The organism is Psychroserpens sp. SPM9 (genome assembly GCF_025153525.1).
Taxonomy (GTDB): Bacteria; Bacteroidota; Bacteroidia; order Flavobacteriales; family Flavobacteriaceae; genus Psychroserpens.
The window spans coordinates 519,045-576,715 of record NZ_JANZNR010000001.1; the positions used below are offsets into that span (position 1 = coordinate 519,045).

At 34.6% G+C, this 57,671-nt stretch carries 61 protein-coding genes and 1 tRNA gene (2 of these 62 cut by a window edge); 23 read left to right on the top strand and 39 right to left on the bottom strand.

All coding sequences use genetic code 11. The annotated features are described in order from the left end of the window. The 4 genes in view from hemW to N4270_RS02205 are tightly spaced (at most 6 nt apart) and all read right to left on the bottom strand, a layout consistent with a single transcriptional unit that may run on beyond the window. Positions 1-5, bottom strand: the 5' end (the start) of a protein-coding gene (hemW, locus tag N4270_RS02190; RefSeq protein WP_260095156.1) for a radical SAM family heme chaperone HemW. The gene continues 1,126 nt to the left of window position 1, outside the view; 5 of the gene's 1,131 nt are visible here — the first part of the coding sequence; its start codon is at positions 3-5; its stop codon lies beyond the left edge, outside the window. After that, entirely contained in the window at positions 5-1,132 is a 1,128-nt protein-coding gene (locus N4270_RS02195; protein WP_260095157.1) for a leucine-rich repeat domain-containing protein, read from the bottom strand. Before N4270_RS02195 ends, hemW begins: the two co-directional genes overlap by 1 nt. A 6-nt stretch (positions 1,133-1,138) precedes the next feature. Continuing rightward, on the bottom strand, positions 1,139-1,693 hold the full coding sequence (gene ruvC / locus N4270_RS02200) for a crossover junction endodeoxyribonuclease RuvC (protein WP_204344137.1): 555 nt from the start codon (positions 1,691-1,693) through the stop codon (positions 1,139-1,141). Next, positions 1,693-2,364 carry an outer membrane beta-barrel protein gene (locus N4270_RS02205; protein WP_260095159.1) on the bottom strand — a complete coding sequence of 224 codons (672 nt, stop codon included), beginning with the start codon at positions 2,362-2,364 and terminating at the stop codon, positions 1,693-1,695. Before N4270_RS02205 ends, ruvC begins: the two co-directional genes overlap by 1 nt. Between N4270_RS02205 and N4270_RS02210 the strand changes: the two genes are divergently transcribed. The 4 genes from N4270_RS02210 (at position 2,350) to N4270_RS02225 (ending at position 6,138) form a co-directional block, all read left to right on the top strand. Then, a complete protein-coding gene (locus tag N4270_RS02210; RefSeq protein ID WP_260095160.1) occupies positions 2,350-3,348 on the top strand; it encodes a flippase-like domain-containing protein in 999 nt (332 codons plus the stop codon). The genes N4270_RS02205 and N4270_RS02210 overlap by 15 nt on opposite strands. After that, a complete protein-coding gene (locus N4270_RS02215; protein ID WP_260095161.1) occupies positions 3,348-4,475 on the top strand; it encodes a glycosyltransferase in 1,128 nt (375 codons plus the stop codon). The genes N4270_RS02210 and N4270_RS02215 overlap by 1 nt, the downstream gene beginning before the upstream one ends. An 89-nt stretch (positions 4,476-4,564) precedes the next feature. Further along, positions 4,565-5,401, top strand: a complete 837-nt coding sequence (locus tag N4270_RS02220; RefSeq protein WP_260095162.1) for a hypothetical protein — start codon at positions 4,565-4,567, stop codon at positions 5,399-5,401. Next, positions 5,401-6,138, top strand: coding sequence for a Bax inhibitor-1/YccA family protein (locus N4270_RS02225; protein WP_260095163.1), 738 nt, complete (start codon positions 5,401-5,403; stop codon positions 6,136-6,138). The genes N4270_RS02220 and N4270_RS02225 overlap by 1 nt, the downstream gene beginning before the upstream one ends. Here the strand turns inward: N4270_RS02225 and N4270_RS02230 are convergent. The 5 genes from N4270_RS02230 to N4270_RS02250 are packed head-to-tail and all read right to left on the bottom strand — an operon-like array spanning position 6,125 to position 11,383. Continuing rightward, complete coding sequence (locus N4270_RS02230; protein WP_260095164.1) at positions 6,125-6,601, bottom strand: hypothetical protein; 477 nt, start codon at positions 6,599-6,601, stop codon at positions 6,125-6,127. The two genes, N4270_RS02225 and N4270_RS02230, sit on opposite strands and share 14 nt — an antisense overlap. Before the next feature lie 52 nt (positions 6,602-6,653). Beyond that, complete coding sequence (locus N4270_RS02235) at positions 6,654-7,790, bottom strand: lipopolysaccharide assembly protein LapB (RefSeq protein WP_260095165.1); 1,137 nt, start codon at positions 7,788-7,790, stop codon at positions 6,654-6,656. 18 nt (positions 7,791-7,808) lie between these two features. Then, positions 7,809-10,109, bottom strand: a complete 2,301-nt coding sequence (locus N4270_RS02240; RefSeq protein WP_260095166.1) for an energy transducer TonB — start codon at positions 10,107-10,109, stop codon at positions 7,809-7,811. Between the two features lie 2 nt (positions 10,110-10,111). Further along, on the bottom strand, positions 10,112-10,474 hold the full coding sequence (locus N4270_RS02245) for a BlaI/MecI/CopY family transcriptional regulator (protein ID WP_260095167.1): 363 nt from the start codon (positions 10,472-10,474) through the stop codon (positions 10,112-10,114). A 12-nt stretch (positions 10,475-10,486) separates the two neighbouring features. Next, positions 10,487-11,383: a hypothetical protein gene (locus N4270_RS02250; RefSeq protein ID WP_260095168.1), complete on the bottom strand. Its 897-nt coding sequence runs from the start codon at positions 11,381-11,383 to the stop codon at positions 10,487-10,489. 151 nt (positions 11,384-11,534) lie between these two features. Between N4270_RS02250 and N4270_RS02255 the strand changes: the two genes are divergently transcribed. Next, a complete protein-coding gene (locus tag N4270_RS02255) occupies positions 11,535-12,032 on the top strand; it encodes a DUF456 domain-containing protein (protein ID WP_260095169.1) in 498 nt (165 codons plus the stop codon). Between the two features lie 235 nt (positions 12,033-12,267). On the opposite strand, the gene N4270_RS02260 is transcribed toward N4270_RS02255, so the two are convergent. From N4270_RS02260 to trxA, 8 genes are all read right to left on the bottom strand, one after another. Next, positions 12,268-12,936 carry a response regulator gene (locus N4270_RS02260; RefSeq protein ID WP_260095170.1) on the bottom strand — a complete coding sequence of 223 codons (669 nt, stop codon included), beginning with the start codon at positions 12,934-12,936 and terminating at the stop codon, positions 12,268-12,270. 4 nt (positions 12,937-12,940) lie between these two features. Further along, the gene (locus N4270_RS02265) at positions 12,941-14,974 is read right to left on the bottom strand and encodes a tetratricopeptide repeat-containing sensor histidine kinase (RefSeq protein WP_260095171.1); all 2,034 of its coding nucleotides are present in this window, start codon (positions 14,972-14,974) and stop codon (positions 12,941-12,943) included. Between the two features lie 125 nt (positions 14,975-15,099). Beyond that, positions 15,100-15,273 (bottom strand): hypothetical protein, encoded by a 174-nt coding sequence (locus tag N4270_RS02270; RefSeq protein ID WP_260095172.1) that lies wholly within the window; start codon positions 15,271-15,273, stop codon positions 15,100-15,102. 329 nt (positions 15,274-15,602) lie between these two features. Then, a complete protein-coding gene (locus N4270_RS02275; protein ID WP_260095173.1) occupies positions 15,603-16,412 on the bottom strand; it encodes a hypothetical protein in 810 nt (269 codons plus the stop codon). Between the two features lie 182 nt (positions 16,413-16,594). Further along, positions 16,595-16,668 (bottom strand) — tRNA-Asp (locus N4270_RS02280). 77 nt (positions 16,669-16,745) lie between these two features. Continuing rightward, positions 16,746-17,675 (bottom strand): DUF58 domain-containing protein, encoded by a 930-nt coding sequence (locus tag N4270_RS02285; RefSeq protein WP_260095175.1) that lies wholly within the window; start codon positions 17,673-17,675, stop codon positions 16,746-16,748. A 143-nt stretch (positions 17,676-17,818) separates the two neighbouring features. Next, positions 17,819-18,361, bottom strand: coding sequence for a ClpP family protease (locus N4270_RS02290; protein ID WP_260095176.1), 543 nt, complete (start codon positions 18,359-18,361; stop codon positions 17,819-17,821). A gap of 86 nt (positions 18,362-18,447) precedes the next feature. Next, positions 18,448-18,765: a thioredoxin gene (gene trxA, locus N4270_RS02295; RefSeq protein WP_204344155.1), complete on the bottom strand. Its 318-nt coding sequence runs from the start codon at positions 18,763-18,765 to the stop codon at positions 18,448-18,450. Positions 18,766-19,076: 311 nt separating this feature from the next. On the opposite strand from trxA, the gene N4270_RS02300 reads away from it, so the two are divergent. Together N4270_RS02300 and N4270_RS02305 are read left to right on the top strand one after the other, a co-directional pair. Beyond that, positions 19,077-19,508: an SRPBCC domain-containing protein gene (locus N4270_RS02300; RefSeq protein WP_260095177.1), complete on the top strand. Its 432-nt coding sequence runs from the start codon at positions 19,077-19,079 to the stop codon at positions 19,506-19,508. Next, complete coding sequence (locus tag N4270_RS02305; protein ID WP_260095178.1) at positions 19,498-19,824, top strand: helix-turn-helix transcriptional regulator; 327 nt, start codon at positions 19,498-19,500, stop codon at positions 19,822-19,824. The genes N4270_RS02300 and N4270_RS02305 overlap by 11 nt, the downstream gene beginning before the upstream one ends. A 12-nt stretch (positions 19,825-19,836) precedes the next feature. Here N4270_RS02305 and dnaE read toward each other — a convergent pair whose 3' ends face one another. The 3 genes from dnaE to N4270_RS02320 all read right to left on the bottom strand — a co-directional run bounded on the left by dnaE (position 19,837) and on the right by N4270_RS02320 (position 25,554). Further along, positions 19,837-24,222: a DNA polymerase III subunit alpha gene (dnaE, locus tag N4270_RS02310; RefSeq protein ID WP_260095179.1), complete on the bottom strand. Its 4,386-nt coding sequence runs from the start codon at positions 24,220-24,222 to the stop codon at positions 19,837-19,839. A 164-nt stretch (positions 24,223-24,386) separates the two neighbouring features. Next, the gene (locus N4270_RS02315) at positions 24,387-24,836 is read right to left on the bottom strand and encodes a PA2169 family four-helix-bundle protein (protein WP_260095180.1); all 450 of its coding nucleotides are present in this window, start codon (positions 24,834-24,836) and stop codon (positions 24,387-24,389) included. A gap of 223 nt (positions 24,837-25,059) precedes the next feature. Then, on the bottom strand, positions 25,060-25,554 hold the full coding sequence (locus tag N4270_RS02320) for a DUF6252 family protein (RefSeq protein WP_260095181.1): 495 nt from the start codon (positions 25,552-25,554) through the stop codon (positions 25,060-25,062). Positions 25,555-25,870: 316 nt separating this feature from the next. Between N4270_RS02320 and N4270_RS02325 the strand changes: the two genes are divergently transcribed. From N4270_RS02325 to N4270_RS02345, 5 genes are all read left to right on the top strand, one after another. Further along, a complete protein-coding gene (locus N4270_RS02325; RefSeq protein WP_260095182.1) occupies positions 25,871-26,395 on the top strand; it encodes a 30S ribosomal protein S16 in 525 nt (174 codons plus the stop codon). A 104-nt stretch (positions 26,396-26,499) separates the two neighbouring features. Further along, complete coding sequence (rimM, locus tag N4270_RS02330) at positions 26,500-27,033, top strand: ribosome maturation factor RimM (protein WP_260095183.1); 534 nt, start codon at positions 26,500-26,502, stop codon at positions 27,031-27,033. Positions 27,034-27,114: 81 nt separating this feature from the next. Then, on the top strand, positions 27,115-27,828 hold the full coding sequence (locus N4270_RS02335; RefSeq protein ID WP_260095557.1) for a tRNA1(Val) (adenine(37)-N6)-methyltransferase: 714 nt from the start codon (positions 27,115-27,117) through the stop codon (positions 27,826-27,828). Between the two features lie 62 nt (positions 27,829-27,890). Next, entirely contained in the window at positions 27,891-29,069 is a 1,179-nt protein-coding gene (locus N4270_RS02340; RefSeq protein WP_260095186.1) for an acyl-CoA dehydrogenase family protein, read from the top strand. A gap of 168 nt (positions 29,070-29,237) precedes the next feature. After that, complete coding sequence (locus tag N4270_RS02345; protein WP_260095187.1) at positions 29,238-30,134, top strand: metallophosphoesterase family protein; 897 nt, start codon at positions 29,238-29,240, stop codon at positions 30,132-30,134. On the opposite strand, the gene N4270_RS02350 is transcribed toward N4270_RS02345, so the two are convergent. The 7 genes from N4270_RS02350 to trmB form a co-directional block, all read right to left on the bottom strand. After that, the gene (locus N4270_RS02350; RefSeq protein ID WP_260095188.1) at positions 30,131-30,463 is read right to left on the bottom strand and encodes a 2Fe-2S iron-sulfur cluster-binding protein; all 333 of its coding nucleotides are present in this window, start codon (positions 30,461-30,463) and stop codon (positions 30,131-30,133) included. The two genes, N4270_RS02345 and N4270_RS02350, sit on opposite strands and share 4 nt — an antisense overlap. Before the next feature lie 3 nt (positions 30,464-30,466). Then, positions 30,467-31,534, bottom strand: coding sequence for an NAD(P)/FAD-dependent oxidoreductase (locus N4270_RS02355; protein ID WP_260095189.1), 1,068 nt, complete (start codon positions 31,532-31,534; stop codon positions 30,467-30,469). 174 nt (positions 31,535-31,708) lie between these two features. After that, on the bottom strand, positions 31,709-31,951 hold the full coding sequence (locus tag N4270_RS02360) for a NifU family protein (protein WP_204344169.1): 243 nt from the start codon (positions 31,949-31,951) through the stop codon (positions 31,709-31,711). Next, complete coding sequence (locus N4270_RS02365) at positions 31,952-33,091, bottom strand: Mrp/NBP35 family ATP-binding protein (RefSeq protein WP_260095190.1); 1,140 nt, start codon at positions 33,089-33,091, stop codon at positions 31,952-31,954. It lies immediately after the preceding gene. A gap of 142 nt (positions 33,092-33,233) precedes the next feature. Beyond that, positions 33,234-33,578, bottom strand: coding sequence for an MGMT family protein (locus N4270_RS02370; RefSeq protein WP_260095191.1), 345 nt, complete (start codon positions 33,576-33,578; stop codon positions 33,234-33,236). Then, positions 33,578-34,207, bottom strand: coding sequence for a lysine transporter LysE (locus N4270_RS02375; protein ID WP_260095192.1), 630 nt, complete (start codon positions 34,205-34,207; stop codon positions 33,578-33,580). The genes N4270_RS02370 and N4270_RS02375 overlap by 1 nt, the downstream gene beginning before the upstream one ends. Positions 34,208-34,209: 2 nt before the next feature. Further along, positions 34,210-34,884: a tRNA (guanosine(46)-N7)-methyltransferase TrmB gene (trmB, locus tag N4270_RS02380; RefSeq protein ID WP_260095193.1), complete on the bottom strand. Its 675-nt coding sequence runs from the start codon at positions 34,882-34,884 to the stop codon at positions 34,210-34,212. Positions 34,885-35,001: 117 nt separating this feature from the next. Here trmB and N4270_RS02385 point away from each other — a divergent pair, with 117 nt between their 5' ends. Then, the gene (locus tag N4270_RS02385; RefSeq protein WP_279309182.1) at positions 35,002-36,060 is read left to right on the top strand and encodes a glycosyltransferase; all 1,059 of its coding nucleotides are present in this window, start codon (positions 35,002-35,004) and stop codon (positions 36,058-36,060) included. Here N4270_RS02385 and N4270_RS02390 read toward each other — a convergent pair. Both N4270_RS02390 and N4270_RS02395 read right to left on the bottom strand, forming a co-directional pair. Next, on the bottom strand, positions 36,034-37,077 hold the full coding sequence (locus tag N4270_RS02390) for a cell wall metabolism sensor histidine kinase WalK (RefSeq protein ID WP_260095194.1): 1,044 nt from the start codon (positions 37,075-37,077) through the stop codon (positions 36,034-36,036). The two genes, N4270_RS02385 and N4270_RS02390, sit on opposite strands and share 27 nt — an antisense overlap. After that, the gene (locus tag N4270_RS02395; RefSeq protein ID WP_260095195.1) at positions 37,077-37,760 is read right to left on the bottom strand and encodes a response regulator transcription factor; all 684 of its coding nucleotides are present in this window, start codon (positions 37,758-37,760) and stop codon (positions 37,077-37,079) included. Before N4270_RS02395 ends, N4270_RS02390 begins: the two co-directional genes overlap by 1 nt. A gap of 240 nt (positions 37,761-38,000) precedes the next feature. On the opposite strand from N4270_RS02395, the gene N4270_RS02400 reads away from it, so the two are divergent. Beyond that, positions 38,001-39,725 (top strand): T9SS type A sorting domain-containing protein, encoded by a 1,725-nt coding sequence (locus N4270_RS02400; protein WP_260095196.1) that lies wholly within the window; start codon positions 38,001-38,003, stop codon positions 39,723-39,725. Positions 39,726-39,796: 71 nt separating this feature from the next. Further along, on the top strand, positions 39,797-40,777 hold the full coding sequence (locus N4270_RS02405; protein WP_260095197.1) for an acyl transferase: 981 nt from the start codon (positions 39,797-39,799) through the stop codon (positions 40,775-40,777). A gap of 426 nt (positions 40,778-41,203) precedes the next feature. Here N4270_RS02405 and tyrS read toward each other — a convergent pair whose 3' ends face one another. After that, positions 41,204-42,508: a tyrosine--tRNA ligase gene (gene tyrS, locus N4270_RS02410; protein WP_260095198.1), complete on the bottom strand. Its 1,305-nt coding sequence runs from the start codon at positions 42,506-42,508 to the stop codon at positions 41,204-41,206. Between the two features lie 87 nt (positions 42,509-42,595). Between tyrS and N4270_RS02415 the strand changes: the two genes are divergently transcribed. Further along, a complete protein-coding gene (locus N4270_RS02415; RefSeq protein ID WP_260095199.1) occupies positions 42,596-43,612 on the top strand; it encodes an NAD-dependent epimerase/dehydratase family protein in 1,017 nt (338 codons plus the stop codon). Here the strand turns inward: N4270_RS02415 and N4270_RS02420 are convergent. From N4270_RS02420 to N4270_RS02430, 3 genes are read right to left on the bottom strand one after another with little or no spacing between them, the layout of a single operon-like run. Then, positions 43,591-44,043, bottom strand: a complete 453-nt coding sequence (locus tag N4270_RS02420) for a DUF4296 domain-containing protein (protein WP_260095200.1) — start codon at positions 44,041-44,043, stop codon at positions 43,591-43,593. The two genes, N4270_RS02415 and N4270_RS02420, sit on opposite strands and share 22 nt — an antisense overlap. 23 nt (positions 44,044-44,066) lie before the next feature. Further along, positions 44,067-45,413 (bottom strand): dihydroorotase, encoded by a 1,347-nt coding sequence (locus N4270_RS02425; protein WP_260095201.1) that lies wholly within the window; start codon positions 45,411-45,413, stop codon positions 44,067-44,069. Continuing rightward, positions 45,414-46,136 carry a polyprenol monophosphomannose synthase gene (locus N4270_RS02430; protein WP_260095202.1) on the bottom strand — a complete coding sequence of 241 codons (723 nt, stop codon included), beginning with the start codon at positions 46,134-46,136 and terminating at the stop codon, positions 45,414-45,416. Between the two features lie 163 nt (positions 46,137-46,299). Here N4270_RS02430 and N4270_RS02435 point away from each other — a divergent pair, with 163 nt between their 5' ends. Both N4270_RS02435 and N4270_RS02440 read left to right on the top strand, forming a co-directional pair. Further along, on the top strand, positions 46,300-46,953 hold the full coding sequence (locus N4270_RS02435; RefSeq protein ID WP_260095203.1) for a DUF4271 domain-containing protein: 654 nt from the start codon (positions 46,300-46,302) through the stop codon (positions 46,951-46,953). 15 nt (positions 46,954-46,968) lie between these two features. Next, on the top strand, positions 46,969-47,721 hold the full coding sequence (locus tag N4270_RS02440; protein WP_260095204.1) for a uroporphyrinogen-III synthase: 753 nt from the start codon (positions 46,969-46,971) through the stop codon (positions 47,719-47,721). Between the two features lie 79 nt (positions 47,722-47,800). On the opposite strand, the gene pckA is transcribed toward N4270_RS02440, so the two are convergent. Both pckA and N4270_RS02450 read right to left on the bottom strand, forming a co-directional pair. Then, on the bottom strand, positions 47,801-49,417 hold the full coding sequence (pckA, locus tag N4270_RS02445) for a phosphoenolpyruvate carboxykinase (ATP) (RefSeq protein ID WP_260095205.1): 1,617 nt from the start codon (positions 49,415-49,417) through the stop codon (positions 47,801-47,803). A gap of 60 nt (positions 49,418-49,477) precedes the next feature. Beyond that, positions 49,478-49,873: a DUF423 domain-containing protein gene (locus tag N4270_RS02450; protein ID WP_260095206.1), complete on the bottom strand. Its 396-nt coding sequence runs from the start codon at positions 49,871-49,873 to the stop codon at positions 49,478-49,480. 152 nt (positions 49,874-50,025) lie between these two features. Here N4270_RS02450 and N4270_RS02455 point away from each other — a divergent pair, with 152 nt between their 5' ends. Together N4270_RS02455 and N4270_RS02460 are read left to right on the top strand one after the other, a co-directional pair. Next, a complete protein-coding gene (locus N4270_RS02455) occupies positions 50,026-51,390 on the top strand; it encodes a saccharopine dehydrogenase family protein (protein ID WP_260095207.1) in 1,365 nt (454 codons plus the stop codon). 4 nt (positions 51,391-51,394) lie between these two features. Next, the gene (locus N4270_RS02460) at positions 51,395-51,865 is read left to right on the top strand and encodes an Lrp/AsnC ligand binding domain-containing protein (RefSeq protein WP_230934249.1); all 471 of its coding nucleotides are present in this window, start codon (positions 51,395-51,397) and stop codon (positions 51,863-51,865) included. A gap of 59 nt (positions 51,866-51,924) precedes the next feature. Here the strand turns inward: N4270_RS02460 and N4270_RS02465 are convergent, their stop codons facing one another. The 4 genes from N4270_RS02465 to N4270_RS02480 all read right to left on the bottom strand — a co-directional run bounded on the left by N4270_RS02465 (position 51,925) and on the right by N4270_RS02480 (position 55,320). After that, complete coding sequence (locus tag N4270_RS02465) at positions 51,925-52,932, bottom strand: T9SS type A sorting domain-containing protein (RefSeq protein WP_260095208.1); 1,008 nt, start codon at positions 52,930-52,932, stop codon at positions 51,925-51,927. A 179-nt stretch (positions 52,933-53,111) separates the two neighbouring features. Beyond that, positions 53,112-54,089 (bottom strand): T9SS type A sorting domain-containing protein, encoded by a 978-nt coding sequence (locus N4270_RS02470; RefSeq protein WP_260095209.1) that lies wholly within the window; start codon positions 54,087-54,089, stop codon positions 53,112-53,114. A gap of 90 nt (positions 54,090-54,179) precedes the next feature. Beyond that, on the bottom strand, positions 54,180-54,731 hold the full coding sequence (locus N4270_RS02475) for a phage tail protein (protein ID WP_260095210.1): 552 nt from the start codon (positions 54,729-54,731) through the stop codon (positions 54,180-54,182). 40 nt (positions 54,732-54,771) lie between these two features. Further along, positions 54,772-55,320 (bottom strand): phage tail protein, encoded by a 549-nt coding sequence (locus tag N4270_RS02480; protein WP_248411643.1) that lies wholly within the window; start codon positions 55,318-55,320, stop codon positions 54,772-54,774. Between the two features lie 187 nt (positions 55,321-55,507). Here N4270_RS02480 and N4270_RS02485 point away from each other — a divergent pair, with 187 nt between their 5' ends. The 3 genes from N4270_RS02485 to N4270_RS02495 all read left to right on the top strand — a co-directional run. Further along, positions 55,508-55,918, top strand: coding sequence for a hypothetical protein (locus N4270_RS02485; protein WP_260095211.1), 411 nt, complete (start codon positions 55,508-55,510; stop codon positions 55,916-55,918). 614 nt (positions 55,919-56,532) lie between these two features. Beyond that, entirely contained in the window at positions 56,533-57,339 is an 807-nt protein-coding gene (locus N4270_RS02490; RefSeq protein ID WP_260095212.1) for a sensor histidine kinase, read from the top strand. Continuing rightward, positions 57,329-57,671: the 5' portion of a response regulator transcription factor gene (locus N4270_RS02495; RefSeq protein ID WP_260095213.1), read on the top strand. It continues 335 nt past the right edge of the window; only the first 343 of its 678 coding nucleotides appear in the window; it begins with the start codon at positions 57,329-57,331; its stop codon lies beyond the right edge, outside the window. Before N4270_RS02490 ends, N4270_RS02495 begins: the two co-directional genes overlap by 11 nt.

Consider the following 57,671-nt stretch of genomic DNA (forward strand, 5'->3'; position numbering starts at 1 on the left):
GACATTAGCTTTTTCTTCTTGGTCCCTTGACAAGCCTTAAAGCATCATGCTTTTTCACCTCTAAATTAGAGTTCTCTTTTCTCAGTTCTTCAATATTATCATCAGTAATGATTTCATGATCAAGATAAAGTATTTTTAGTTTTGGCAATCTGGCTATCTCGATAGGGACTTCAGGAATATAGTTGTTATGTACTCCCAACATTCTTAATGTTTTCAGTCCTTCTAAGTTTTTCGGAAATTTTTTAAATCTATTATATTCAATACTTAATGTTTCTAAATTTTTTAAATCTCCAATCTCAATTGGTAAATTTCTTAATTCATTTGAACCAAGAGATAAGTCTTCAAGTAGAGATAATTCACCAATAGAAGAGGGTATTTTTTCAATCTTATTCGATCCTAAATTTAAATTCCTCAATTGTTTAAGCTTACCTATACTATCTGGTATAGTGATAATCTGAGAAGCATTTGCTATTATGGATTTCAAATTAGAACAATTTAGGACCTCATCTCTAATGCGTGTAAAACCTGCACCTGAAATCACCAATTGTTCTAAGCATTTTAAATCACCTATTGACTTTGGTAAATCTTTGAGGGATTTATTTCTTCTAAAATTTAATAGTCTTAAATTAGTGAGTTCACCAATATTTTCATTAACAGTCTTAAGCTTATTTTGGTCTAGAGCCAACCCTTCTAAATTTTTTAACAAAGAAATATTATCGGGTAATTCTACAATTCCACAGTGACTTAATGCTAGAAGTTTAAGCTTTTTAAACTTACTTAAATCAATCATTAATTGCTCTAAATTTTCAAATGGATTGTCTGAAATATCTAGAGCTTCTAAATTTTCGAATAGGAACAATTCCTCTGGCAATGCTTTTAGATTATTAGAATTAATCTTTAGTATTTTGATTTCGGATTTACTTTCAACAAAGTTTTGCAAGTTAACTGTTCGTTTGAGACTATTAAGTTCATAAAATAATCCCGAAATATACATTTGCGGCCACCATTCCATATTTACTTCATAGCAAGCCATTTCCTCTTGAACGATTTCAGAATTGCCAACTAGATTTTTATATTCTATAATAGAATTATGACATAAAAAAATGGTAATAAATAAAAAAATGTTTTTCATTTTAAACTACTTCTTAACGCGATCCTCATTTTGCTTTACAAAAGCACTCCAACCCGAATAACTTTTGCCAATCTCTACGCGACCTTGATTATAAAAATGACACACTGCTGCTGCAAGTCCATCGGTAGCATCTAAATTTTTTGGTAAGGTTTTAAGGTCTAATAAACTCTGTAACATTTTAGCCACTTGCTCTTTACTTGCGTTACCACTTCCTGTGATAGCCATTTTAATTTTTTTTGGAGAATATTCAGTAATAGGCACTTCGCGAGACAAACCTGCAGCCATAGCAACACCTTGAGCTCGACCAAGTTTAAGCATACTTTGTACATTTTTTCCAAAGAAAGGCGCTTCGATGGCAATTTCATCTGGATGATGCGTATCGATGAGTTCAATAGTGCGCTCAAAAATGAGTTTTAGTTTGAGATAATGGTCGGAGTATTTTTTTAAATCCAACTCATTCAATTGCAAAAAAGACATCTTTTTACCGACTACTTTTATGAGTCCGAAACCCATTATTGTCGTTCCTGGGTCAATGCCTAATATAATTTTTTCATTACTCATTAATCGCAGTATTGACAGCCACTTATAGAGAATGTGACTCCAAAGCTTACCGTTAAAAGGTTTCCGTTAAACGAACCAAACCCTTCTGTTTCTGGGTCAAAATCTTTTCCGAAGCCTATAATATAAGACGTATCGGCAAAAACAGAAATTTCCTGAGTCAAGCCATAATGAAGTTCAAAACCACCCATCACATTAAAAAACGAAATTTTGTTGCCCCCAAAATTCCCTAGTGGCTTCACAAAACTATAACCAGGTCCAGCATGAAGTACAAATCCCATACGTTGTGGCAAAAAAGAAATAGACTCGGTTGGATCATACACCAATTGTGCGTTGAGTCTCGTGTAATTGGTTTTAAATTCTACCGAGTTATCATCACTAGAAAAACGATTAAAGCCAAAATCTAACTTGGCACCTAACTGCGATTTAAACATGTGCTGTAACCCCAAGTTTACCGTTGGGAAATTAACAGATTTTGCTTGAAAACCCTCAACAAAACCGGATTGTGACGGACTATTAACTCCTAAAGAGATTTGGGCTTTCCATTTATTCGTATCCTTTTGCGCATAGGTGTTTACAAAACATACCAGCGCTATTACTAAAATACTCCATTTTTGAAGTCTATAATTTGAGGTCATATCATTATAAAGGTTTATTTTGTGCCAAGAACTCATTTTGGTATTATGTTTTTTGGCAGCCTTCCTTACAAAACTAAACAATTCTTTTTTGTACTTATTAAATTAAGTATCGTAGTTGGTGCTTTTTATTTTATCTACAAGAAATTAGCCACTAATGAAAATTTAGATTTTTACGAATTTTGGTCGTTTTTAAAAGAAAATGACTCGTTTTCGGCTAAAAACATTCTTTTTTTGTTCATTTTAACCCTTTTTAATTGGTTTTTCGAAATTTTAAAATGGAAAACTTTAGTCGGTTATATCAAAGTCATTTCATTCAAAAATGCTTTAGAACAAAGTTTAGGTGCCTTAACTGCTTCCTTATTTACACCTAATCGCATTGGAGAATATGGCGCAAAAGCAGTGTATTATCAAGCTTCAAAACGGAAACAAGTGATGCTACTCAACCTATTGAGCAATATGATGCAAATGAGTGCTACTGTTATATTTGGCTGTTTGGGTTTTATAATTATGTATTCTAAATACAATATTGAAATTAATTCTTTTAAAGTCTTACGAATTCTAATAATCATCACACTTATTGGTGTTTTCACCTTATTTGGAATCAGGCAAAAAAGGTTTAAAATCAAAGGCTTTTCAATGGAAAAGTTAAGTGCCTTTTTTAAAAACTTACCACTTAAAATTCATCTTCTTACTTTTGGGTTTTCGATATTAAGGTATTTTATTTTCTCATTCCAATTTTACTTTTTATTACAGTTATTCGGCGTCAATGTTAGTTACTACAATGCCATGATCGTTATAACGTCTATGTATTTACTCTCGTCAATTATTCCGTCGATTTTTATTTTTGATGTCGTAATAAAAGGTAGTGTTGCAGTGTATTTATTTTCATTAGTTGGCGTGAATGAGTTTACCACGCTAAGCATTATTACTCTGATGTGGCTTCTAAATTTTGTTATTCCCAGTGTGTTTGGAAGTTATTATGTACTTAATTTTAACCTCTATAAAACCGAAGACCACTAATGCTCCTAATTATTTTTATTATTACTGTATTGTATCTCCTTTTAATTGCAAGTCTCATCTATGGGTTTGACAAGGTTTCGTCTTTTAAAATTGACGATGTTGTACCACAAACTAAGTTTTCGATAGTGATTCCGTTTAGAAATGAAGCTGAAAATATTCCAGCGCTTTTAGATGCTATTTCACAATTACAGTATCCTAAATCTATGTATGAGATTTTATTTGTAGATGATGCGTCCACTGATGATTCCGTAGAACAAATCAACTCTAAAATGAAAGCGTTTAAATCGGTTCAATTTTCAATGCTAAAAAACAACCGAACAAGCCCTTCACCAAAAAAAGATGCAGTAACAACTGCCATTAAGCAGGCAAAGCACCAATGGATTGTAACAACTGATGCCGATTGTAGCGTGCCAAAATATTGGCTGGACGGATTTGATAATTACATTCAAAAAAACAACCCAAACATGATTGTTGCGCCTGTAAGTTTTGAAGCGGTTGGTTCCTTTTTTGAACGCTTTCAGCTCTTAGATATATTGAGTTTACAAGGGGCAACTATTGGCGGATTTGGGATTAAAAAGCCCTTTTTATGCAATGGCGCTAATTTAGCTTATCGAAAAGATTTTTTTGAGCACAATAAAGGTTTTGAAGGAAATACTCATATTGCTAGTGGTGATGATGTTTTTTTATTAGAAAAAGCCTTAAAAGCAGACAAAAAAAGTGTTCAGTATATTAAAAATGAACAGGTAATAGTTCATACCAAAGCTCAAATCAGTTTTGCAAATTTAAAATCTCAACGCGTGCGTTGGGCAGCAAAAACATCACATTACAAAAATGCTTTTGGCAAACTCACCGGACTTTTAGTACTAGCTATGAACGGACTTTTAGTCTGTTTACCGTTGTTATTTGTATTAAAAATGATCTCCTTAAAAGTGCTTATTTATGTCATTTTTATAAAATTTTTAATTGACTTTTTACTCCTTTTTAAAACGGCTCGTTTTTTTAATCAGGAGCCCTATTTATCTTCATTTATATTTTCGAGTTTGTTCTACCCCTTTTTTAGTGTTTATATCGCTTTAATTTCAATGTTTACAAGTTATAAATGGAAAGGTAGAACGCATCGCAGGTAATACTATCATTTATTTTTGTTAGATTTACATAACTAGAAACCCATATCGTAATGCGAAACATTATCTGTTTATGTTGTCTTTTATTTTGCATGTCTTTGACAGAAGCTCAAGAAGACAACTACATGATTGAAGGAGAACAACTTGTTCTTAAAAGTGAAGTAAATGGTAAGTTAGACTTACTATGGAATATCATCGACGGTAAATATCGGTATTTTGTTAGAACGGAAACCAATACTATTATTGAATTAAAAAACACTAAAAAGGATGGTAAATTTCAGCAAGAATATAAGTCATTGCTCAACGAATTAACCAATGCAACCATGTCTACCAAGCGTTTAAATTTGACGCTTTTTAGCCTTAAAGAATTTATAGATAGTTATAATGGTACGGTTGATTCTTCCTACCAATCGACAGCCAAAAGAAACAAAATCATGTTTAGACTTGGTGTTTTTGGTGGTCTCACTAACAGTCCGTTTATTACCAATCCCGACAATCTCTCCACGCCCTATTTTGGAGGCGAATTAGAAGTGCTTGATGTTGATCAAATATCAAGACACGCTGTGTTTTTACAGGCCAAACATGTTACTGAACACGACGAATTACAATATTCGACAACAGAGCTGGCTTTAGGTTACCGTTTTAGATTTGTCAACAAAGCTACTTTTAGTCTCTACGGAAATGTAAAATTCGCTACACTCAATTTTTCTAATGCGGTCGTCGTCACTGAAAATGAAGGCGTTTTAACTTCCGAAGAATTTAATGAAACAGCTTTTGATGTGCCTTTTATTTTTGGTGTTGGAGCAGATATTAGAGTAAGCCAAAACAGCTACATTACCTTAGCTTACAATGAATTGTTTGCTTTATTATTAGACAATCAAGGCAATTTTTCAACCGATTTCTCAATAGGTTACAAGTTTAACTTATAATGCGATTATCAAGTTACAAAACCAACAACCCCGTTTTCTCCAATTATTTCTGGGATCACAAAAAGTCAGCCTCAAAACGAATGACTGTGACGGGTATTTTCATCAAATCATTGGTTTGCATTTTAGTTATTGCTGCCATTACTGGCTACATATGGAAGCTAAACGAAGCAGGCATGACTGTTAAATGGTTGACACTTGGTGGCATGCTTGGAGCTATTATAATTAGTGTTATTATTTCTGTGAGACAGCATTGGGCACCTTTTTTAGTGCCATTATATACCATTGCGAAAGGTTTATTTCTTGGCGGATTTTCGGCTTATGCTCATCGGCATTTTCCAGATCTTCCCTACCAAGCTATAGGCGTCACTATTATTACATTTTTTGTCATGCTTTTACTGTATCAAACACGTATTATTGTAGTTACTAAAAAGCTAAAAAGTGTGATTATCACTTCGGCAGCAAGTATATTTGTGGTTTATTTGATATCCTGGATTTTAGGCTTCTTCGGAATTGAAACTTACATCTGGGGAACCTCTTGGTTTGCCATTGTCTTTAATTGTATTGCTGCCATTGTTGCCTCTTTTTCATTGCTTTTAGATTTTGACTATATCGAACGCTATAAAAACAGAGCACCAAAATGGAAAGAATGGCTGGCAACCTGGGGACTTCTGGCCACGCTTATTTGGTTGTATGTGGAAACCTTAAGGTTGATGCAAAAATTTGCTATTCGATTTTAATAATTACAGGTAAAACGAATTTTGTTTTAACATGCTGACTGCGTTTTATGGCTGGTGAAATTTTAGGTAAGCCCTCTAAACTTTTCCGAAGTAAACTATCTAATTGCGGAATTTGGGCTTTTGTCATTTCGTTACTAATTATATCATCCACAAAAAACTGACCTTGATTATCTATTGTAATTTGAAGTTGAACCGTATCGTTAATTTCTTCAGAAACTACGATTTGGTATTCGGAAAGGTTCTTATTTAATATTGTTCGGAGTGTATTTTCAAAACACGCTTTTCTAAGTGCTTTATCGTTAGCCGATTCGCAAGATTCAAAGGAAGGATATTCATCTACGTCTTTCCAGTTAAAGCCTTGCAGTTCTTCTTTAAGGATGTCTTCGGTATACACCTTCTTCTTATCGAAATAATCGCAAGAACACCATGTCAAAACTAGAATTAAAAGAAAAAAGCGGTTCATGATTTTTAATACTGAAACCGAAAAGTACAATTTTTTTGAATATCAGGCACTTTTAGTCGTTAGCCTTTAAAAATTTCTCTTCTTTCAGTTCAGAAATACGTCGTGAAGCAAAGCTGGAATAAAAACTTTTAGGATACTTTTTCTGAAACTCCTCATAGAGTTTAATCTTTGTATCAATATCGCCATAATATTTATCCTTAGTCGTTATAATAAAAAACACAGTTTGCATGTTTTCGGGATTCTCTTGAAGTGAAATCTCCAAAACCTCAATAGCTTCTTTATGCTTATTTTGCCAATTTAAAACCACACCTAGTTTTTGATATTCGTAATCTAATGGCTGATCTTTTAGCACCAACGCCTGACGTATGTATTTTTCGGCTTCTGAATAATTTTGAAGGCGTTCGTAATAAGTACCAATAACGAAAAGAGCATTCGCATTTATCGGATTGTATTTTAAGGCCAGTTTACGCTGTTCTATTGCCAATTCATAATCTGAATTTTGAGCATGACACAAACTTAATTTCTCATGAATAAATTCTGAAGACTCTCCCAAATCAATTAATTTTTGAAACCAATCTCTCGCTTTGGTGTAATAGTCTTGTAAATAAAAACTCTGAGCTTTTAAGCTGATTAATTCTACATTGTTCTGGTAGCTTTCTAAGCCTTTGTCAATATATTTTTCAGCAAGTGTATGAGATCGTTTTTGAAGGTAATGCTTTGCTATTTTATAAATCGCTTTTTGATGCGTTGGATCTAAATCATAAGCCGACCGAAATCTGTTAATCGCTGTTGAATCGTTCATTCGTTCCATTGCTAATCCCATTTCATAATGATAATTAGGATTGCGGTAATCGATATTCATTAATGCATTAAACGCTTCAATAGACGCTTCAAATTTTTTAGTTTTTGAAAGTAGTTTGGCGTATTCATAGCGTATTAATGCTTCCTTTGGGTTGGCATCAACACTTAACTTATAATGTTTTAAAGCTTCGTCATAATTGCCAATAGCAACATAAGCCCTTGCTATTTTAGCATCGACTTCTGTTTGATTTTCGACTGCTTTATAGCTTTCAATCGCTTTGCTATAGTTGCCATTAATATATAAACTATCGGCTTGATTTACCAAAGAAGATTGCCCTTCAGCATTTAAAAAAACCGCAATAAAAAGTAGGAATAAGGATTGTCGCATAAAAACTATTGTGATGGTTTAGTTTGCAATTTGAAATACAATTGGTAATCTATAAGACACCTCAACCGGCTGGCCATCATGTTGTCCTGGATGATCAAACTTAGGCAAGCTTTTGACAACTCTAATAGCTTCTTCTTCTAATTTTGGGTGTGATGCTCTTGCTTTCACATTAACAATATCGCCTTGTGTATTGATGTTGAAAACAACTTCAACACGTTGGCGTCCTTTGAGTCCGATTTTTGAAGCCTCATTCAAGTTGAAATTTTTGTTCACATAGCTATTAATCGTTTTACTAACGCATGCTTTACGATCGTCTCTATTGGATAAAGCCTGGCATGATTGGTAAACAGGAATTTCATCTACACTACTAAAAGGCATTCCGCTTAACTTTTGTTGGTTTTGCATCGCATCAAGCTGCTTTAATTTTTGAGTCATTACTTTGACTTCTTTTGCCACAAGAGCAGAATCGGTTTCTATTTTATTTTCAGCAGCTACCTGAAATAAAATCGGCAAACTATAAGGTACAATCACTGGCTTTCCTTTTTGCTTTCCAGGAACAAATTGAGGCAGTTCATAAATCACACGTTTAGCTTCTTCTTCTAATTTAGGATGTGGCGCTCTAGCTTTGACACCAGTTACGTGTCCTTCCTTATCAATTTTAAACATAACATTAATACGTTGTCTTCCAACAAGACCTAATTGGCTCGCTAAATTGGTATTAAATTTTTTATTTACATGTCTTGCAATACCTTCACTCATGCATTTTTTTCGTTCGGCTTCCGAAGTCAAGGCGTCACAAAATGAAAATGTAGGCGCTTCTTCTATTATAGAAAAAGGAACCTCTATAGATTCTTCAATCTGAGTGACTTTCACTTCATCTACAGCATCAATAACGGTTTCTGCAACATTTGAATGAGCAGATTGATAATCGCTAACCATCATTTTAGTTCGTCCATCTTCAGTAACTACAAGTAAGCCTTTATAAAATTCATCTTTTTCAATCAAGTCTAATTTTTGATCAAACTTTTTCTTTTCTTCATCTGTCATTTTTCCAGCACTGATAACCAATCGTAATATGCCATCTTGAATATCACTTTCCCATAATTGTTTAGCTTCATCCGTTTTTTTACTTTCTAAATAATCGTTATAAGGTTTAAATTTTGAAAAGCGCTCAAGGAACTTACTGTCTTTTTCCAATTCTTTTGCGCCTTTTTGTGCAAAGAATTTAAAGAAAGCCATTTGTTTGTAATACTGATCTCTACTTAATACATACTTTTCACGATTAGGCTTATAGGCTTCATAAATGTCACTAAAATCTACATTTTTTTCATGCAAAGCGACGATGTCGTTGTAGTATTTATCGAATAATTCTTTATCTGTTAGCTCTTGTAAATCGGTAACTGTGATTGTTTCTGTAATCGATTCTACTTTCTCCTGTGCATACGACGAGGTATAAATTAACATCGCAAATACCAATGGTAATAATAACGCATATTTAATGCTATGGATTTGTTTTGATTTTGATTTGCTTAACATAAGAATTCGTTTTTTGATTAATGATTGTTTAAAAAATGGATTGACAAAAGAAAACTGTTCGGTCTCAAAAACCTGAGCTAATAAATTGTCATAATAATCGGCTTTATTGTGATTTTTCACAGCTTTAGCATCTGCGATATATTCGTGTAAGGTTGCTATTCTATTTTGATAGAGGTAGACTAATGGATTGAACCAGAATGCAATTCGGAAGAGTTCAAAAAACAATAAATCTAAGGTGTGTTTTTGTTTAACGTGAACGATTTCGTGCTCCAGAATCGTTGATTTTTCTTGGAGATTTAATTGTCCGCCCAAAAAAATGTAATGGAAAAACGAAAACGCTTTTGTACTATTTATCAAGTTAATAATTAAGATATTTCCTTTCCAGCGCTTAGGATGTTTTGATGCTAACCAAAACAGCTTTGTAATTTTTATAAGCAATAGTAGTGTGGCGACGCACATGCCTGAAATTAAAATAATGCGCCATATTGAAACAGGTTCTGGATCTAAATTGATACCGACTTGCATGGCGATTTGCGGATCTATAGTACTTATGTTTTCAGCAGGATTGCCTATAATTACTTCGGGTAAACGGATTGCAAAATCTTTAGCCACAACCTCTTTTATTTGCTCTATTTTTATAAATGGAATCACCACGGAAAGTACTGCAGTTCCCAACAAGTAAACCCTGTTTAAATTAAAAAAAGTTTCCTTCCGAAGCGCTATATCATAAATGATTAAAAACAAGGCCTGAAATGTAACGACTTGTAAAATATAATGTAACATAACTAGTGCTTTGGCGTATTAATATCTTTTAAAATAGCTTCCATATCTTTTAAATCGATGTCATTTTTTTTAACAAAAAAGGAGACCATACTCTTAAACGATCCTTGAAAGTAATTGTCTACCAAATTATTGATAGACTGATTGCTGTAATCTTGTTTTTTAACTATAGGGAAATAAATATGGCCTTTCCCCTGTTTTTCATAATCTACAAATCCTTTATTTTCTAAAATTCTCACAATGGTAGATACGGTGTTATACGCTGGTTTTGGCTGTGGAAGCTGCGCAATAATATCTTTAACATTAGCTCTATCTAATTGCCAGAGGATATGCATGATTTCTTCTTCGGCTTTTGTAAGTTGTTTCATTTGATATGATTATTATTTTGTGTCTTTGGCGCTTAACCAAAGCATGATGTTTCTTAAAAAATCTATATTATGAGGTGCGTGTTCAGAATTAAATCCGAATCGGAATGTCCCATTATTATTGGTAACCACCTGAGCCGTAAACTGAGCTGCTTCACCAAAAACGGCTAATTTTCCTTTTCCAAAATTCATAATAGCGCCTTGATAACTGCCTTCTAAATCTTTGACCTTAGTCTCCTCATCAAATTGCCAGGCGATTTCAGGTTGTAAACATTCATCCCCTTTGAGGAATTTTAAAACACCTGTGGCTTCGGGCGGAATTTGAAATGACGAACCTGTAAATGTGGTGACACTCTTTAGAGCTGTTCCAAAAGTACCATCGGTAAGCGGTGAGCTAAGGAGTCGCTTATTTTCTTCGGAAAACACATCTGGCTGACGTCTGGGTTGTGACAGTTGAGCAAATCCGTCGCAAAACTCAAATCCGAAACTCTGAGCCAACGCATTGGCTGCTCCAGAAAACGGCATATGATCTGCAATGATGAGCAATCGACCTCCATTATTAACCCACTTTTTTATGGCCTTTATATCTTCAACACTAAACGCACTAAGGATGGGTTGCCTCCAGTTTCCAACATTTTTAGAATGTATCGCATTTGAAATTACCAGAATATCTGTCGCGCCCAAATCCTCAAAATTGAGCATGGATTTCACCTGATATCCATCCTGAGTTAAAAGTTCACTAAAAGGTTTAAAACGGCCATCTTTAGTATGAAAATTATGATGTGTTTCATCTATAAACACCCTGGGACCTTTGTCTAATTTGTGATAGGGATTGCTTAGTTTAGCCACTAAAGATGCATCGGCCATTTGTTGCGCTATTACAAAACTCGAACAGCACATGACGAAGCTCATTATGATGGATTTGATACCTCTTAAAAACATAATATATGATTATTGATACTTCAAATATAACTAAAAACTTAGTTCAAACTAAATATTTAGTTTAAAAATGTAACAAAATTCACTTTTTAGCGTCTACTTAGTAGATATTTAAACACTTTTAATGGATATATTTTTAGTTATTGTAGCTGCCTTTTTTATGATTTTGGGAATTATAGGTAGTTTTCTTCCCATATTACCCGGTCCATTAACCGGTTGGGTTGGCTTGCTCATATTTCATTTAACAGATGCGGTTCCAATGAATTGGACCTTTTTAATTATTACTCTAATCATTGCCATTGCAATCTGGATATTAGATTACATCATTCCTGCTATGGGAACCAAACGTTTTGGTGGTACAAAAGCGGGTATGATTGGAACTTCGGTAGGATTATTAGTAGGTTTATTGGCGCCTATACCTGGCGGTATTATTATTGGTCCGTTTTTTGGTGCGTTAATTGGTGAGTTGATCAACAAAAGTGAATTTGATAAAGCGCTCAAAGCCGCATTTGGATCTTTTTTAGGATTTATTGCTTCAACCTTTATCAAGTTTATAATCGCCATTATTTTCTTAGGATTCTTTATCGTAAAGGTGATCGATTACAAAGCTGTGTTATTTTAAAAAGAAAAACCTAACACCTGTTGAGGAGTGCTAGGTTTTAATTCTTTGCTATTAATTCAACAAATTACTTAGAGGGATTAATTAATTTTGTTGACATGTCAAATATATCTATTGTTAATAACTTTTTGTTACGGAAAAACCGTAGACTTGATGCGGAAAAACCGTAATTATGAGCAATAGCAATGGTTTCAAGAGGTTTTAAAAAGTCGAAAAACTGTGTTTTTTACAATATTTTTTACAAAAACCCTTTTTTCCTAGCCTCATTAATTAAGGATTCGTCTTTTCCGTCAGTAATAGAGAACAAAATTTTGAGTTGTTTTTTTCGTTTTTCAATAGCGCTCATAGACAGATCGATATACTCTGTTAAGCTTCTGGTTTTAATCCCATTTGACAGTAAGTGTAAAATTTTTCGGTTAATTTCATCGACATAAATTTCGTTGATAACCGATTTATTTAAATAGTTACTTACGGTACTGCTGTAATAAGGAGGATCTAATAAAATATGCTGAAAAGCTTCGGCTAATTCACTAGAGGTTAAATCACTTTTGATTAAAAACCCATCAGGATTAATTTCTTTTACTATACTATGAATACGATACGATTCATTAAACATGGTAAGAATAATCACTTTGGCATTAGGAAGAATATCACGTGATATTTTTGCTAAATCTTCACCAGATGTAATTTTTCCATCGGAAGAAGCTGGCAAACTGATATCAAAAAAACACACATCGTAAGGCTTTTCTTTGGCGGCCTTTTGCATTAACAAGTTAGCAGCATCGCAGGTATTTGCAGTATCTATAACTAAGGTTTGGTTGTCTTTTTTAGTTGCCATCAATGTATTTTGATAGCCTTCAATAATGATTGGATGATCATCAACCATTAAAATGTGAATTTGTTGCATGCCTCTAATTTTTGTATGGGATCATAATATTAACTTCTGTCCCTTTATTAATAGCAGAATTAAACTTAGCTGTTCCCTCAACTTCGTTAACTCTAGAATTTATATTTTTGATACCAATCCCCTTCTTACTTTTATTAACATCAAACCCATGGCCATCATCAATAATGGATAACCAAATTACATTAATTTTTAATTGAATGCTAATTTTTACAGTCTTAGCCTTAGCGTGTTTATAAATATTTTGAAGTGATTCTTGTATAATCCTGTAAATGTTGATTTTAGTTTTATTGGGCACGTTTTCCCAATTAATATCATCGGTATAATCAAAACTTGATTCTAATTGATAGGCCATGGTTTGCTTTTCTATCAATTCGGAAACAATATCCATAAACCCAGAACCTGAAACAAAATCGGTATTTAAATCGTGTGAAATTTTACGAATATCATTTTCAATTGTCATTAATTCTTTGATGTAAGCTGACCGACTTTGAATAGCCTCTTTTCCTTCAGAAAAATTTAAGCTATCTAAACTTAATCGCGTTCCAAAAAGTCGTCCGAGAACACCGTCATGAAGTTCTTCTGAAATACGTTTTTTCTCATTGGCTCTAGCTTCGTCAACCTTGTCTTGTTGTGACAGCATAAGGTTATAAATCTCTTCATTTGCTTTTTGCTGATCTTGCTCAAATTTTAACTCTTTGTTTTTAGCACGTTGTGTAATAATGATATAAACTAAGATTATTGTTAGTACTAAGCCACCAGATACTGCGAGCAACCAGATGAGCTGCTGTGACATTTTTTGGTTGGCTTCTTCTAATTGTTCGGTTTCTAATTCTATACGCGCGAACTTGTTTCTTACGTTGCGTTCTACAGTAAGCAAGCTATCGCTTAGTTTTATGTGATGTTCTAAATAAGACCTACTTTCTTCTCCCTCAGTGAGTTGGGATAAGATCCGCATAGACTCTAAATAGAGATCATTAATAGGAATGTCTCTTGAGATGTTATAACTAATTTCTGCATATTTTTTTGCTAACTCTTTTTTATCATTTGCTTTATAAAATTTTGCTAAGTCTATTGATGCTGCCAACTCCGAATACTGGTCATCTACACTGTCGGATATTTTTAGCGCTCTTTTAAATTCACTTTCTAAATTATTAAACTCATAATCTCCTATCAAAAATTCAGTAAAAGTACGGTTAACAATAATTAAGGAATAAAATGAAAGGTCTTCAGACAAAACATCGTGCTCTTCTAAAATTTCTTCATAGATTTCGAGTGCTTTTTCTAGATTGCCTTTTGATCTATAGGCAATGGCAAGGTTGTTTTTAGATTGCAACTGTAAATAATCTCCATTTTGTAATTTGTCAGTTATACTAAATGCCTGATTATTGTATTCTATAGATTTGTCGTAATTTTTAAGCTTTAGAGAAATTATTCCTAATAAATTTAAACAAATGTATTTATCCTCATATAGTGTTATTCCTTCATTTTCTTCAACACTATTAATAATCTTTAAGACCTCAATTGCATTTTGTTCACTTCCTAAATAATCCTTCTCATCATCTTGAATTGTGGCAATACCAGTTAATACCTCAACTTTTTCTTTCAAATCTCCTAATGCATCATAATATTTTAGTGCTCTTAAGTAATAATCATAGGATCTGATATTGTCTCCTTCAATTTGATAATAATACCATCCTAAATTGCTATTAGTAGTTGCTATTGCTATTGAATCTCTTAACTTTAAAGCTAACTCAAGATTACTGTGACTTGTAGAACCAAAAGCCTCATAATCTCCAGATATTAGATAGGTATAAGACAGATTTCGATTGCTATTTAATAGCGTAGAATCAACACCTAAATCATGAGATAATTGACTTGCATTAGTAGCATAAGTAAGCCTATCTTTTATTGGTAAAGTTTTATTTTTAGATAGTTTTCTTAACTCAAGAATACTATCAAGAGTAGAATTTTGCCCAAAAACATTAATACCTAATGTTACAAATAGTAAAATTAAAAAAAGGCGTATAGTGTACTTCAATGGATTATTAGTTATAATCTCAAAGTTAAAATTTTTATCTCTATAATACTAGTGATGTCTTAGCAATAAAAAAACCCATAACTACAACTAGAGTTATGGGTTTTTATTAAATAGATTTTATTCGTTTATCCGTTATTAGGAAGCTTAAGCCCTTTTTTAGTATGGGCTAATAAATCTGTCTTATTGTGTTGTTTAAACTCAATAGTATCTGTCGAATCTACAATAGAGTCACTCGTTTGTCCTGAAACAGTTAATAATAATACTGCAAGTAGTAGTAAAGTAATTTTTAGGGTCTTCATGTTTGTTAATTTTAGGGATTACATTCAATTTTAATTATGTTAATAATAAAACAGCATCAAAAATGCCAATTCGAGGGAAGAATGGATTATTAACTTTTGGACATAAAAAAGCCCAATTAAATTGAGGGAAAATTTAAATACCTAATGGCATCTAAACATGAATGGATTAATAAGATTTCCTTGATAAGTGATTTTAGGGGCTTAAGAAGGACTCCAAACATACTACTTTTTAGGAGATAAACAAAAATATATCCGATGAAATGTGTTTTTATGTCGACAAAACGCAAAATGACACTTTAAAATTGTTAATTACATGTTGATAACTTAGCTTATTGAATATTGGGATTAAAAGGCGCTGCATCTTGATTATCTGGTGTACCGTCCAAATCAGAATCTCTAACATCATCAGAAATAACTAACAACTGCCAATGCAATGGCAAAAAAGTTTCCATCACTAAGTTATCATATTCGGCTGTTGGACCAGTAGCCAAGGTGACCGATATAAATGTATTCCCTAAGCTTGGCATAAAATGAGTTTGAACTATAAGTGAAGCTGTAAAATCCCCAAAACGTATTAAGCGCGCACCAAAGGTTGTTGGAAAGCCAAACTCATTGGTTTGTTGCGTTGTCGTACAAATCACATCGGGTGTCCCATTAAAACCATGAAATTGCATGATTTGATTCAACTCAAAAGCAATGACGTCATTAATTTGAATTTGCCCTACAAACGGACTCGATGGGATATATCGCCAAACCACATTATTGTCGTTTCTAAACACATTAACACCTATGGTTCCTGTTTGTTGGTCTGTAATTTCTTGAGCAACATAACCTTGAGGCATTATAAAACCTAAAGCCGGATACTGCGGATGAATAAATTGCTGACCAGGATTTGCAATAGTTGGTATTTGAGCCAAAGGCGTAGGTAAACTATGACCACTATCCCAATAGACTGCTGTAGGTCCCGAAATACCATTACAAATTTGAGAATTAAATTGATTTAGCTGTTGATTTCCGCCATCTTCATTAGTGCTGCAAGCACATAAAAAAGAGATGATGGCTAATAAAATAATATATCTAAAGGCTTTCATGATGTCATTGTTTTTTATCACATCGAAAGGCTTTAGAAATGTCATCATGATGGTCATAAAACAAAAAAGCATCCCGATTTTCAATTAAGAAAAAAGGAAAGCTTCTCATCGGTAAGAACTCAACAACATTGAGTGTCTCACAACTCTAGGATTGCTCCTAGAACAACACAACTATTTTTATTGCTAAAAAAAGCTCCAATTTCTTAGAGCTTTAGTTTTGCAATTTTTAGCGGTCTGGACGGGACTCGAACCCGCGACCTTCGCCGTGACAGGGCGACATTCTAACCAGCTGAACTACCAGACCGTTGCTTTATTGCGAGGGCAAATATACATTCGATTTTTAATATCACAAACATTTTGCAAAGAATTTTGACAAAAAATTTAAATAAACTTTTGTCGCTCTACCATGTAAGTGGTTAAGATTTTATCAAAGGGTTTATTGATATCTGCCTCAACATATTTAATTTGATATTGACCGCATTTTAATCGGATGCTCTTAAAGTAATCATCTACAGCACTTTCGTAACCTTCTTTTACCGTATCTGGATATAAATTTATAAACTCATTAGTCTCGACATCTATAAATCGCTTTGGTGTATTATCAAAGTCAAACTTGAGTTCTTTTTCTTTGTCTATCACATGAAATAAGATCACTTCGTGCTTATTGTATTTTAAATGTCGTAGCGCTTCAAATAGTTTCACGTCATCACTAGAGGTCTGAAACATATCCGTAAAAAAGAAAATTAACGAACGTCTATGAATATTTTCAGCAATTTGATGTAAATAAGTATACGTTTCTGTTTGCTTATTCACTTGCTTTGAAAGCACCATATTGCTCAACTCAGCTAATAACATCTGATGGTGACGTTCACTCCCTTTTTCTGGTGCGTAATAATCATAAGCATCACTATAAATACTTAAACCAACAGCATCCCGTTGTTTCTTTAAAATATGCATCAATGAGGCAGACGCCAAGGCCGAAAATCCAATTTTATTCAACTTGGAAATACTAAATTCTTTAAGCTCTGGATAATGCATCGAACTACTGTTGTCTACAATTAAATGACAGCGTAAGTTGGTTTCATCATCGTAGCGTTTGGTATAGAGTTTATCGGTTTTAGCGTATAACTTCCAGTCAATATGTCGCGTGCTTTCGCCTTGATTATAAATTTTGTGTTCGGCAAACTCTGCAGAGAATCCGTGAAACGGACTCTTATGCATTCCAGCAATAAAACCTTCCACGACTTGCTTGGCAAGTAGCTCTAAGTTTTTAAAGCCGCCTGCTTTATTAAGTTCTGCCTGTAAATTCATTTATTTTAGATATAAGACCGCTTCGCTTTAAGAGTCTAGAACCAAGACTTATTAGTTACAACTTATTTTAAACTGTTAAAACGAATAGAATCTGCTTTAGTTTTTAATATGGCGTCTATTCTCTTTTCTCTTTATTCTAACTTCTATATTATTTTGTCTACGATGCCATAGGCTTTAGATTCTTCAGCGCCCATCCAATGGTCACGATTAAAATCTTTCATTACTTTCTCAACATCTTGACCACAGTTGTCGGCTAAAATTTGAGCGCTCAATTCTTTTGTTTTTAAAATTTCCTGAGCTGTAATTTCTATATCACTTGCTTGTCCGCGAGCACCACCACTTGGTTGATGAATCATCACTCTGGCATGTGGCTGAATAAATCGTTTGCCTTTGGTTCCAACAGATAACAAAATAGAACCCATAGAAGCTGCCAAACCTGTACAAATGGTCGACACATCGCTATTTAACGACTTGATGCAATCATACATCGCAAATCCTGAAGTAACATAACCACCCGGACTATTAATATACAAATGAATGTCTTTCGTTTCTAACGCGTCTAAATACAACAAACGATCAATCACATGTTTAGCCGATTTATCGTCTACCATACCCCAAAGAAACACCTTTCGGTCTTCTAATAATTTACTATCTATTAAGTCTTGTGCTTTTGCTTGCTTACTCATACATTATAATTTTAGTTAAAAATAAAAAAAGGTTCACCATAATGGCAAACCTTTTATCATTTCTTTTAGATTATATCTAATAATTCTTATAATAAAGAATCAATCGCGTCTGTATATGCATTTTTAGGAGCAACACCAACCTGACGACCAACAACCTCTCCGTTTTGGAATACCAAAACCGTCGGAATATTACGTACGCCATACTTAGCAGCAAATTCTTGATTCGCATCAACATCTACTTTACCTACAACAGCTTTACCGTCGTATTCTGTGCTAATTTCATCAATGATTGGTCCAACCATTCTACATGGTCCACACCAAGCAGCCCAAAAATCAACCATTACAGGTTTATCACTCTTTAATACTGTTTCTTCAAACGTTGCATCTGTTATTTCTAATGCCATAATTATAATATCTATATGTTTAACTTCGTTTTTATTTAATACACAAAATTAGTCAAAAATTTTGCCAAACCTTACATTGTCAGTATTTGTTTTGATTATGAGCATATTGAACAATTGTATCATAACTTTTTGGGCGCATAAACCAGGCTCTCACTACTCGCTTCCCAGCTAAATAAAGCTGGGAGAGCTCAAACATACCGTTCCATCCTTTGCGCTAAACAATATAAATGCAACCCAAAAGTTGCGTATTAATAATTTTCTTTATAATTTAGCAACCATAAAGTTGCATATTAATCAAAAAACAAACAGTCATGAACGATGTCATTACAAAAGAAAAAGTATTTAATCATCCTATAGATAAGGTATGGGATGCCATTTCTAAAGCTGAAGAAATCTCAACCTGGTTTATTCAGGCCGATTTTAAAGCGCAAAAAGATTACCAGTACACCTTCACTTCAGAACCAAACGAAAAAGGCTGCACAACCATTAGCGGAACCGTTAAAGAAGCGCATCCTTATGTATTAGTTTACACCTGGATTGTCGCCGATACAAACGTAGAAACAATCGTAACCTGGAAACTAGAATCTGTCGCCGAAGGCACAAAACTATATTTAGAACATTCAGGGATTTCCAATTATGAAGGCGATACTGCAATTGCTATGTTTGAAAGTTTTAATGGCGGATGGGAGAACTGTATTAACGGACTTACAGCTTACTTAAAACAAGAAGTGAATGCAGGATAGAATCACACAAGTATTTAAAGCTATTGCCGACCCGACAAGGCGTGAGATTTTCCACGCCTTGGTCATAGCAAGTTCAGCCTTATCAATTACACAAATTGCGAGTCAGTTTGATATGAGCCGACAAGGTGTTACCAAACATATCAAAACCTTAGAAAATGCAGGATTGGTTGTATTAGACAGTCAAGGACGTGAGCGCTTTTGTAACGCCAATGCAAAACCGCTTAAAGAAGTTAATAAATGGATGACGTTCTATGAGCAATTCTGGGATGACTCATTAGAAAACCTAGGCAGTTATTTAGATCAAAAAGCAACCTAAAACATCTATTGCTTAATTCAACTTATACATGACATGATTGCGATCTAATTCATGTAAAAGTTCTTGAGAGATCTTAACTTTTTGCTTGCGACTAGGCATGTTCAATTTGATTTTTTCAATATTATCATAAATGACAAAATTGAGTGCTTTTTCGCCTTGATGAATTCTAAATAAGTCTTGAAGAACTGCAATTCGTTCCTTTTCTAAATCGCTAATATTTAATTGAATGGATAACTTTCTGGCATAAGTATCCATAACATCATGTAATAACTGAAAACTATTAAACTGCAATCTTGGATCGCTCTTTTTTCCAGTATCTCTGTTAACCCAACCTTCTCTAATAAAGGCTTTTACGTACACGAAACTATTTTTTACCAAAAAGTGACGGTATTTTAAATACTCTTCTCCAAAAATTCTAAACTCAAAACTATCGGTATAATCTTCAACCATAAATATAGCCCAGCCTTTACCCTGTTTACTCACCCGATGCTGAATATCGGTCACAACACCTCCAAAAGTCATCTCACGATTCACATAGGTTTCTAAGTCATTAAACATTGCTAAATTGGCATTGCAAAATGTTTTCATTTCTACTTTAAAATCATCTAAAGGATGTCCAGAAATATAAACTCCAACAACTTCCTTCTCTTGGGCTAATTTTTCCATAGTTCCCCATTCTTCACATGGTGGTACAATAGGTTCAGCGATTTGAACATCACTGGCTTCACCAAACAAACTCACTTGAGCCGAATTTTCATTATCCTGATGTTTAGCTCCGTATTTTATAGCCTTCTCTAAAAAGGTAATCCCATCGCCATCATCATGAAAATATTGAGCACGATGTGTATCACCAAACCCATCAAAGCCTCCAGCTAAAGCTAAATTTTCAAAAGCTTTTTTATTGGCCGCTCTAAGGTCAATACGTTTAGCCAAATCAAAAATGGATTTGTAATGTCCGTTCTCTTTACGATTAGCAACAATAGTTTTAACAGCACCATGACCTACCCCTTTTATGGCACCCATTCCAAAACGAACAGCACCATCTTGGTTAACCGAAAATTTATAATACGATTCATTAACATCAGGTCCTAATACATCTAAACGCATACGTTTACATTCTTCCATAAAGAAGGTGACCTGCTTAATATCGTTCATGTTATTTGATAATACTGCAGCCATATATTCGGCTGGATAATGGGCTTTTAGATAAGCCGTCTGGTAAGCAATCCAGGCGTAACAGGTAGAGTGCGATTTATTAAAGGCATAACTTGCAAAGGCTTCCCAATCTTTCCATATTTTTTCAAGTTTTTTTGCATCATGACCATTAGCAACAGCTTGTTCGATAAACTTAGGCTTCATTTTATCGAGAACCGCAATTTGCTTTTTACCCATGGCCTTTCTCAAAACATCGGCTTCACCTTTGGTAAAATCGGCAAGCTTTTGTGAGAGCAACATCACCTGCTCCTGATAGACAGTAATTCCGTAAGTTTCTTTGAGATACTCTTCCATTGCTGGCAAATCGTACTCAATCTCTTCATCACCATGCTTACGACGAACAAAACTCGGAATATATTCCATTGGTCCTGGTCGGTATAAAGCATTCATCGCAATTAAATCTTCAAAAACAGTTGGCTTTAAATCTCTAAGGTGCTTTTGCATGCCTGGAGATTCATATTGAAAGACTCCTACAGTTTCTCCGCGTTGGAATAGTTCGTAAGTTTTCTGGTCATCTAAAGGAAAGGTTTCAGGATCTAATAAAATGTCATGCTTGGCTTTAACAATTTTAACCGTATCCTTAATTAAGGTCAACGTTTTTAATCCTAAGAAATCCATTTTAAGCAAGCCTGCATCTTCAACCACCGAGTTATCGAACTGAGTGACATATAAATCCGAATCCTTAGCGGTTGCAACTGGAACAAACTTGGTAATATCATCTGGTGTTATGATAACACCACAGGCGTGAATACCTGTATTTCGAACAGAGCCTTCAAGTGTTCTTGCTAAGTTTACGGTTTCAGATTCGAGATCATCTCCATCAGCAATATTGAGTAGTTCGTTTACTTTTTCTAAATCTTCAGCTCTAAACTTCTTCCCTAATTCCTTTTCATCGAGACCAAAAATTTTATTCAACTTAGACATGGTCGGAATCAACTTTGCAATTCTATCCGCATCAAATAAAGGTAGATCTAAAACCCTCGCCGTATCCCGAATTGAAGATTTTGCAGCCATAGTTCCGTAGGTAATAATCTGAGCTACTTGATTGGCGCCGTACTTTTCGATAACATAGTCCATGACACGACTTCGTCCTTCATCATCAAAATCGATATCAATATCTGGCATACTAATACGATCTGGATTTAAGAAACGCTCAAAAAGTAGATCGTATTTTAAGGGGTCTATGTTGGTAATCCAAAGGCAGTAAGCAACTACTGAACCAGCTGCCGAACCACGACCAGGGCCAACCGATACATCCATGTTTCGGGCTTCTCTGATAAAATCTTCAACAATTAAGAAATAACCAGGATATCCTGTATTTTCAATAACACTTAATTCAAAATCAAGACGCTCTGTAATCTCTTCGGTGAGTTCTCCATAGCGTTTTTTGGCACCTTCGTAAGTTAAATGTCTTAAAAATGCATTTTCACCACGCTTTCCACCATCGGCTAAATCGGCATCATCTTTAAATTCATCAGGAATATCAAAAGCTGGTAATAAAACATCACGTGCCAGTTGATAAGCTTCCACTTTATCAACGACCTCCTGAATATTGGTAATCGCTTCAGGAATATCTCTAAAGAGCGCTTTCATCTCTTCCGAAGATTTAAAATAATACTCCTGATTTGGCAAGCCATAGCGATAGCCACGACCTCTTCCAATTGGGGTCGCTTGTTTTTCGCCATCTTTTACACAAAGTAAAATATCATGAGCATTGGCATCTTCTTGTTTGCAATAATAGGTATTGTTGGTCGCTACAATTTTAACATCGTGTTGTTGGGCGAGTTTTATCAATACTGGATTCACACGATTTTCGTCCTCTTGATTATGGCGCATCAACTCTACATATAAATCGTCACCGAACTCTTGTTTCCACCAGATGAGAGCTTCTTCGGCTTGATTTTCACCTACATTCAATACTTTGCTCGGAACTTCTCCATAAAGGTTTCCTGTTAAGCAGATTAAATCGTCTTTATATTGCTGAATGAGTTGTTTATCAATTCGTGGCAAATAGTAGAATCCATCCACAAAGGCATGAGATGAGAGCTTGGCCAAATTATGATATCCTTGCTTGTTTTTGGCGATTAATACGATTTGATATCCATTATCTTTTCGTGTTTTATCGGTGTGGTCTTCACAAACAAAAAATTCGCAACCAATGATGGGCTTGATTTCTTTTAAATCTGAAGTTTCCCCTTTGGCCTTGGCTTCTTCAATTTTGGCTTTTACAGATTTATTATGAGTACTAACAGCCTTTACAAAATGAAAAGCACCCATCATATTCGCGTGATCGGTTAAGGCTACTGCTGGCATTTGATGTTCTGCAGCAACAGCAACAAGATTGGAAATACTGATGGTTGACTGTAATACTGAAAACTGAGAATGGTTGTGAAGGTGCACAAAATCAACATCAGCTAAACCAGAAATATTCTGCTTTATTTCGGCTTCAGAAATACCATCACTTTGTAACTTTTGGAGCCGCTCATTAATTTTTGCGCTTTCCCTCTTTAAATTGATATGTTTTAAACCAATCAGTTGAATCGGTTGCGGATTCGCTTTATTGAAATTTTCAAAATAGTCTGGCTGAACATCCAATTGCTCTTTGGTATATTCTCCAAGACGAATCAATTCTAAAAAGCAACGAGTGGTCGCTTCAACATCGGCTGTTGCGTTATGCGCTTCTGCGAATGGCGTATGAAACAAATGCTGATGCAACTCTGTTAAGGTTGGAAGTTTAAACTTTCCGCCTCGCCCACCAGGAATCTGGCAAAGCGTTGCTGTATGTTCAGTACAGGTATCTAAAACTGGGAGTTCTTGAAGTTGATTCGCGACACCTTCTCTAACAAATTCGGCTCCCATAATGTTGAGATCGAATGTTACATTTTGACCTACGACGAATTTCGTTTTCGATAATGCAGCATTAAATTTCTCTAATACCTCTTGAAGTGAAACGCCTTGTTCTTGTGCTAATTCGGTAGAAATCCCATGAATTTTTTCCGCATCATAAGGAATATTAAAACCTTCGGGTTTAACTAAGTAATCCTGATGATCGATACAGTTTCCCATAGCATCGTGGAGTTGCCAAGCAATTTGAATACATCGTGGCCAATTATCAACATCTGTAATTGGTGCATCCCATCGTTTTGGTAATCCTGTGGTTTCGGTATCGAAGATTAAATACATGTAATTTTATCAGTTTTTAGTCATAACCCTTTATAAAAAAGGCTCAAAAAGTAAGTTTATAAAATTACAAAGAAACTCGACTTTTTACGATGAAAGTTATAAACAGTTTTAAACAAAAAAAGCCAGCTTTATTAAGCTGACTTTTAACTATTATGTTACAGGGATTAGGACACGAGTTCCTCATGAACTTTTTCTGTATTTATGGCCGATTGAATCGAATTTCTATGTTTCAACAATAAGGCATCGATTGTTGGTGGCAAATTAGGTGTTGTTATAAGCTCGTTGTACTCCTCTAAGCTTGACTCTTCACCTTTAATTGCTTCTTCAAGAACGGCCTCTTCGTTGTTTGAACTAAAGGTAGATTTTAAGGTCATCCAATTGCGATGCATTGCTCCTTTAAAACTACCTGAATCTTCTGGAATTTCTCCATATTGTAAGATTTCAGTTCTAAGTTCTTTAGCAAATTCACTGCGTTCTGTTGCTCTTCTTTTAAAGAACATTTTTAATCGGTCACTATCAACATTCTTGATGGCATTTAAATACCCTTTCTCTGCGTCGTAGTTTTTTACTAACAATTCATTTAATTTATTTGAAATTTCTTCAGAATACTTCATTTTCTCTATACATTTTTTAAATTTCAATACTTTTTTTTGTGATGCGTATTGTTTCACATCGAACTATATATAGTATACTAAAAATTGTAGGAAAAATCTAACAAATTAACATTTTTAACAAAGCTTTATCTCTCTTTAACAAAAAACGCAACCTTTAAGGCTGCGTTCTGTATATTAGATGTTGTAAAAGATGTTCAAGACACCTTTTGAATTTAAAGTTGTATTAATCACTTATAACAACCAAACCTCCAACTATAGGCACATTATAAAAAACACCTTCATTAAAATTAACGGTTTGCTGGCCATCTTCTGTATAGGCATAAAACCAGAATCTACCTGTCATTGTTTTAGGAGACGTATTAAGAATACGTTCTACGATTATCTGACCTTCAGCTGGGTAAATTGAAAGGCTTTCATCTGGATCATTAGCAGTAGAATATACCACACCGTTTGCATCCTTAAATATAGCGACGTTTGGACCATCACCACCCAATTCATAAGTACCAACAAGGTCTTCATCAGTAACAAGTTGTATAGTTTCTACATTATTACTCCCTTCCACTAAAAATCCGCCAAAATCTATATCAGCTGCAAAAGATGAAGCTCTCCATTGATTTCCGTCATAATTTCCTTGAATTGCTGGGGTATTAAATTCAACCTCATCACCACAACTAAATACTAGCAATACAGTAACAAGGACTAAGGTTAATTTTTTCATTTTAATTTGGTTTCAATATTGCTTTCGCAAAATTTAATAACGTTTAAAGAACTCCAAAAGTATAATAAAATTTCAATATGTACTCAACTTGAGTTTTTTTATTAACTGAAATATCTTGTTTTTACTTTGAAATCAAGCAATAACAAGTTATGTTCATTAAGCTTTTGAAAGCCAGAGCACATTTTTAAGTCTTAGTCTTTAAAGTCTGAAAAAATTAAATACTTAACTAAAATAAAATATTGAGAATTAAATAATTGTATTATCTTTGCGCCTCATTAATAATAGAGGTCGCGAACCTCACAAATTAATTAAATTTATGCCTGTAAAAATTAGATTACAAAGACACGGTAAAAAAGGGAAACCTTATTATTGGATCGTTGCAGCAGATGCACGAGCAAAAAGAGATGGTAAATACTTAGAAAAATTAGGTGCTTACAATCCAAACACGAATCCAGCAACTGTAGAATTAGATGTTGATGGTGCCGTAAAATGGCTTCAGAATGGTGCACAACCAACTGATACAGCCAGAGCAATTTTATCTTATAAAGGTGCATTGCTTAAAAACCACTTAGCTGGAGGTATTACTAAAGGCGCTTTAACTGAAGAGCAAGCAGAAGCTAAATTCAATGCTTGGTTAGAAGAAAAAGCTGCTAAAGTACAAGCTAAAGCAGATGGTTTAACTGAAGCGCAAGCAAAAGCTAAAGCAGAAGCCTTAGCTGCTGAAAAAGCAGTAAATGACGCCAGAATAGCTGCAGCTGCTCCTGTTGTTGAAGAAGAAGCAACTGAAGAAGCTCAAGCTGAAGGTGATACTGAAGTTACAGCTTCAAACGAAGAAGAATAGAAATTTATTTTTTTATACTTTTAAACTCCGATACCTTGTGTCGGAGTTTTTTAGTTTTATTACTTATATTTTCCAATACTTAGGAAAAGAAAATTACACGCTACATGCAAAAAAAAGACTGCTTCTTTCTTGGTAAAATTGTAAAAAAATACAGTTTTAAAGGTGAGTTACTCGTTAAGTTAGATACTGATGAACCTGAACTTTACGAACACATGGACTCTGTTTTTGTGGAAGTCCGCAACAACCTTGTGCCATTTTTTATAGAATCCTCTCAGTTACATAAATCTGAATTATTACGTATCAAATTTGAAGATGTTGATACTGAAGCCGATGCCGACGCACTCATTAAAAGCGGATTGTATTTACCTTTAGAATTTCTACCAAAACTGGATGATGATAAATTTTATTTTCATGAAATTATCGGATTTAAAGTGGAGGATAAAAATTTTGGTCATGTAGGCATCATTACGTCTGTTAATGATTCTACAGCGCAATCTCTTTTTGAAATTGACAGAGATGGGATCGAAATTTTAATTCCGATGAATGATGAGTTTATTTCAAAAGTTGACAAAACAAATAAGACTATTTTTGTTGATACGCCTGAAGGTTTGATAGATTTGTACTTGGAGCAAAACTAGTTTTTCGTCATGCTGAATTTATTTCAGCATCACATCACACATAAAAATAATGAGATCCTGAATCAAGTTCAGGATAACCATATGAATAAACCGTTTCAATTCAAACAATTTACGGTCAACCAAGATCAATGTGCTATGAAAATTGGGACCGATGGAGTTTTGTTAGGCGCATGGACTTCTATAGAAAACCATCCTTTTTCAATTTTAGACATTGGTGCTGGAACTGGTATTTTATCCTTAATGTTAGCACAACGAAGTCATGCTGAAGTTATAGAAGCCTTAGAAATTGACGATCAAGCCTATGAACAATGTGTTGAAAATTTTGAGCAATCGCCGTGGAATGATCGCCTGTTTTGCTATCATGCCTCATTAGAAGAATTTGCTGAAGAAATTGAAGATCAATACGATGTCATTATTTGCAATCCGCCTTTTTATTCTGAAAGCTATAAAACCGAAAACAAGCAACGTGACTTAGCGCGATTTCAAGACGCTATGCCTTTTGAACACCTCGTAGAAAGTGTTGCTGTATTACTTTCAGAAAATGGATTATTTTCAATCGTGATTCCTTTTTCAGAAGAACAAAATTTTATAACACTAGCATCTAACACCGGACTTTTTCCGAAGCGAATTACACGAGTAAAGGGCAGCCCGACTTCAGAAGTTAAACGCAGTCTTTTAGAATTTACAAGGTTAAAAACTGAATTAAAAACTTCAGAATTAATTATTGAGACTGAACGCCATCGCTATACGAATGACTACATTAAACTTACCAAAGATTTTTATCTGAAAATGTAAGTTAGCTTTTGTTCTATGAAAACGTTTTCGTTACTTTTGCTTTAAACTTTGCAAACAACAATATGAAGCCAGATTTATTCGAAGCACCAGATTATTACAACTTAGATGAATTACTAACTGAAGAGCACAAATTAGTACGTGATGCAGCCAGAGATTGGGTAAAACGCGATGTGTCTCCTATCATTGAAGAAGCTGCTCAAAATGCTGAATTCCCGAAATCAATTATTGGAGGACTAGCAGAAATTGGTGCCTTCGGACCTTATATTCCTGTAGAATATGGAGGTGCTGGTTTGGATCAAATTTCTTATGGATTAATCATGCAGGAAATTGAACGTGGTGATTCTGGAGTTCGAAGTACCGCCTCAGTGCAATCCTCTTTAGTGATGTACCCAATATGGAAATATGGTAACGAAGCGCAACGTCAAAAGTATTTGCCAAAATTAGCCTCAGGAGAATGGATAGGCTCGTTTGGACTAACCGAACCAGACCATGGAAGTAATCCTGGCGGAATGGTAACCAACTTTAAAGATATGGGCGACCATTATCTTTTAAATGGTGCGAAAATGTGGATTTCTAATGCGCCTTTTTGTCAAATTGCTGTGGTTTGGGCAAAGGATGAAAACGGACGAATTCACGGCTTAATTGTAGAACGTGGTATGGAGGGTTTTACAACACCTGAAACACATAATAAATGGTCACTGCGTGCTAGTGCTACTGGAGAATTGATTTTTGACAATGTAAAAGTTCCTAAAGACAACTTATTACCTAATAAATCGGGGTTAGGCGCACCACTCGGCTGTTTGGATTCTGCGCGTTTTGGTATTGCTTGGGGCGCCATTGGTGCTGCAATGGATTGTTACGATACCGCACTTCGTTATAGTAAAGAACGTATTCAATTTGGAAAACCTATTGGTCAATTCCAGTTACAACAAAAGAAATTAGCCGAAATGATTACCGAAATAACCAAAGCGCAATTATTAGCTTGGCGACTTGGGGTGATGCGTGAAAACGGAACAGCAACTTCTGCTCAAATTTCTATGGCAAAACGTAATAATGTGGATATGGCAATTAATATCGCTCGTGAAGCAAGACAAATGCTAGGTGGTATGGGGATTACTGGAGAATACAGTATTATGCGCCACTCTATGAACCTTGAAAGTGTGATCACTTACGAAGGGACACATGATATTCATTTATTGATTACTGGTTTAGATATTACAGGCCTTAATGCCTTTAAATAGTCACTAAATGACATTAAATTATTTTACTCGACACTATCGGTATGAAAATAGAATTTATAAAAATGCTTTTCAATAGAGAAGCATTTTTTTTGCAGTCTATCCAACAAAAAATTAATACTGTTGTAAAAGGTTGATTAATTTCTGCTTATTTTAGTTGAAAGTTTATTCATGTCATCAAAATCCAGACTCGATCGCGCTTATAAAAATGCTAAAGTTGTCAACTTTGACGACTCTAGTAAAATTATTCTGTTTAGTGATTGTCATAGAGGGGACAATAGTTTTGCTGATGATTTTGCTAATAATCGTAACATTTATTTTCATGCACTAAAGCATTATTATGCTGAAGGTTTTAGTTACTGCGAATTAGGCGATGGTGATGAACTCTGGGAAAACCTTTCTTTTGAATCTATATTAAATGCCCATAAAAATGTATACCTGCTTATGAAGTTATTTCATGAGCAAAATCGTCTCCATATGATTTGGGGAAATCATGATATGGTATATCGGGATCCCAAATATGTAGAAAAAAACTTATCGACCTATTTTGACCCAAAAATAGGAGAAGACGTCGAACTCTTTTGTGATATTAAATATCACGAAGGTGTGGTGTTAAAACATTCGGAAACAGGGCAAGAATTATTTTTAACCCATGGTCATCAAGCCGATTGGTGGAATTACCTCTTTTGGAAATGGAGTCGTTTTATGGTTCGTATTCTTTGGAAACCTTTAAATGTTATGGGTATTGCCGATCCTACAAGTCCGGCTAAAAACTACAAAGAGTTAATTAAAGTTGAGCGTCGCACAAAAAAATGGATTGCCGAAAACAACAATTTAATTACCATTGTTGGGCATACACATAGACCGCGATTTCCGGAGCCAGGAGATATTGCATTTTTTAACGACGGAAGTTGTGTACACCCACGTAGTATCACAGGTATTGAAATTGAACAAGGGGAGATTTCTCTCATCAAATGGCAAATTGCCACGACCGATGATGGGACACTAAAGATTGTTAGAGTGTTATTAGAAGGTCCGCGAAAATTGATAGATTATAAAACAGATTAGCTTTCTGGAGCTAGTTCTACTTCTAAACCATCCATATCTGGAGTCATTTGAATTTGACAGCCCAATCTTGAATTATCTTTTACATAAAAGGCTTCGCTTAGCATCGCTTCTTCATCATCTTGCATTTCGGGCAATTGGGTATCGCTCAACACGTAACACTGACAAGACGCACACATGGCCATTCCGCCACAAACACCGATGGTACCTTCGGGAGCTAGCTCGTAAGAACGTACGACTTCCATAAGGTTCATAGCCATATCTGTAGGCGCCTGAATCTCATGAGTCACACCTTCTCTATCGGTTATTTTTATGTTGATATCTTGTTCCATGAGTTATTTTATCGCTTTTACAACTGCTTTTGGTGCTTCTTTTCGCGTGCCATCAAACCCGTCTACTCCAGCAACCGTTGTATACTTCATCACATAACGTTTTCCCGGATTGATAATTTGATACGCCGCTTGACACATTAAAGTCGCTTCGTGAAAACCACATAAAATTAGTTTTAATTTTCCAGGATAGGTATTTACATCACCAATAGCAAAAATGCCTGGAATATTGGTTTGGTAATCTAATGCATTGTTAACAACAATAGCATTTTTTTCAATCTCTAATCCCCAATTTGCAATAGGGCCGAGTTTTGGTGATAAGCCAAATAGCGGAATAAAATGATCGCATTCAAGTTCGTATTCTTTATCGATATAAATGTTATCAGATTCTTTAACAACTACTGCTTTCACTTCGTAATCTCCTACGATACCAATCACCTCAGCAGGCGTAATCAGGTTTATTTTCTTTTTATTCTTTAAGTCTTGTACTTTTTCTACAGAATCCAAGTGCCCACGGAATTCATTTCGTCTATGAATTAAGGTGACTTCTTTTGCCACATCACTCAAAAAGATACTCCAGTCTAAAGCCGAATCACCACCTCCAGCAATAACGACTCTCTTATTTCTGTACATTTCGGGATCTTTAATAATGTACTCCACCCCTTTATCTTCGAAACTGGCAATATTATGAATTAAAGGTTTGCGTGGCTCAAAACTACCCAATCCTCCTGCTATAGCAACCACTGGCGCATGGTGTTGTGTCCCTTTGTTGGTCGTTACAATAAAGGTGCCATCCTCTTGCTTTTCTATGGTCTCGGCACGTTCACCTAAGGTAAATCCAGGCTCAAATTGTTTGCATTGCTCTAATAGCTTATCGGTTAAATCACCAGCAAGAATCTCTGGATAGGCTGGAATATCATAGATAGGTTTTTTAGGATATATTTCTGAACATTGTCCGCCAGGTTGCGGTAAGGCATCAATTAAGTGGCATTTTAATTTGAGAAGTCCTGCTTCAAACACAGTAAATAATCCTGTGGGTCCTGCTCCTATGATAAGTATATCGGTTTTAATCATAATTTAACCCACAAAAGTGGGTGTCTCTTTAATTTAACTTTGCGTTTTCAAAGTTCGTATATTCAACATGTATTTTTTATGATATTTGTCAGTTTGCGTGAAGGATTGAGCGGCTTGTTTGAGCTCCTCGAAGAGAGCGAGTAGTGAAAGCCTGACCCTTGTGGTCACGCCCAACTAAATTTCAATATTAATAACTTGTTCTATTTGAGGCGCGTATTTTTTGATGGTCATTTCGACGCCAGATTTGAGTGTCATCTGGTTGACACTACAACCAACACAAGCGCCTTGAAGCTGCACTTTAACCAGCTTGTCATCCTCAATAGATAACAGCGAAATATCACCACCATCACTTTGTAAGAATGGACGAATTTCGTCTAACGCTTTTTCGACATTTAGTCTAAGTTCTTCTGTACTCATTTATTTTTTATTTACTGCTGAGCATCCAGCCATAGTCGTTATTTTAATAGCTTCGGTTGGCGGCAAATCGTCATTACGTCTCACCACTTCTTCAACCACATTTTGAGTTATTTTCTCAAAATCTTGTTCCAGAGTTGTAGCTGTTTGTAGTGCTGCTGGGCGACCAACATCACCAGCTTCTCTGATGCTTTGTACTAAAGGTAACTGTCCTAAAAAAGGAACATCTAAATCATCGGCAAGGTTTTTGGCACCTTCTTTTCCGAAGATATAGTATTTATTTTCAGGAAGTTCTGCGGGTGTAAAATAAGCCATATTTTCAATAATACCTAACACAGGCACATTGATACTCTCTTGTTGAAACATGGCGACCCCTTTTTTGGCATCTGCTAAGGCTACATTTTGAGGAGTACTAACAACAACAGCTCCAGTTATAGGAAGAGATTGCATGATACTCAAATGGATATCTCCTGTTCCCGGAGGCAAATCGATAAGCATAAAATCGAGATCTCCCCAAGCGGCATCAAAAATCATCTGATTTAATGCTTTAGCTGCCATAGGTCCTCTCCAAACAACAGCTTGATCTGGTTTGGTAAAAAAGCCAATCGATAATAGTTTAACACCGTAGTTTTCTACAGGTCGCATTTTAGATTTTCCGTCTACAGTAACGGCTAATGGTCGCTCTAATTCTACATCAAACATGATAGGCATGGAAGGTCCATAAATATCGGCATCCAAAACACCAACTTTAAAGCCCATTTTTGCCAATGTAACAGCCAGATTAGCGGTAACAGTAGATTTCCCTACGCCACCTTTTCCTGAAGCTACTGCAATAATATTTTGAATACCGGGAATTTGTTTTCCTTTGATGACATTGGCTTCTGATTTTGCTGGAGCATCAACTTTTACATTCACCTTTACTTTGGCTTTTTCATACACTTTCTCATGAATGGTTTTCATGATCTCGACTTCGGTTTTCTTTTTTGCCTGTAAGCTAGGATTTGTGATGGTGATATCGACAATTACTTCATCGGCAAATGTTACCACGTTAGTTACTGCGCCACTTTCAACCATGTTTTGCCCGTCACCTGGAGCAGAAATGGTTTCAAGTGCTTTAAGTATATCTTGTTTATTTAGTTTCATAGCGTTTTTTACGTTGTTTTTAGAACTCTTCTTATTCAGACTAATTCTAAATGCAAAGATACTTAATAAACCTTGAAGTTTAAAGCCCAGGTATAGCTATTTCTTATGCTGTGATTTTTCTTAAATTATGAACGGATTCGATTTAACTTATGAAAGCTTTAAGTTCTTTTGCAGGATCCCAAAACACAGTCTCCAAATCTTGTATCTGATTATCGACGACTCTTATGCCTTCACTTTCTAAAAGCTGTTGCATCAGGTTGGTGCCATCAAAATGATGCTTACCAGTGAGTAATCCTTTTCTATTGACCACGCGATGCGCTGGCACGTCTTTTCCAACCGAACCATTCATGGCATAACCTACCATTCTGGCACTTCGCTTTGCACCTAAATAATTTGCAATAGCACCATAGCTGGTTACTTTTCCGTAGGGAATACGTTTAGCAACCTCATAAACTTTGTCAAAGAAATTTAACGTTTCAGGTTTCATTATAAATCCATTAGAATATTGATCAAAGTAATTCCGGCAACAATTCCTGTGATTGTTCCAATAATGTAATTCATATTCTTTTGAGTAGTCAATTTTTTATCCTTGATTTTATCAAAAAAGAACATGTATACATATAGCATTACAAAAGTGCCTGTTGCAGCTCCAGTAACATAACTAAGAATACTTGTTTTTTCAAAGTTAAACCAGCCAAATCCAGCAATAGTAATCGTCATATAAGCTTGATAAGGAATGGGAAAAACATTAATTGCAGATAAAAACATCCCTTGAAAAAATCGGCTATGCCCACTCTTGGCATGAGCTTCAACATCTGGCTTGGTGGTAACTTTTGCAAGTAACAAAAAGTAAATGGTAATTAATACAAAAATCACAAAGGCTACACGCTGCAAAATTTCTACGACATCTTGATGATTGTTTAAATAGCGCGCAAGCATGGCTGCAATATAAGTTTGTAAAAAAACAATAAGGCAAACACCAATTGAGAAGATAATACCTCTATTTGCGCCTTCTTTTAAACTTACTTTAGCCGCTGTCATATTTAGTAAACCAGGAGGAATTACACCAACCAGTGCAATGATTAAACCTAGAAAAAAAATGACAGTAATATTCAATGCTACTTAATTTTAAACCTAATATACGTAATTGGTTTGTTTTGTTCTAAGTATTGCGACTCATAATAGGTTTGAATACTCGTAACTTCTTCAGGGCTGCCTTCTTGTTTATAAACATTATGGTTGGCATACAAGACCTCATGACCTTCGCCATGTAAGAGCCCTAGCGTATAGCCATGCATAAATTCGCTATCGGTTTTTAAATTCACAACACCTTCAGGTTTTAGAATGGTTTTATAGCGTTTTAAAAATTCGGAATTGGTCATTCTATGCTTGGTGCGTTTATATTTTATTTGAGGATCGGGAAATGTAATCCAAATTTCATCGACTTCGTTTTTAGCAAAGGCATAGTCGACCAGTTCGATTTGCGTTCGTAGGAAAGCGACATTTTGAATTTGTTCTTCAATGGCTGTTTTTGCGCCTCTCCAAAATCTCGCGCCTTTGATATCAATTCCTACAAAATTTTTATTTGGAAATTTTTTTGCCAACTCCACAGAATATTCTCCACGTCCACAGCCTAACTCTAAAACTAATGGATGGTCATTTTTAAATACTGAAGTTCTCCAATTTCCTTTTAATTCATATATTGAATTAACCAATTGATCTCGTTTAGGCTGAAACACATTAGCAAAGGTTTCATTTTCTTTAAATCGTTTGAGTTTATTTTTGCTTCCCACTGTAAAAATTTAACAATTTGTTAGTTTTAAAACTTCGGCGGTAAAATTAAGGAAACATTTTAACCTTATCTTTGTTTTTAGGCATAGACTCATAAATTATATAACCAAAAACCAATTTTGCAGAAAAAACGAATCCTTATTGCACCTTTAAACTGGGGATTAGGTCATGCAACAAGATGTATTCCCATTATAAATGCCTTACTCTTGCATAATTTTGAACCTATCATCGCTAGTGATGGTGAGGCGCTCGAATTACTGAGAAAGGAATTTCCAGAGTTAGAATCTGTTGAATTACCTTCCTATAAGATCTCCTATCCCAAAAAAGGACGTCATTTTAAATTAAAGATGCTTCAGAATTCTCCAAAAATGGCTAAAGCGATTACAAATGAAAAGAAAAATGTCGCCTCTATTATAGTAGATTATCATATAGACGGTATTATTTCCGATAACCGATTAGGAGTTCATAACAAAGCCTTGCCTTGTGTATTTATTACACATCAACTGCAAGTTTTGAGTGGAAACACAACCTGGTTAAGTACAAAATTGCACCAAAAAATCATCAAGCGTTTTCATGAATGTTGGGTACCTGATAATCTCGGCGAATTGAATCTTAGCGGCAAACTAGGTCATACGCTTATGTATGAAATGCCTGTAAAATTTATTGGACCTTTAAGTCGGTTTACTAAAAAAGACATCCCCATAGTAAATGATGTCCTCGTGCTCATCTCTGGTCCAGAGCCGCAACGCACCCTTTTGGAAGAGCATCTTTTAAAGACCTTTAAAAACTACAATGGTAAAGTGGTTTTTGTTAAGGGTCGTATTGAAAACGAGCAACAAGTTTCGAAAGAAAATCATATGACGATATATAATTTTATGACTTCCGAAGAATTAGAACACACCATTAACGAAAGCAAATACATTGTGGCACGTTCGGGGTACACTACTATCATGGATTTGACTAAACTGAGTAAATCTGCTTTTTTTATTCCAACTCCAGGTCAATTTGAACAAGAGTATCTTGCAAAGCGTTTGACTAAACTTGGGTATACACCGAGTTGTCGTCAAAAGGATTTTACGATTGATAAGCTAAATGAAATATCGGAATTTAAAGGTTTGAGCGCTATGGATTATGAGGTGAATTACAAAAAATTATTTCGCCTTTTCGAGGGTAAATGAAAACTCACTACCAACATCGATTTCGCTTTCTACATAAATTTTTTCCTCATGTGCTTCGATAATATGCTTCACAATTGAGAGTCCAAGCCCAGAACCACCTTCCTTACGAGAGCCACTTTTATCAACTCTAAAAAAACGTTCAAACAAACGCGGGAGATTAGATTTAGAAATGCCTTCTCCATTATCGGTAACCCTTACGATAACTTTGTTTTTAATAAGGTTTTCTATACTGACTTCGGTAGTTCCTTTTTCTTCACCATATTTTATAGAGTTGACGATAAGGTTGGTTAATACCTGTTGAATACGTTCCTTATCGGCCGAAACCAAAATAGGTTCGTTATAATCCATATCAAAAATGAGTGATATTTTCTTCTTAGAGGCTTTCATTTCTAGAAGATCAAAAACACTTTCTACCAATTCTACAATGTCAAATGTTTCAATATTTAGGCGTAAATCACCAACTTCTAATTTGGTAATCATATCCAAATCCTTAACGATATATATAAGACGCTCCAGACCTTTACTAGCTCTATTGAGGTATTTTTGGCTAACTTTTTCATCGTCTATGGCGCCATCTAAAAGTGTTAACAAATAACCTTGAACGGTAAAAAGAGGTGTTTTTAATTCGTGTGACACATTACCTAAGAACTCTTTACGATACTCTTCTCGAACTTTTAGAGTTTCAATTTCTAGTTTTTTATCTTTCGCATATTTGTCTATTTCTTCAGTAAGTGTAGCCATATCTGTGGTAATGGGCTGTTTACGCAAAGAACTTGATTCAAGTAATGTTAAATCATCATATATCTTTTTAACACGTCTGTATATAAATCGTTCAACTCTGTACTGAATAATGATAAAAGACAACAAATAAGTAATAAGAGCAAACGACATCAAATAGATAAAATCTACAGAATGTAGCACATACAAAAAAACACTCGATAAGAGCGTTAAAAAAATAGTGATATACAGGGATGTTTTTAAAGCAAACCTGTATGTTTTTTTTATTTTATTATGCATCAATCTACAAACTTATACCCAACGCCTTTTATAGTTTTAAACTTTTTGTCGCCTATTTTTTCTCTAAGTTTTCGAATATGAACATCGATAGTACGTCCACCAACAACAACTTCATTTCCCCATACTTTGTCAAGTATTTCTTCACGCTTAAAAACTTTATTGGGTTTGGTTGCTAACAAATATAATAATTCAAACTCTTTTCGAGGTAATACTAATTCGTCCCCTTTAATTGTAATTTTATATTCTTCTCTGTTGATTGTTAAATTTCCAATTTTGATAACATCTTCAACATGTTCTTCATCTTTAAGACGTCTTAATAACGCCTTTACTTTGCTAACTAAAACTTTAGGTTTGATAGGCTTAGTGATGTAATCATCTGCTCCAGCATCAAATCCAGCCATTTGAGAATAATCTTCACCTCTTGCGGTTAAAAATGTAATAATAGTATCACTTAAATCTGGATCTTTTCTAATAAGTTCACAGGCTTCAATACCATCCATTTCTGGCATCATCACATCTAAAATAATCAGTTGTGGTTTCTCTTTTTTTGCTTTTTTGACAGCTTCAATACCATTTTCAGCTGTAACGATTTGATAGCCTTGTGATGATAGATTATAACCAACAATCTCTAAAATATCTGGTTCATCATCAACCAATAAAATCTTAATATCTCTTTTTTTCATTATTATAGTTTGAAAAACTTCCTTTTGTAAAGATAGAATTAATAACAAAAAATTTAACCAACAAGTTGATTAATAACATTAAGTTAACCTAAACAAGCGGCTTTGAATCTAATTTAAGTCATTAAGCAATTAATGTTATTATATTGTAAATTACCTAATTATTGGTTAAAATATGCCCGATTACTACAAAAACTAAGTATATTTGTTTGCTATTTTTTAATATAACTTAAATAAATAATTATGAAAAAACTTTACTTTTTATGTTTAACATTTTTAATGGCTTCTGTTTCTTTTGGACAAGTTGTTATAAATGAAATTGATGCAGATACACCTGGATCTGATACTGCAGAGTTTGTAGAATTAAAAGCAGCTCCTAATGCGTCATTAGACGGATTCATTGTTGTATTCTTTAACGGAGGAACAGATGTAAGTTACGGGACTTGGGATTTAACAGGTCAAACTGCTGATGCCGATGGCTTTTTCATTTTAGGAAATGATGCTGTAACAAGTGATATTGAATTGCCTGCGGGTGGTTCTGGATATGTTCAAAATGGCGCAGATGCTATTGCTATTTATCAAGATTCTGCTGCTAACTTTCCTGATGGTACAGCACCAACAACTACCAACCTTATCGATGCTATTGTTTATGGAACTGGTGATGCTGATGACATGGATTTATTAACAGCTCTTGGTGAATCAACACAATGGGACGAAAGTCTTAATGGTGCCAATGCTACTGAGTCTTTACAATTAAACGCTGCTGGTGATGCTTACGAAACTAAGGCGCCAACGTTTAGAGCTGAAAATGATAGTGCCGTTTGTGATTTAAGCTTAACATCTTCTGATGCAACTTGTGATGCTTTCACAGCTGGAACTGACACCTATACTGCAACTGTTGATTTCTCTGGAGGTAATTCGGGTTCTTATACCGTTACTGCAGATTCTGGAACAGTAGATTTATCAATGGGTGACCCATCTACAGACGAAACAGGAACAATTACTGTAACTGGTGTTGCTGAAGGAACTGATGTTATCATTTCTGTTACCGATGGAGGTTTATGTGATCTTTCTATGACTGTAACGACACCTGCTTGTAACGATACTTTAACTTTACCAATTTCTGAAACATTTTCTTATGCTGATGGTAGTTTATTAGGTAATAGTTCTTGGACTAATCACAGTGGAACTGAAGGTGATTTAATGGTTGTTTCTGGTCAAGCAGTTGTACAACACGGTGCGCCAAGTGAAGATATCAACTTACCTTTTCAACCTGTTACTGGTAGCTTATTCTTTGCATTTGATATGACAGTGCAAAACCCAGGAGCTCCTATTGCTGGAACAGATAATGAGTACTTTGCACATTTTAAAGATGATGGATTTGGTTTCTTTGGTCGTTTAGATATTGTCGCTCCTTCAGGTGGTGGTGATTATACTGTTGGTATTGCAACAGCTAATAGTACTGCAGAAGCTACTTGGGCAACAGATTTAACTTACGGATCAACTTACCGTATCACTGTAAAGTATGATCAAGATGCGAATATCGCTCAATTATGGGTCGATGCTGCTTTAGAAACAGATACATCTATTTCTGGTACTGATGGAGATGATCCAGGAAACTCAATTGAATCATTCGCTTTAAGACAATCAGATTCTGCTGATAATGAAGGTATTCTTGTTGACAACTTAAGAATTACGCAAACTTTTGCTGAAACTTTATCAACTCAGGAAGTTACTGCAGATACTTTCAAAGTATATCCTAACCCAACAGCAACAGGGTTTGTAAATATTGTTAGCGCTAATAACGAAAATGTTGCCGTTACCGTTTATGATATTCTTGGAAAACAAGTTATCAATGAAACTTTAACTAATAACCGTGTGAATGTTTCTGCATTAAACACTGGTGTTTACATCTTAAAGATTTCTCAAAATAATGCTTCAGTTACTAAAAAATTAGTGATCAAGTAAGCTTTATATAACCGACTTTAAAAAAGCGTCCTGATACTCATTATCGGGACGCTTTTTTTATTTTTGCAGTCATGATAAACACAGATTCTATATTTTCAATCGCATCAGAAGCAGACTTTAAAGCCTTGGCTTTAGACATCTTTAAGTTTCAATTTGAAAATAACCCTGTTTATCGCTCGTTTTGTGATTTGCTTTACATTCATCCCAGTGATGTTAAGTGTATTGAAGCTATTCCGTTTTTACCCATTCAGTTTTTTAAAAGCCATCAAATCCTGAGTTCTACAGATGAGATTAAAACCACCTTTTCCAGTAGTGGCACAACGGGTTCAGTAACGAGTAAACATCATGTTACCGATGTATCTATCTACGAGCAAAGTTTTCGAAAAGGATTCAATACTTTCTACGGAAACGTAAGTGATTATGTGATTCTGGCCTTACTACCTAATTACTTAGAACGTAAAGATTCTTCGCTTATTTATATGGTTAATGACCTGATTAAACAATCTAATCATGCTGAAAGCGGTTTTTACCTTGATACGATTCAGGAATTAAAAGAGCGACTTATCCAATTGGATGCGGAAGGAAAAAAAGTACTGCTCCTAGGGGTCTCATTTGCCTTATTAGATCTGGTTGAATTACATCAGTTTCATCTTAAAAACACAATCATAATGGAAACTGGCGGCATGAAAGGTCGCCGAAAAGAATTGGTTAGAGAGGAATTACATGCGATTTTAAAATCAGGGTTTGGGGTCTCTAAAATTCATAGTGAATACGGCATGACCGAACTATTAAGTCAGGCTTACTCACTAGGCAACGGAAGATTTAACTGCCCAAAATGGATGCGTATTCTCACGCGCGACCCTGAGGATGCTTTGAGCCTTCAAAAACCAACTAAAACCGGAGGCATTAATGTGATCGATTTAGCGAACATCAATTCATGTGCTTTTATCGCTACTCAAGATTTAGGTCGTGTTTATGAGGACCACAGTTTTGAAATTATTGGCCGCTTCGACTCTAGTGATATTAGAGGTTGTAATTTAATGGTGTTGTAAACTTTGTCGTTTAAAGCTTGATTAAAACACTATAAAAACTAAAATATCTTGTTTACATTTAGACTTAAACGATTACCATACATACTAAGTGTCTAGGTATCAATCCCAAAAAACCTTCGAAATTAAAGACTAAAAAGTTGTATTGATTCTACAATTCTGGGTTTAACAATACATTAACGTCATGGAAGAAACATCATGTGAAAGGTTTACAAAGTAAAGCCGACCAACATTGGGAAGCTATGAATTTAAACTAATAGTTTAGAGTTCTATGAAAAAGAAGGATTAGCTTCTATAATAATAGTTGATTGGTTAATGTTAAACGTCCCGTGATTACGGGACGTTTTTCTTTTATATAAAATAACATTAGTGTTTTGAAACCCGTTCAGAATGACGATACAGTTAGGTTAAAACAAGGCAACTATTCATCTAAGACACCTTTATAATGTACGTGTTTTTCTTTCCTTTGTTTAAAATGATATATTTATCATTAATTAAATCATCAGACGATAACTGGTAATCTTCAGTCACCTTTTCTTTATTCACAGACACGGCATTTTCTTTAAGTGCACGTCGTGCTTCGCTGTTAGAAGCTAAAAAATTTGTTTGAGCAGCCAAAGCGCCAATCATATCCAATTGAGACAAATCTGCCAACGCTATTTCGGCTTGAGGCACACCTTCAAATACATCTAAAAAGGTAGTTTCATCGAGTGTTTTGATATCGGCCTTAAAGGTTTTACTAAACAAAATGTTTGATGCCTTTTTTGCATTTTCAAATTCTTCTTGTGAATGAACTAGCTTAGTTACTTCTTCGGCCAATTGTTTTTGTAACTTTTTAAAACCTCTATTTTCATTGTGCTCTGCTATTAGAGCGTCTACAGTATTTTTATCTAAAAATGTAAAAATTTTAATATACTTTTCAGCATCCTCATCACTAGTGTTTAACCAAAACTGGTAGAATTTGTAAACCGATGTTTTTTCTGCATCAAGCCAAACATTACCGCCTTCACTTTTACCAAACTTTGAGCCATCTGCTTTTGTGATTAACGGACACGTCATAGCGTAGGCTTTGGCCTCCTCTCCAACATTCATTCGTCGTACAAGCTCTGTTCCCGTCGTAATATTTCCCCATTGATCGCTACCTCCCATTTGCAATAAGCAATTGTAGGATTTGTGCAAATGGTAAAAATCATAACCCTGAATTAATTGGTAAGTAAACTCTGTAAAAGACATTCCAACATTACCTTCTTCTCCACTTAAACGCTTCTTTACCGAATCTTTAGCCATCATGTAATTTACGGTAATTCGTTTACCCACATCACGTGCAAATTCTATGAATGAAAACGTTTTCATCCAGTCGTAATTATTGACTAAAATTGGAGCATTTTGCGCTTCCGAAGAAAAATCTAAAAATCGAGCCAATGTCTTTTTTATACCTGCAACATTATGATTCAAAGTGGCTTCATCTAACAAATTACGCTCATCACTTTTCCCTGAAGGATCACCAATCATTCCGGTTGCACCACCTACTAAAGCAATAGGCTTATGTCCTGCCTTTTCCAAATGCATTAATAAAATAATAGGAACCAAACTACCTATATGTAAGGAGTCTGATGTTGGATCAAACCCAATATACGCTGTGGTCATCTCTTTTTGCAATTGTGCTTCTGTTCCGGGCATGATATCGTGTACCATGCCTCGCCACGTTAATTCTTCTACTAAATTATAGTTCATTTTTTGAGTATTAATCTAAAGTGCAGCAAAGATATGTTTATCAAACAAAAGAGAAAAGCGAATACCAAAAAAGACTATTTTTGTTTTATGATTTTAGTTACAGGAGGTACCGGTTTAGTTGGGTCACATTTATTGTTCAAATTAGTGAGCAATAACCAAGCTGTTAGAGCCATATACAGACGACCTCATAAATTAGAATTTGTTAAACAAGTGTTTGCTTATTACACACATGATGTTGAAAGCTTATACCGTAAAATTGAATGGGTAGAAGCTCATATTAATGATATTCCGGCTCTGGAAGTGGCTTTTAAAAACATCACTCATGTATACCATTGTGCAGCTTTTATCAGTTTTGAACCTGATAAATATCATGAACTTCGGAAAGTCAACATCAAAGGCACCGCAAATATTGTTAACCTTTGTATTTCTAACGCGATTGAAAAATTATGCTATGTGAGTTCCATCGCTGCTATTGGGCATGAACCTGATTCTGATAAACCCATCACCGAAACAACGGAATGGAATCCCGAACGTGATCACAGCGTTTATGCGATTACAAAATATGGTGCCGAGTTGGAAGTTTGGCGTGGAACCCAAGAAGGTGTTCCTGCTGTTATAGCAAATCCCGGAATAATTTTAGGACCCGGATTTTGGAAAGGTGGCGGCAGTGGTAGCTTATTTAGACAAATTCACAAAGGTCTAAACTATTATGCTAGAGGCACATCGGCTTATGTCGACGTATGGGATGTTGTCGATATTATGGTAAGTCTTATGAATTCTGAGATTAAAAATGAACGCTACATCTTAATTTCTGAAAACCTCTCATTTAAAACCTTTCAAGAAAAAGTGGCTAAAGCGCTCCATGTAAAGCCTGCAACTAAAGAAGCTACACCACTTCTATTAGCTTTGGCCTGGCGTTTGGACTGGCTAAATCATAAACTTTTGGGTAAACGCAGAAAATTATCAAAGCAATTAGCTACATCTATCACTACGCAAACGGTTTATGACCATTCTAAAATAAAATCAGATTTAGGTATTGCGTTCAACCCAGTAGATGAATCGATTGTAAAGGTTTCTAAATTTTATTTAGAGTCGTCTGGATAGTCTTTATACTCTAAGCGTTTTAAGAGTTTCGTTGTATCCTTTTTGTTGGTATTAATAGTAGTGCTTAGTTTTTTTATGGAATCTCTTATTTCCAGTTTTCGTTTTTCGTTAGCGTCAATACGTTTTTGATATTTCTCTTTATCAGCATTGATACGTTGCTCAACTTTAGACAAGATTACTTCATATTCTTCAACATAAAATCCATAATAAGCATTACTTTGAGCAAACTGTAAGCTATCTATTTTGTATTTGTTAAAAACATAATCTTGAGGAAAAACACCTTGATTTTCTAAAATACTTTTACTTGAACCTTTCGCTGCATTTAAGATAAAAACATCATATAAGATGTCTACCATTTTATCTTTGGAAATGAGATTCTCTGGCTTTTCAGGTTTTTCGTAAGTACTACAACCTAAAAAAGCTATCAGCATTAAAAAAAGGACAAAAGCTCTCATTATCTATTAAACGTTAATCGTTTAGCTGCTTTAACATCTAAAACTTTAAAATTATTATACACTAAAGTACCATTTAATAAGGTATGTGTAATTCTCGATTTAAATGTTGTGCCTTCAAATGGTGACCATCCGCATTTGTACAAGATATTTTCTTTTTTTACCGACCACGGACTGTTAATATCTACAATAACCAAATCGGCATAATAACCTTCTCTAATATAACCTCGTTTTTCAACCTGAAATAATATGGAAGGATTATGCGCCATCTTTTCGGCTATTTTAGGGAGTGAAATTTTATCTCTATGGTACATTTCAATCATAGCGACAAGTGCATGTTGAACCAATGGGCCTCCTGAAGGGGCTTTGGTGTACACATTGTTTTTTTCTTCTAAGGTATGAGGTGCGTGATCGGTCGCAATGACGTCAATGCGGTCGTCTAATAACGCTTTCCAGAGTTGCTCTCTATCTTTAGCCGTTTTAACCGCAGGATTCCATTTGATATGCGTTCCTTTTTTGGCATAATCTTCGTCGCTAAACCAAAGGTGATGTACACAAACTTCGGCTGTGATTTTTTTATCTTTTAACGGAATTTTATTGCTAAACAGTTGTGTTTCTTTTCCTGTAGACAAATGAAACACATGCAATCGCGCTCCTGTTTTTTTAGCCAGCTCAATAGCTTTAGATGATGATAAATAACAAGCCTCCTCACTTCTTATGATAGGATGCTTCTCCATAGGAATATCGTCGCCAAACTCTTCAATATGCGCTTTCATGTTCTTTCTGATGGTGGCTTCATCTTCACAATGTACCGATATTACCATATTGGTACTACTGAAAATCTTTTCGATAACCTTAGGATCATCAACAAGCATATTTCCTGTAGAAGAGCCTAAAAACAATTTTAATCCGGCAACTGTTTTTGGGTTGACCTTTAAAATTTCATCTAAATTGTCATTGGTACCACCAAACATAAAGGAGTAGTTTGCATAAGAGGTATTGGCAGCAATATCAAACTTTTCTTCCAATTTATCGACAGTAGTCGTTTGCGGATTAGTGTTTGGCATTTCAATGAAAGACGTAATTCCTCCAGCTAAAGCAGCTCGTGATTCGGTTTCTATGCTTGCCTTATGAGTTAATCCTGGTTCTCTAAAGTGTACCTGATCGTCAATACAGCCTGGAAACACGTAATTTCCTTCGGCATCAATAATTGTAACATCGGCAGATTTAGCACTAATAGAATCTGATACTTCTTTAATGTACTCGCCTTCAATTAATATATCGCCTTCTGTAACCTTACCTTCGTTTACAATTTTGGCATTTTTAATAAGTATGGTTTTGTTTTGCATTTATTTAGCAAATAAGCTTTTTAATTTCATATTAATAACTCCAAAAATAGCTTCAGAAATAATACTGCCACTCATTTTTGATTTTCCTTTAGTTCGATCGGTAAAAATCACAGGGACTTCTACAATTTTAAACTGTTTTAGATAGGCTTTAAATTTCATTTCAATTTGAAAAGCATAACCCACAAACTTGATATCGTTAAGGTTTATTGTTTCCAAAACTTTTCGTTTGTAACACACAAAGCCAGCTGTCGTGTCACAAATTTTCATTCGGGTAATTAACCGCACATACTTAGAAGCACCATAGGATAATAATATTCTACTCATTGGCCAATTAACCACATTTACACCATCCACATATCGCGAACCAATAGATAAATCGGCACCTTCAATTGCACAAGCATTGTAAAGATAAATAAGATCGTTAGGATCATGAGAAAAATCGGCATCCATTTCAAAAATATAGTCGTAATCTTTTTCTAAGCACCATTTAAATCCTTCAATATAAGCCGTTCCTAAACCTGTTTTCTTTAGACGTGATAACAAATGGAGTCGGTTTTTAAATTCAGTTTGTAAGCTTTTAACTTTCGTTCCCGTTCCATCTGGAGAATTATCATCAACTACCAAAACATCAAAAGCTTTGTCTTGCATAAAAACAGCTCTTATAATAGCTTCGATGTTTTCGATTTCATTATAAGTTGGTATGATGACAATAGCATCCTGCATGGTTTATTTTATTCGCTTTTTTTGTTAGTAAGAAGCAAAAGTAAGTGTTTTATCGTTTAAAAGTAAGTGTTAAATTCATAAACAATGTTAATCTTATAAGGTCACTTTTAAGTTGTTAAAAATTAGGTATAAAATCATCAAATATTCTTTATAATTTTACACCATGCTAAGAGAGGTTATTTCTAATGATTGGTTTACACTGTTTCTAATACTCGGATTGCTTTGTATTACGTTATCTAAATATGTATTTGCGCATCGTTTTAAAGATTTTTTAGCGGTAATTGGCAATTCAAAATATTTAAAGATCTATGCCAGAGAGCAAAAGTTTATTGACAAATTTGATGCCTTGCTCTTTTTTAATCTTATTATTTCGGTTTCCATTTTTGCTTATATCTGTTACTCAACTTTAGTACATCCTTCAGAATTTCAGCTTCATCAGTTTTTTAAATTGTTATTTGGTGTTGGTGTTTTATTTTTAATAAAAGTTTTACTAGAACGTTTAATAGGCAGTTTGTTTGATATTGATGAGCTTATTGATGCTTATTTATTTCAGAAAACCACATTTAAAAATTATACTGGTTTTATTTTATTTCCTGTTAATTGTATTTTAATCTACAGTTTAAATCCTACTAAACCTGTTATTTATGGTGTTATCGGACTTATAATTCTCATTAACTTAGTTGGATTTATTTCTTCGTTTAAGAATCATCAAAAATTACTTTTAAATAACATATTCTATTTTATTTTGTATCTTTGCGCACTTGAAATTGGACCCTATCTGATTTTATATAAGTTAATTAAAGATTTCAACGCTTAAAACAGTTTAAGTAATATGACGAAAGTGAAAACCATTTTAGTATCTCAACCAGAACCTAAAATAGAAAATTCGCCTTACTTTGATCTTCAAGAAAAGCAAAAAGTAAAAATAGATTTCAGACCGTTTATTCATGTTGAAGGTGTAGAAGCCAAAGATATTAGACAACAAAAAGTTGATCTTTCTAATTATACGGCTATTATACTAACAAGTAGAAACTCTGTCGATCATTTTTTTAGAGTTGCTGAAGAAATGCGCTTTAAAGTTCCAGATACGATGAAATATTTTTGTCAGTCTGAAGCAGTCGCTTATTATCTTCAAAAATACGTAGTTTACAGAAAACGTAAAATTTACGTTGGAAAACGCTTATTTGCAGACTTATCGCCTTTAATTAAAAAATATAAAGACGAAAGTTTCTTATTACCTACAACAGACAAACTTAAACCAGAAGTTCCTGAAATTTTAAATAATTTGGGCGTTAAATGGAAGCAAGCTGTATTTTATAAAACAGTGATTAGTGATTTATCTGATTTAGCAAATGTATACTATGATATATTAGTGTTTTTCAGCCCTTCAGGTATTGAATCGTTATTTCATAATTTCCCAGAGTTTAAACAAAACAATACACGTATAGCCGTTTTTGGAAATACAACTATAAAAGCAGTAGAATCTCATGGATTACGGGTTGATATTGCTGCACCAACTCCTGAAACGCCATCAATGACTATGGCTTTAGAAAAATACATCGATAAAGTCAATAAGGGCAAATAGTTCGCCTTAAAGTTTATAAAAAAAGCGTCCCGATACAATTGTATCGGGACGCTTTTTTATGTTTATTATAAACTACTCTCTAAAACGAGTAACGTTGTGGTCCTCCTCTACGGATTTCCTCACTTGCATACTCTTCAAACTTCTTAAAGTTTTCTCTAAATGCATTAGATAATTTAAATGCTGTTTTATAATAAGCTTCGTCGTCGTTCCAAGTTGTTCTTGGGCTTAACACCTCTTTTGGAACTCCAGGACATGTTCTTGGTTGTGCAACACCAAATACTGAATGAATGTGATAATCTTCATAGGTATATGATCCTAAATCACCATTTAAAACAGCATTAATCATGGCACGTGTGTATTTTAGTTTCATTCGTGTACCAATGCCGTAAGGTCCGCCAGTCCAACCTGTATTAACCAACCAGACATTAACCCCAGAGGCTTTCATTTTATCGCTTAACATCTCAGCATATTTTGTTGGATGTAAAGGCATAAATGGCGCTCCAAAACAAGCTGAAAAACTTGGCATTGGTTCTACAACTCCAGCTTCAGTTCCTGCAACTTTAGCGGTATAACCCGAAATAAAGTGATATGCAGCTTGACTTGGGGTTAGTTTTGAAATTGGAGGCAATACTCCAAAAGCATCAGCTGTTAAAAAGAATATATTTTTAGGATTCTTTCCAATTGAAGGCACTCTAATATTTTCAATATGGTGAATAGGATAACTTACTCTGGTGTTTTGCGTAATAGACGTGTCTTCAAAATCCACAACACCATTAGCATCCATGATGACATTTTCTAGAATCGCTCCTTTTTTAATGGCATCATAAATTTCTGGTTCTTGTTCTTGTGATAAGTTAATCACCTTCGCATAACATCCACCTTCAAAATTAAATACCGTATTCTCGTTGGTCCAACCATGCTCATCGTCTCCAATCAAGCTACGATTGGGATCGGTAGATAATGTCGTTTTACCAGTTCCTGATAAACCAAAAAAGATAGCCGTATCACCATTTTTACCAACATTTGCACTACAGTGCATTGGCAATGTGTTTTTAAACACTGGAAGAATAAAATTCAATGCAGAGAAAATCCCTTTCTTAATTTCTCCAGTATAGCCAGTCCCTCCAATTAAGGCAATTTTACGTGTAAAATCTAAAATCGCAAAATTATGTTGTCGTGTACCATCAATTTCAGCATCTGCCATAAATCCTGGCGCATTGATTACCGTCCATTCTGGTGTGAAATCTTTTAACTCTTCTTCAGTAGGGCGCAAAAACATGTTATAAGCAAACATATTACTCCAAGGATATTCATTAATAACACGAATATTCAATTTGTAATCCTCGTCTGCACAAGCATAACTATCCCTTACAAATACTTCTTTTCCTGATAAATAATCTGTGACTTTATCATATAGCTTTTGAAATTTGTCAGATTCAAAAGGAATATTGATATTACCCCACCAAACACGATCTTTTGTAATATCGTCTTTAACGATAAATCTGTCTTGAGGAGAACGCCCAGTAAACTCGCCTGTTTTAACAGCTAAAGCACCAGAAGAAGCTTCTTCTCCTTGTCCTTTAGAAATTGTTGTTTCATGAAGTTCATCAGATGATAACTGATATTTTACCTTAGCATTTTTGATACCGTAGGCATCTAACGAAATCGATTTCGTTGTTTGTGTATGGTCTACCATAATTTGTTTATGTTGTTTAAAGTGCAAAATTAAACATTATTTTAAAGTAGACTGCTTATTTTAAGATTTATCAGTCTTGATTTTAAAAAAGTTTATCAACAATACGAGCCAAGCTATGATAAATAATAAACCGCCAATTGGCGTTACAAATCCGATACGTTTAAAATCAAAACTGGAAAGTTCATTAGTGGCCAACCCATAAATAGAGCCTGAGAAGCAAATCACACCAAAAAGAACCAAATAAAAAATAGCGGTCTTGGCTTTTATGTTAATTTCCTTAAAAGTGCCAACAACCAAAAGAAACAACGCATGGTACATTTGATACCTAACACCAGTTTCAAAAGTTTGCAGCGATTCACTAGAAATTAAAGACTTAAGGCCATGAGCGCCAAAAGCACCAAGAACAATCGCAATACCTCCTAAAACACATCCCGTAACAAGAATTTTTTTGTTCATATATAAATCAAATTTTGGTTTTTATAACCCTTTGTATTTAGTAAATTCGTCTAGAAATTTCTAAGAAGTGCTATAACCTTTTAAATAGATATTACCCTTAGCTCTTATACTTCCTTGAAATTAAATAACAAAATTACTCAACTCGACCCAGTATGCGAAAAATTTTAGTCATAGGTTCAGGAAAATCTACATCCTATCTTATAAAATATTTACTTGATAAATCTAACGAAGAATCACTCCATATCATTGTTGGAGATATTAATATTCAGAATGCCAGAAAATTAATTGGTGATCACGAAAATGCAAATGCTATAACCTTAGATGTTTTTGATAAAACATCTCGACAAAATGCAATTGAAAATGCCGATATCGTCGTCTCAATGTTACCTGCTAGATACCACCTTGAAGTTGCTAAAGATTGTGTTGCCTACGGAAAAAATATGGTCACCGCATCTTATGTAAGTGATGATATGCAAAAACTGAACAAAATAGTTACAGATAAAGGCTTGGTGTTTATGAATGAAATTGGGGTCGATCCAGGAATTGACCATATGAGCGCCATAAAGGTGATTGACAGCATTAGAGATAAAGGCGGGAAATTGATCTTATTTGAATCGTTTACTGGCGGACTCGTAGCACCTGAAAGTGATAACAATTTATGGAACTATAAGTTTACATGGAATCCCAGAAATGTTGTTGTTGCTGGTCAAGGTAGTGCCGCTAAATTTTTACAAGAAGACGCTTATAAATACATTCCCTATAATCGCTTATTTCGTCGAACAGAATTTTTAGAAATTGATGGTTTTGGACGTTTTGAAGCCTATGCAAACAGAGACTCACTTAAATACCAATCGGTTTATGGTCTGGAAAATATCAAAACGTTATATCGTGGTACCATTCGTCGTGTTGGATTTAGTCGTGCATGGAACATGTTTGTACAATTAGGATTAACCGACGATAGTTACACAATAGATGATAGTGAAAACATGAGTTATCGTGACTTCGTCAATGCGTTTTTACCGTATAGTCCAACCGATTCGGTAGAATTAAAATTTAGACATGCCCTTAAAATTGATCAAGATGATATCGTTTGGGACAAATTAGAAGAATTAGATATTTTTAGTAAAACCAAAATGGTTGAACTTAAAAAAGCAACACCTGCTCAAATTCTTCAAAAAATATTAATGGATAGCTGGACACTTCAAGAGGAAGATAAAGACATGATTGTTATGTATCATAAGTTTGGTTATGAATTAGATGGTAAACCTTATCAAATCGATTCAACCATGGTTACTATTGGTGAAGATCAGACCTATACTGCTATGGCTAAAACTGTAGGTTTACCTGTTGCTATAGCGACTTTAGCTATTCTGAATGAAAAAATTACAACGCCAGGTGTGCAAATTCCGATTTCTAAAGAGGTTTATGAGCCTATTTTAAATGAATTGGAAGACTTCGGAATTCAGTTTACTGAAAAAGAAGTGCCGTATTTAGGCTATAACCCCTTGAATATTTAAAACCATGAAAATAGTCAACCAAAATATCCAAATAGATGGAATTGACAAAAAGATATTGCGTGCGCTAATGGCAGATGCCAGAACACCAATATTAGAGATTGCCAGATTGGTTGGAATTTCAGGAGCAGCCATACACCAACGTCTTAGAAAACTTGAAAAATCGGGATTAATTTCAGGCTCAAAATTTGTGATTAACCCAAAAGTTTTAGGCTATACAACCATGGCGTTTATTGGCATATATTTGGATAAAGCCATCAGCAACCCTGAAGCTGTAAAACAATTACAGAAAATCCCTGAAGTTTTAGAATGCCATTATACAACGGGAAACTGGAGTATCTTCATAAAAATTCTATGTAAGGATAATGAACATCTAATGCATGTACTCAATCGTGATATTCAATCTATAACTGGTGTATCAAGAACAGAAACTTTTATTTCATTAGATCAGCAAATTGAACGCCAGATAAAAATTTAAAACCAATAAAAAAGGCAACCTCATGAGGTTGCCTTTTTTTGTTATAATTTCAAGGGTATTTATTGAATAATAATCTTTTTTACTGTGGAAGCTGTTTCCGAAGAGATCGTTACAAAATAGAGTCCTGATGACACTAAACTACTTAAATCTAGAACTTTATCCTGAGTAACACCATTTAAATTAAACGACTGGATTGTTCTACCATTAATATCTGTTAACACTGCTTTTTCTAATGCAATACCAGAGTTTTTAATGGTTACTATACCATTAGAAGGGTTAGGCGACACGAATATCGAATTCCCTAAATCAAACTCATCAACTGAAAGCGCCAATATGTCAAACTTTTCAGGCATACCAGCTACCAATCCATTATATGGAGCATCAGTTATAGCATTAACTCCAACGAAATTTGCTGGATCTGTAACCGCTATTTTAGCATCTGCTACTGTTGCAAAGGTAAAACCTCCTGTATATACTGCATTATCCCATTCTTGAGAAGGTGCAGGACCAGCACCTACAGCCACAGCCGTTCTTGGCAGTCCAGTATCTATTAAACCTGTGAATAAGTTAGTTTCTGTCGTACTTACACTATCATCACCTGAAAATGTTGAAGAAGATGCGCTTAACATAAAAATAAAATTTGGACTAGAAGGCGTTCCTTGTAAAACAGTAATATGATCTCCTCCAGTTGAAAGCGCCATACCACTTGTTCCTGTAACTACTGCATCTCCTGCAAAATCAACAAAATCAACTCCAGGCAGACTATCATTATAAGTAACTATTTCTCCTGCTAATAGTCCTGATGCAGGAGCAGTATATACAATTGCACCTTCTCCACAACCAGCTGGATCAAAAGTACCAGCAGGTACTGCTCCACAATCTGTAAAAATAATTTCAGTTCCGGCTTCTAAATCTACAAATGTCGCAAAGGCAAAAGAATCTGGTGTATCAGCCTGATACCAGATTATAGCAATATCGCCTGGCAACAATACTGTTTGGGCTTGAGTTTGTTGGATGCTCAATATTGAGCTCATTAAAAATGTCAATAAAAGTAATTTTGTTTTCATAATAGCTAAGTGTTTTGGATTAATTAATTAAATATATTGATTAACAGAGGAATACAACTATTATTCAATATCTTTTCTATGAATTACTTAATTTAACGATGATGCCCCTCTCAAAAGATTTAAAACTCAGACAACAATAGGAAAAAAGCAACTTAGGTAAGTAAGCTGCTTTCTTAATATTATTCAATAATAATCTTTTTAACGACAGATCCATTTTCAGAAGAAATCGTCATAAAGTATAGTCCTGATGATACTTCCGAAGTTAAATCAAGTGTTTTATCTAATGCCGATCCATTTAAATCGTACGTCTTAATTGCTCGACCATTTATATCTGTAATTACAGCAGTATGTAATGCAATGCCCGAATTTTTAATGGTTACAATACCTTGCGATGGATTTGGAACTATTGAAATAGAATTCTCCAAATCAAGAGATGGTGTTGATAATGTCATACCTGCTGTAAAAGAAATGGCATCAAGTCCTAACTCTTCGGCTGCAGAGTTTGATGAAAACTCAATCACTAGTTGCGCTTTACATCCAGCATATGCTGTTAAATCAGCATTTAAAGTATTCCAGGTGTCTTCAATACCAAGATCGTCTATATCAAGTCCTAAAGTATCAATTAACGTTAATGTAGGACTTGCACAGTCTGTAAATTGAATGGTTACTCTTAAAAAATCCTCTGCTTCCCAACTTGTAGCTTCTAACACATATTGCATGCTAAATTGAGGATTTGTTGTTCCTGCTAAATCTACAATATCAAAAGTCATTGTAATATCCCCATCAGGATCTTCCATAAAAAACCCTTGACTGCCTTCTGGTGGTGATAATGCAATTTCAGTATTGAAAAAAGCACTGGTTCCTACTCCAAAAAAATCTCCATCACCAAACCCAGATGGTCCATTAGGAGATGTAGGATCTAAAATAATAGAATACCCTAGAGTTGCTCCCGACGACGGCTCTGTAACATAAATTAAACCGCAAGGCGCATTGTAATTGGCAAGTGTATGAATTGTAGTGGTATCAAAATCAAAATATTGACAAGAACCTCCTGATGCATTAAATGTTACGCCTGGTGTATTCTCAAAGCCATTTCCCACTTGCGCAAACATAATTGTAGGTAATAAGAAAGTTAATAAAAGTAGTTTTGTTTTCATAATAATTCTTTTTTTAGATTAAGAAGCCTAAAATACTGTAAATAAATACAATACTTTAGGGATTCTTTTAAAATTCGATGAATGACGCCTTTAGCTTCTTGGTGGATAAAGACCTTCCATACAAATAATATAATAGGTCCCTAAAAATGGGTTTTGAATATCAAATGGCTGGTTTCCTCCTTGCAATCCTGTATTTCCAGAAACTGATCCTCCTCCAAATGTAGCATCATTAGCTGCCGAGTTATAAGGGGTTCCAGATCCTGAAATACCGATATTGCGTCCTGATGGCTCATTATTATCACCATCATCTTCGTTACATGATAATGTAGCTGTTAATGTACTTCCATCATGACTATGAGAAGGTAACTGCCCTGTAGTAAGTGTTACTTGTTCACGACCTGCTCTCTCGCCTAAAGTAACAGGCTGAAGCCCTGGTCCGTTACCAGGATGCTTTGGCACACGTCCTCTTAAATCTGGTAAGGCAAAAGTTGTTCTACCATCACCACCATAAGTTGTTCCTAAAATTGAAAATAAAGCCGAATAGTTTGAAATTGGCAATAACTGACCGCTACAAAACGCCCAACCTCTTGGAGCGAAATTACCTCCAAACATCATTACTGTTCCTATATATGCATCATCCATAATATTATATTTTTTAAGTTGATTATTAATTGATTTTAATTTAGCTTCTCGGAGGAAAAACACCTTGAAGTGCAATAATGTAATTGATTCCTAAGAAAGGATTTTGTATGTCTACAGACTGACCATTACCTTGTGGACCTGTATTTCCAGAGACAGTACCTCCGCCAAACGTAGCATCATTGGCTGCTGAGTTATATGGTGTTCCAGATCCTGCAATACCGATGTTTCGTCCTGAAGGCTCATTGTTATCTCCATCATCTTCATTACAAGATAATGTAAGGCTTAAGCTGCTTCCATCATGGCTATGCGATGGCATATTGGCTACAGTTATAAGCGTTTCTTCTTTACCGCCTTTTTCACCCCAAGTTACTGCTTGAAGCCCTGCACCATCTCCAACACCTTTTGGAGTTCTACCTCTTAAATCTGGCAAAGCAAATGTAGTTCTACCATCTCCTCCATAGGTTGTTCCTATTAAAGAAAACAATGCCTGATTCTGGGAGATTGGTAATAATTGTCCGTTGCAAAACGCCCAACCTCTGGGGGCAAAATTACCAGCAAACATGATAATTTGAGCAATAAATGGATTCATAATAATCTGTTTTTTTATAATTGGTTAATAATTAGAAACAAATATCTACTTAAACACGAAAGCATTTAACCGCTAAACCACTATAACTTAAAAACACGTAGAAATACCTGATTTTAAAAAATGATGCTTTTTTTTAATTCAATTTAAGTAGCTTTAAGGATTATTAATCCACAAAAATTAGACTATTATGAGTGCAACAACACCGCTTACTAGACCCCTTCAAGATGCGATAACATGGACTAAAACATGGCAAAACAACCATAAAAATCTTGCCAAGGCTTTTTTAATCCCTGTAGATGATATGATCGCCTGTTTTAACGAAATGGGTGTGAAATTTAAGACAGATTCTAATGGAAAGTTACAAGTTGATTCTGATGGACATGAGCCTTATGTACGATCCTATGTTGGTACAGATGGAAATAGAGAAGAACACCTTTTAATTGTTGGTACGACAACTAAAGACGGAATACAATATGATGATATCGTAGAGACACCTACTGGAGAGAGTCTGGTGTACGACTTTACAAAGCCGTGTCCAAGTGATTGTGATCCAAAAAGTAAATTAAATCATAAAGTAACTATTGCATTTTCAAAATAAATCTTTTTAATGAGACAATTCAATGATTTTGTTCAACTACTTGGATTATTTTTAATTGTCTTAAATGCAGTGCTGTATACTAAGAGTTACATTTTCAATAAAAAAAATGTAACTCTTTTGTATCTGACGCTATATTTACTTTCTAGCGCTACTGTAATGATAATCAGTTCAATATTGGGATACCAAAGTAAAGATAATTTGCATTATTCACATATTTACTTTATTTCGCAATTCATATTTTTATCGCTGTTTTATAGAACACTTTTCAAATCGCAACAAAGAAAATGGGTGCTTTTAATTTTAGGAATAATTTTATCAGGATTGACATTTCAGTACTTACACAAACCTCATTTAGTACACCAGTTTAACCTCTTTGAGATTTTTATAACCTCACTACCTATAATTATATATTCTGTGATTCATTTATATAATTCATTAAATAAAAAAGGTGAATACATGTTTATAAATTCGGGTATATTAATCTATATTACTGTAAGTACGCTAATTTTCATATTAGGAAATTATTTAAAAGAATATTATGGTGGTACCATAACTAAAATATGGATGATTAATAAAATTCTATATATTGTCTATTTAGTACTAATTTTAGTAGAATGGAAGAAAACAATTTCGCAACCCAAGAGCAAATTATAGGAGCACTTGTGTACAGCATCATTTTTTTAGTTCTGGTGACACTGGGGCTTATTCTGTTTTTCTACTATTCAAGAAAAAAAATTATTGAAAAAGAAGTTGAAAAAGTCAATATTAAACTAGACCATCAAAAAAAAATATTACAAACCACAATTAAAGTCCAAGAAAGTGAACGCAATCGCATTGCTCAAGATTTACACGATGCGATTAGTTCAAAGTTAAACGTGGTAAGTCTAACCACTAATGTCTTACTTGAAGACGACTCGATGACTCCTGAACAAAAAGAAGCACTAAATCATATTCTAGATATTACCACACGTACCTTGGAAAGCTCCCGAAAAATAGCTCATGAACTTATGCCGCCAATTTTAGATAAATTTGGATTAAAAGTCGCTTTAGAAGAATTGTTTGATGAGTTTACGTCTAACACCTCCATAAAAATTAATCATCATATTGAAACATTAAACAACCTTGATAAAAGTGGAGAACTTCATATCTTTAGAATTGCCCAAGAACTAATCAATAATGCCTTGAGGCATGGTAGAGCAGACCAACTTCAAATGGAACTTAAAAAAGAAGCGCAAGGCTTTGAACTCGTTTTTAAAGATAATGGTATTGGCTTCAATATAAATGAACAGAATAAGAAATCCGGAATAGGATTACAAAATATAAAGAGTAGAGTTGCTATTTTAAATGGACAACTTTTTGTTGAGAGCTCTAAAAAAACAGGAAGTATATTCACTATTAATTGTCACTCTTATGGATACTAAAATAACACTTGCAATTGCCGATGATGAGCTACTATTTAGACAAGGGCTTATTTCAATTTTAAGTAAGGAAAAAGATCTTGATATCGTATTTGATGCGCAAGATGGTAATGATCTCATGGAACAATTAAGAGCTACCGAACACCTTCCTGAGATTGTTATTACCGACTTAAAAATGCCTGGACTCAATGGTGTTGAAACGACAAAACTTATCAGAAAAGAGTTTCCAGACATTAAAATCATAGCCTTAACGAGCTACTTCAGCAAACCCTTTATTATCAATATGATTTCTATTGGAGCTGTAGCATATCTGGCAAAAAACAGCACGCCAAAAC

What these genes read in the sequence shown, in the direction of transcription:
- N4270_RS02195 (WP_260095157.1), bottom strand. Translation starts at nt 1,132, where the DNA reads ATGAAAAACATTTTTTTATTTATTACCATTTTTTTATGTCATAATTCT.
- ruvC (WP_204344137.1), bottom strand. Translation starts at nt 1,693, where the DNA reads ATGAGTAATGAAAAAATTATATTAGGCATTGACCCAGGAACGACAATA.
- N4270_RS02205 (WP_260095159.1), bottom strand. Translation starts at nt 2,364, where the DNA reads ATGAGTTCTTGGCACAAAATAAACCTTTATAATGATATGACCTCAAAT.
- N4270_RS02215 (WP_260095161.1), top strand. Translation starts at nt 3,348, where the DNA reads ATGCTCCTAATTATTTTTATTATTACTGTATTGTATCTCCTTTTAATT.
- N4270_RS02220 (WP_260095162.1), top strand. Translation starts at nt 4,565, where the DNA reads ATGTCTTTGACAGAAGCTCAAGAAGACAACTACATGATTGAAGGAGAA.
- N4270_RS02225 (WP_260095163.1), top strand. Translation starts at nt 5,401, where the DNA reads ATGCGATTATCAAGTTACAAAACCAACAACCCCGTTTTCTCCAATTAT.
- N4270_RS02230 (WP_260095164.1), bottom strand. Translation starts at nt 6,601, where the DNA reads ATGAACCGCTTTTTTCTTTTAATTCTAGTTTTGACATGGTGTTCTTGC.
- N4270_RS02235 (WP_260095165.1), bottom strand. Translation starts at nt 7,790, where the DNA reads ATGCGACAATCCTTATTCCTACTTTTTATTGCGGTTTTTTTAAATGCT.
- N4270_RS02240 (WP_260095166.1), bottom strand. Translation starts at nt 10,109, where the DNA reads ATGTTACATTATATTTTACAAGTCGTTACATTTCAGGCCTTGTTTTTA.
- N4270_RS02245 (WP_260095167.1), bottom strand. Translation starts at nt 10,474, where the DNA reads ATGAAACAACTTACAAAAGCCGAAGAAGAAATCATGCATATCCTCTGG.
- N4270_RS02250 (WP_260095168.1), bottom strand. Translation starts at nt 11,383, where the DNA reads ATGAGCTTCGTCATGTGCTGTTCGAGTTTTGTAATAGCGCAACAAATG.
- N4270_RS02255 (WP_260095169.1), top strand. Translation starts at nt 11,535, where the DNA reads ATGGATATATTTTTAGTTATTGTAGCTGCCTTTTTTATGATTTTGGGA.
- N4270_RS02260 (WP_260095170.1), bottom strand. Translation starts at nt 12,936, where the DNA reads ATGCAACAAATTCACATTTTAATGGTTGATGATCATCCAATCATTATT.
- N4270_RS02270 (WP_260095172.1), bottom strand. Translation starts at nt 15,273, where the DNA reads ATGAAGACCCTAAAAATTACTTTACTACTACTTGCAGTATTATTATTA.
- N4270_RS02275 (WP_260095173.1), bottom strand. Translation starts at nt 16,412, where the DNA reads ATGATGACATTTCTAAAGCCTTTCGATGTGATAAAAAACAATGACATC.
- N4270_RS02285 (WP_260095175.1), bottom strand. Translation starts at nt 17,675, where the DNA reads ATGAATTTACAGGCAGAACTTAATAAAGCAGGCGGCTTTAAAAACTTA.
- N4270_RS02290 (WP_260095176.1), bottom strand. Translation starts at nt 18,361, where the DNA reads ATGAGTAAGCAAGCAAAAGCACAAGACTTAATAGATAGTAAATTATTA.
- trxA (WP_204344155.1), bottom strand. Translation starts at nt 18,765, where the DNA reads ATGGCATTAGAAATAACAGATGCAACGTTTGAAGAAACAGTATTAAAG.
- N4270_RS02300 (WP_260095177.1), top strand. Translation starts at nt 19,077, where the DNA reads ATGAACGATGTCATTACAAAAGAAAAAGTATTTAATCATCCTATAGAT.
- N4270_RS02305 (WP_260095178.1), top strand. Translation starts at nt 19,498, where the DNA reads ATGCAGGATAGAATCACACAAGTATTTAAAGCTATTGCCGACCCGACA.
- dnaE (WP_260095179.1), bottom strand. Translation starts at nt 24,222, where the DNA reads ATGTATTTAATCTTCGATACCGAAACCACAGGATTACCAAAACGATGG.
- N4270_RS02315 (WP_260095180.1), bottom strand. Translation starts at nt 24,836, where the DNA reads ATGAAGTATTCTGAAGAAATTTCAAATAAATTAAATGAATTGTTAGTA.
- N4270_RS02320 (WP_260095181.1), bottom strand. Translation starts at nt 25,554, where the DNA reads ATGAAAAAATTAACCTTAGTCCTTGTTACTGTATTGCTAGTATTTAGT.
- N4270_RS02325 (WP_260095182.1), top strand. Translation starts at nt 25,871, where the DNA reads ATGCCTGTAAAAATTAGATTACAAAGACACGGTAAAAAAGGGAAACCT.
- rimM (WP_260095183.1), top strand. Translation starts at nt 26,500, where the DNA reads ATGCAAAAAAAAGACTGCTTCTTTCTTGGTAAAATTGTAAAAAAATAC.
- N4270_RS02335 (WP_260095557.1), top strand. Translation starts at nt 27,115, where the DNA reads ATGAATAAACCGTTTCAATTCAAACAATTTACGGTCAACCAAGATCAA.
- N4270_RS02340 (WP_260095186.1), top strand. Translation starts at nt 27,891, where the DNA reads ATGAAGCCAGATTTATTCGAAGCACCAGATTATTACAACTTAGATGAA.
- N4270_RS02345 (WP_260095187.1), top strand. Translation starts at nt 29,238, where the DNA reads ATGTCATCAAAATCCAGACTCGATCGCGCTTATAAAAATGCTAAAGTT.
- N4270_RS02350 (WP_260095188.1), bottom strand. Translation starts at nt 30,463, where the DNA reads ATGGAACAAGATATCAACATAAAAATAACCGATAGAGAAGGTGTGACT.
- N4270_RS02355 (WP_260095189.1), bottom strand. Translation starts at nt 31,534, where the DNA reads ATGATTAAAACCGATATACTTATCATAGGAGCAGGACCCACAGGATTA.
- N4270_RS02360 (WP_204344169.1), bottom strand. Translation starts at nt 31,951, where the DNA reads ATGAGTACAGAAGAACTTAGACTAAATGTCGAAAAAGCGTTAGACGAA.
- N4270_RS02365 (WP_260095190.1), bottom strand. Translation starts at nt 33,091, where the DNA reads ATGAAACTAAATAAACAAGATATACTTAAAGCACTTGAAACCATTTCT.
- N4270_RS02370 (WP_260095191.1), bottom strand. Translation starts at nt 33,578, where the DNA reads ATGAAACCTGAAACGTTAAATTTCTTTGACAAAGTTTATGAGGTTGCT.
- N4270_RS02390 (WP_260095194.1), bottom strand. Translation starts at nt 37,077, where the DNA reads ATGCATAATAAAATAAAAAAAACATACAGGTTTGCTTTAAAAACATCC.
- N4270_RS02395 (WP_260095195.1), bottom strand. Translation starts at nt 37,760, where the DNA reads ATGAAAAAAAGAGATATTAAGATTTTATTGGTTGATGATGAACCAGAT.
- N4270_RS02400 (WP_260095196.1), top strand. Translation starts at nt 38,001, where the DNA reads ATGAAAAAACTTTACTTTTTATGTTTAACATTTTTAATGGCTTCTGTT.
- N4270_RS02405 (WP_260095197.1), top strand. Translation starts at nt 39,797, where the DNA reads ATGATAAACACAGATTCTATATTTTCAATCGCATCAGAAGCAGACTTT.
- tyrS (WP_260095198.1), bottom strand. Translation starts at nt 42,508, where the DNA reads ATGAACTATAATTTAGTAGAAGAATTAACGTGGCGAGGCATGGTACAC.
- N4270_RS02415 (WP_260095199.1), top strand. Translation starts at nt 42,596, where the DNA reads ATGATTTTAGTTACAGGAGGTACCGGTTTAGTTGGGTCACATTTATTG.
- N4270_RS02420 (WP_260095200.1), bottom strand. Translation starts at nt 44,043, where the DNA reads ATGCTGATAGCTTTTTTAGGTTGTAGTACTTACGAAAAACCTGAAAAG.
- N4270_RS02425 (WP_260095201.1), bottom strand. Translation starts at nt 45,413, where the DNA reads ATGCAAAACAAAACCATACTTATTAAAAATGCCAAAATTGTAAACGAA.
- N4270_RS02430 (WP_260095202.1), bottom strand. Translation starts at nt 46,136, where the DNA reads ATGCAGGATGCTATTGTCATCATACCAACTTATAATGAAATCGAAAAC.
- N4270_RS02435 (WP_260095203.1), top strand. Translation starts at nt 46,300, where the DNA reads ATGCTAAGAGAGGTTATTTCTAATGATTGGTTTACACTGTTTCTAATA.
- N4270_RS02440 (WP_260095204.1), top strand. Translation starts at nt 46,969, where the DNA reads ATGACGAAAGTGAAAACCATTTTAGTATCTCAACCAGAACCTAAAATA.
- pckA (WP_260095205.1), bottom strand. Translation starts at nt 49,417, where the DNA reads ATGGTAGACCATACACAAACAACGAAATCGATTTCGTTAGATGCCTAC.
- N4270_RS02450 (WP_260095206.1), bottom strand. Translation starts at nt 49,873, where the DNA reads ATGAACAAAAAAATTCTTGTTACGGGATGTGTTTTAGGAGGTATTGCG.
- N4270_RS02455 (WP_260095207.1), top strand. Translation starts at nt 50,026, where the DNA reads ATGCGAAAAATTTTAGTCATAGGTTCAGGAAAATCTACATCCTATCTT.
- N4270_RS02460 (WP_230934249.1), top strand. Translation starts at nt 51,395, where the DNA reads ATGAAAATAGTCAACCAAAATATCCAAATAGATGGAATTGACAAAAAG.
- N4270_RS02465 (WP_260095208.1), bottom strand. Translation starts at nt 52,932, where the DNA reads ATGAAAACAAAATTACTTTTATTGACATTTTTAATGAGCTCAATATTG.
- N4270_RS02470 (WP_260095209.1), bottom strand. Translation starts at nt 54,089, where the DNA reads ATGAAAACAAAACTACTTTTATTAACTTTCTTATTACCTACAATTATG.
- N4270_RS02475 (WP_260095210.1), bottom strand. Translation starts at nt 54,731, where the DNA reads ATGGATGATGCATATATAGGAACAGTAATGATGTTTGGAGGTAATTTC.
- N4270_RS02480 (WP_248411643.1), bottom strand. Translation starts at nt 55,320, where the DNA reads ATGAATCCATTTATTGCTCAAATTATCATGTTTGCTGGTAATTTTGCC.
- N4270_RS02485 (WP_260095211.1), top strand. Translation starts at nt 55,508, where the DNA reads ATGAGTGCAACAACACCGCTTACTAGACCCCTTCAAGATGCGATAACA.
- N4270_RS02490 (WP_260095212.1), top strand. Translation starts at nt 56,533, where the DNA reads ATGGAAGAAAACAATTTCGCAACCCAAGAGCAAATTATAGGAGCACTT.